This is a genomic window from Bradyrhizobium australafricanum (assembly GCF_020329495.1).
In the GTDB taxonomy this organism is placed as follows: domain Bacteria; phylum Pseudomonadota; class Alphaproteobacteria; order Rhizobiales; family Xanthobacteraceae; genus Bradyrhizobium; species Bradyrhizobium australafricanum.
In genome coordinates, this window is sequence record NZ_JAGKJL010000073.1 from 1 (window position 1) to 40597 (window position 40597).

39 protein-coding genes and 1 tRNA gene are annotated in these 40597 nt (G+C 62.6%); 14 read left to right on the forward strand and 26 right to left on the reverse strand.

Going from position 1 to position 40597, the window contains the following annotated elements; all coding sequences use genetic code 11:
* The 3 genes from tnpC to tnpA all read right to left on the reverse strand — a co-directional run.
* Window positions 1-1585, reverse strand: a 1585-nt coding sequence (gene tnpC / locus J6525_RS39040) for an IS66 family transposase (protein ID WP_225648625.1), incomplete at its 3' end; no start/stop codon positions are given.
* Window positions 1586-1632: 47 nt separating this feature from the next.
* On the reverse strand, window positions 1633-1953 hold the full coding sequence (gene tnpB / locus J6525_RS39045) for an IS66 family insertion sequence element accessory protein TnpB (protein ID WP_430642467.1): 321 nt from the start codon (window positions 1951-1953) through the stop codon (window positions 1633-1635).
* 23 nt (window positions 1954-1976) lie between these two features.
* Window positions 1977-2378: an IS66-like element accessory protein TnpA gene (gene tnpA / locus J6525_RS39050; protein ID WP_225648626.1), complete on the reverse strand. Its 402-nt coding sequence runs from the start codon at window positions 2376-2378 to the stop codon at window positions 1977-1979.
* A 386-nt stretch (window positions 2379-2764) separates the two neighbouring features.
* Here tnpA and J6525_RS39055 point away from each other — a divergent pair, with 386 nt between their 5' ends.
* Entirely contained in the window at window positions 2765-2974 is a 210-nt protein-coding gene (locus tag J6525_RS39055) for a helix-turn-helix transcriptional regulator (protein WP_225648627.1), read from the forward strand.
* A gap of 60 nt (window positions 2975-3034) precedes the next feature.
* Here J6525_RS39055 and J6525_RS39060 read toward each other — a convergent pair whose 3' ends face one another.
* From J6525_RS39060 to J6525_RS39080, 5 genes are all read right to left on the reverse strand, one after another.
* Window positions 3035-4726: an AIPR family protein gene (locus J6525_RS39060; RefSeq protein WP_225648630.1), complete on the reverse strand. Its 1692-nt coding sequence runs from the start codon at window positions 4724-4726 to the stop codon at window positions 3035-3037.
* Window positions 4723-5562 (reverse strand): DpnII family type II restriction endonuclease, encoded by an 840-nt coding sequence (locus J6525_RS39065; RefSeq protein ID WP_225648631.1) that lies wholly within the window; start codon window positions 5560-5562, stop codon window positions 4723-4725. The genes J6525_RS39060 and J6525_RS39065 overlap by 4 nt, the downstream gene beginning before the upstream one ends.
* Entirely contained in the window at window positions 5562-6656 is a 1095-nt protein-coding gene (locus tag J6525_RS39070; RefSeq protein WP_225648632.1) for a DNA adenine methylase, read from the reverse strand. Before J6525_RS39070 ends, J6525_RS39065 begins: the two co-directional genes overlap by 1 nt.
* Window positions 6657-6687: 31 nt before the next feature.
* Window positions 6688-7422 (reverse strand): DUF2924 domain-containing protein, encoded by a 735-nt coding sequence (locus J6525_RS47345; RefSeq protein WP_225648633.1) that lies wholly within the window; start codon window positions 7420-7422, stop codon window positions 6688-6690.
* 1189 nt (window positions 7423-8611) lie between these two features.
* Window positions 8612-8890 carry a DNA -binding domain-containing protein gene (locus tag J6525_RS39080; protein WP_225648635.1) on the reverse strand — a complete coding sequence of 93 codons (279 nt, stop codon included), beginning with the start codon at window positions 8888-8890 and terminating at the stop codon, window positions 8612-8614.
* 169 nt (window positions 8891-9059) lie between these two features.
* Between J6525_RS39080 and J6525_RS39085 the strand changes: the two genes are divergently transcribed.
* The gene (locus J6525_RS39085; protein ID WP_141342269.1) at window positions 9060-9269 is read left to right on the forward strand and encodes a helix-turn-helix domain-containing protein; all 210 of its coding nucleotides are present in this window, start codon (window positions 9060-9062) and stop codon (window positions 9267-9269) included.
* Between the two features lie 265 nt (window positions 9270-9534).
* Window positions 9535-9795 carry a helix-turn-helix domain-containing protein gene (locus J6525_RS39090; protein WP_225648637.1) on the forward strand — a complete coding sequence of 87 codons (261 nt, stop codon included), beginning with the start codon at window positions 9535-9537 and terminating at the stop codon, window positions 9793-9795.
* 27 nt (window positions 9796-9822) lie between these two features.
* Here J6525_RS39090 and J6525_RS39095 read toward each other — a convergent pair whose 3' ends face one another.
* The 3 genes from J6525_RS39095 to J6525_RS39105 all read right to left on the reverse strand — a co-directional run bounded on the left by J6525_RS39095 (window position 9823) and on the right by J6525_RS39105 (window position 11727).
* Window positions 9823-11049: a tyrosine-type recombinase/integrase gene (locus J6525_RS39095; protein WP_225648638.1), complete on the reverse strand. Its 1227-nt coding sequence runs from the start codon at window positions 11047-11049 to the stop codon at window positions 9823-9825.
* Between the two features lie 226 nt (window positions 11050-11275).
* A tRNA-Arg gene (locus J6525_RS39100) sits at window positions 11276-11352 on the reverse strand.
* A 102-nt stretch (window positions 11353-11454) separates the two neighbouring features.
* Complete coding sequence (locus tag J6525_RS39105; protein WP_076831273.1) at window positions 11455-11727, reverse strand: hypothetical protein; 273 nt, start codon at window positions 11725-11727, stop codon at window positions 11455-11457.
* A 212-nt stretch (window positions 11728-11939) separates the two neighbouring features.
* On the opposite strand from J6525_RS39105, the gene J6525_RS39110 reads away from it, so the two are divergent.
* Window positions 11940-12386 carry a hypothetical protein gene (locus J6525_RS39110; RefSeq protein WP_018272072.1) on the forward strand — a complete coding sequence of 149 codons (447 nt, stop codon included), beginning with the start codon at window positions 11940-11942 and terminating at the stop codon, window positions 12384-12386.
* A 64-nt stretch (window positions 12387-12450) separates the two neighbouring features.
* Here the strand turns inward: J6525_RS39110 and J6525_RS39115 are convergent, their stop codons facing one another.
* From J6525_RS39115 to J6525_RS39135, 5 genes are all read right to left on the reverse strand, one after another.
* Window positions 12451-14721 carry a cation:proton antiporter domain-containing protein gene (locus J6525_RS39115; protein ID WP_225648639.1) on the reverse strand — a complete coding sequence of 757 codons (2271 nt, stop codon included), beginning with the start codon at window positions 14719-14721 and terminating at the stop codon, window positions 12451-12453.
* A gap of 770 nt (window positions 14722-15491) precedes the next feature.
* Complete coding sequence (locus J6525_RS39120; RefSeq protein WP_092088971.1) at window positions 15492-15794, reverse strand: plasmid stabilization protein; 303 nt, start codon at window positions 15792-15794, stop codon at window positions 15492-15494.
* A gap of 13 nt (window positions 15795-15807) precedes the next feature.
* Window positions 15808-16026: a hypothetical protein gene (locus tag J6525_RS39125; RefSeq protein ID WP_092088969.1), complete on the reverse strand. Its 219-nt coding sequence runs from the start codon at window positions 16024-16026 to the stop codon at window positions 15808-15810.
* Between the two features lie 85 nt (window positions 16027-16111).
* Window positions 16112-16339 (reverse strand): hypothetical protein, encoded by a 228-nt coding sequence (locus J6525_RS39130; RefSeq protein WP_076831268.1) that lies wholly within the window; start codon window positions 16337-16339, stop codon window positions 16112-16114.
* Window positions 16340-16427: 88 nt separating this feature from the next.
* Entirely contained in the window at window positions 16428-17249 is an 822-nt protein-coding gene (locus J6525_RS39135; RefSeq protein ID WP_225648640.1) for an AraC family transcriptional regulator, read from the reverse strand.
* 115 nt (window positions 17250-17364) lie between these two features.
* On the opposite strand from J6525_RS39135, the gene J6525_RS39140 reads away from it, so the two are divergent.
* The gene (locus J6525_RS39140; protein WP_225648642.1) at window positions 17365-18549 is read left to right on the forward strand and encodes an MFS transporter; all 1185 of its coding nucleotides are present in this window, start codon (window positions 17365-17367) and stop codon (window positions 18547-18549) included.
* A gap of 140 nt (window positions 18550-18689) precedes the next feature.
* The gene (locus tag J6525_RS39145; RefSeq protein ID WP_225648643.1) at window positions 18690-19064 is read left to right on the forward strand and encodes a hypothetical protein; all 375 of its coding nucleotides are present in this window, start codon (window positions 18690-18692) and stop codon (window positions 19062-19064) included.
* Between the two features lie 30 nt (window positions 19065-19094).
* Here the strand turns inward: J6525_RS39145 and J6525_RS39150 are convergent, their stop codons facing one another.
* The gene (locus J6525_RS39150) at window positions 19095-19922 is read right to left on the reverse strand and encodes a YkgJ family cysteine cluster protein (RefSeq protein WP_225648644.1); all 828 of its coding nucleotides are present in this window, start codon (window positions 19920-19922) and stop codon (window positions 19095-19097) included.
* A 518-nt stretch (window positions 19923-20440) separates the two neighbouring features.
* On the opposite strand from J6525_RS39150, the gene J6525_RS39155 reads away from it, so the two are divergent.
* A complete protein-coding gene (locus J6525_RS39155; protein ID WP_092088959.1) occupies window positions 20441-21313 on the forward strand; it encodes a DMT family transporter in 873 nt (290 codons plus the stop codon).
* Here the strand turns inward: J6525_RS39155 and J6525_RS39160 are convergent.
* On the reverse strand, window positions 21310-22773 hold the full coding sequence (locus J6525_RS39160) for a cryptochrome/photolyase family protein (protein WP_225648646.1): 1464 nt from the start codon (window positions 22771-22773) through the stop codon (window positions 21310-21312). The genes J6525_RS39155 and J6525_RS39160 overlap by 4 nt on opposite strands.
* A 21-nt stretch (window positions 22774-22794) precedes the next feature.
* Complete coding sequence (locus J6525_RS39165; RefSeq protein ID WP_092088955.1) at window positions 22795-23454, reverse strand: peroxiredoxin; 660 nt, start codon at window positions 23452-23454, stop codon at window positions 22795-22797.
* A gap of 388 nt (window positions 23455-23842) precedes the next feature.
* Between J6525_RS39165 and J6525_RS39170 the strand changes: the two genes are divergently transcribed.
* Window positions 23843-24424 carry a hypothetical protein gene (locus J6525_RS39170; protein WP_026192875.1) on the forward strand — a complete coding sequence of 194 codons (582 nt, stop codon included), beginning with the start codon at window positions 23843-23845 and terminating at the stop codon, window positions 24422-24424.
* Between the two features lie 43 nt (window positions 24425-24467).
* Here J6525_RS39170 and J6525_RS39175 read toward each other — a convergent pair whose 3' ends face one another.
* From J6525_RS39175 to J6525_RS39195, 5 genes are all read right to left on the reverse strand, one after another.
* Entirely contained in the window at window positions 24468-26309 is a 1842-nt protein-coding gene (locus tag J6525_RS39175) for an alkaline phosphatase family protein (RefSeq protein WP_225648647.1), read from the reverse strand.
* A 139-nt stretch (window positions 26310-26448) separates the two neighbouring features.
* Window positions 26449-29673 carry an efflux RND transporter permease subunit gene (locus tag J6525_RS39180; protein ID WP_225648648.1) on the reverse strand — a complete coding sequence of 1075 codons (3225 nt, stop codon included), beginning with the start codon at window positions 29671-29673 and terminating at the stop codon, window positions 26449-26451.
* Window positions 29666-30886 (reverse strand): efflux RND transporter periplasmic adaptor subunit, encoded by a 1221-nt coding sequence (locus J6525_RS39185; RefSeq protein WP_225648650.1) that lies wholly within the window; start codon window positions 30884-30886, stop codon window positions 29666-29668. Before J6525_RS39185 ends, J6525_RS39180 begins: the two co-directional genes overlap by 8 nt.
* 111 nt (window positions 30887-30997) lie before the next feature.
* Entirely contained in the window at window positions 30998-31354 is a 357-nt protein-coding gene (locus J6525_RS39190) for a hypothetical protein (protein ID WP_225648651.1), read from the reverse strand.
* A gap of 92 nt (window positions 31355-31446) precedes the next feature.
* On the reverse strand, window positions 31447-31674 hold the full coding sequence (locus tag J6525_RS39195) for a hypothetical protein (protein WP_018272058.1): 228 nt from the start codon (window positions 31672-31674) through the stop codon (window positions 31447-31449).
* A 94-nt stretch (window positions 31675-31768) separates the two neighbouring features.
* On the opposite strand from J6525_RS39195, the gene J6525_RS39200 reads away from it, so the two are divergent.
* From J6525_RS39200 to J6525_RS39215, 4 genes are all read left to right on the forward strand, one after another.
* The gene (locus J6525_RS39200) at window positions 31769-32263 is read left to right on the forward strand and encodes an ArsI/CadI family heavy metal resistance metalloenzyme (RefSeq protein ID WP_225648653.1); all 495 of its coding nucleotides are present in this window, start codon (window positions 31769-31771) and stop codon (window positions 32261-32263) included.
* 124 nt (window positions 32264-32387) lie between these two features.
* Window positions 32388-35090 carry a bifunctional diguanylate cyclase/phosphodiesterase gene (locus J6525_RS39205; RefSeq protein ID WP_092088946.1) on the forward strand — a complete coding sequence of 901 codons (2703 nt, stop codon included), beginning with the start codon at window positions 32388-32390 and terminating at the stop codon, window positions 35088-35090.
* Between the two features lie 81 nt (window positions 35091-35171).
* Window positions 35172-35621, forward strand: a complete 450-nt coding sequence (locus J6525_RS39210; RefSeq protein WP_092088943.1) for a PPC domain-containing DNA-binding protein — start codon at window positions 35172-35174, stop codon at window positions 35619-35621.
* A gap of 153 nt (window positions 35622-35774) precedes the next feature.
* Window positions 35775-36023, forward strand: coding sequence for a septal ring lytic transglycosylase RlpA family protein (locus J6525_RS39215; protein WP_245467148.1), 249 nt, complete (start codon window positions 35775-35777; stop codon window positions 36021-36023).
* 19 nt (window positions 36024-36042) lie between these two features.
* On the opposite strand, the gene J6525_RS39220 is transcribed toward J6525_RS39215, so the two are convergent.
* Both J6525_RS39220 and J6525_RS39225 read right to left on the reverse strand, forming a co-directional pair.
* Complete coding sequence (locus J6525_RS39220) at window positions 36043-38511, reverse strand: PAS domain-containing hybrid sensor histidine kinase/response regulator (RefSeq protein ID WP_225648654.1); 2469 nt, start codon at window positions 38509-38511, stop codon at window positions 36043-36045.
* 174 nt (window positions 38512-38685) lie between these two features.
* Window positions 38686-39465, reverse strand: coding sequence for a thermonuclease family protein (locus J6525_RS39225; protein WP_092088939.1), 780 nt, complete (start codon window positions 39463-39465; stop codon window positions 38686-38688).
* 343 nt (window positions 39466-39808) lie between these two features.
* On the opposite strand from J6525_RS39225, the gene J6525_RS39230 reads away from it, so the two are divergent.
* Together J6525_RS39230 and J6525_RS39235 are read left to right on the forward strand one after the other, a co-directional pair.
* Window positions 39809-40015, forward strand: a complete 207-nt coding sequence (locus J6525_RS39230) for a hypothetical protein (protein ID WP_225648655.1) — start codon at window positions 39809-39811, stop codon at window positions 40013-40015.
* 197 nt (window positions 40016-40212) lie between these two features.
* A partial coding sequence (locus J6525_RS39235; RefSeq protein WP_283848676.1) for a biotin carboxylase N-terminal domain-containing protein occupies window positions 40213-40597 on the forward strand: 385 nt, incomplete at its 3' end.

The window sequence follows — 40597 nt, forward strand, 5'->3', positions numbered from 1 at the left end:
CGTGCAGGCGCGACGCGGGAAGATCGGCGATCCGGGCGAGGACCTCGGCGAGCCAGGCCTTGGGATCGACGTCGTTGAGGCGACAGGTCGTGATCATCGTCAGCATGATGGCGGCACGGTCGGCGCCACGCTGGCTACCAGCGAAGGTCCAGTTGCGCCTTCCCAAGGCGATGCCTCTCAATGCGCGCTCAGCGCAATTGTTGGTCAAGCAGATCCTGCCATCGTCGAGGAAGCGGCCGAAGTCGTCCCAGCGCCTGAGCATGTAATTCATAGGCTTCAGGACCTCGGAGGAGCGCGAGAGGGTTTCGCGCTCGCGCAACAACCAGGCGTGCATGTCCTCGAGAAGCGGCTTGCTCTTTTCCTGGCGCACGGCGCGCCGCTCGTCGGCGTCGCGGCCGTTCATGGCGCGCTCGATCTCGAACAACGCATCGAGGTGTCTGACCGCCTCCAGCGCGATCGGAGAGACCGGTTTGCCCTTCTTACCTTCCCGGGCATTTTTCTCGATGTCAGCCAGCTCGAAGAAGCCCCGCCGCGCATGGGCAAAGCAAAACGCCGGCGTCATCGGCAGCACCTTCTTCTGCGGGTCGAACAGCGGCTCGAAGCCGCTGTAACAGTCGCATTGCAGGATACCCGTGAAGGAGGCCAGATGCTTCTGGGGGTGCTCGCCTCGTCGGTCGCTCGAGGCGTAATAGACCGCCGCCGGCGGCGCAGGCCCGGCGAAGGGCCGGTCATCCCGCACATAAGTCCAGATCCGCCCGGTCGTGCACTTGCCCTTCGCCAGGATACGGATGGTGGTGTCATCGCCATGAAGGCGCTCGGCCGCGAGCACATGGCGTTCGATCAAGTGGAAGAGCGGCATGACGGCGAAGGTCCCGTGGCCGACCTGGTCGGCCAGCGTCGACAGCGGCAGGTCGATCCCCTCGGCCTTGAAGCGCGCACTCTGGCGGTTGAGTGGGATATGCATGCCGAACTTGTCGAACAGGATCGTCGCCAGCAATTGTGGGCCGATGAAGCCGCGCGGCGTCGCGTGGAACGGCGCGGGCGGCTGGCTGATCTTCTCGCAATCGCGGCAGGTGAACTTCTCGCGTACCGTCTCGATCAGCTTGAAGCGGCGCGGGATCTCCTCCAGCGTCCCGGTCACATCCTCACCGATCTTCGCCAGCCGCGATCCACCGCAGCAGGCACAGGTCGTTGGAGCCTCAATGACGATGCGCTCGCGTTCGATGTCGTCCGGCCATGGCTTGCGCACCGGCCGCTTGCGCATGAAGGGGCGGACGTTCTGCGTCTTCGCCGCTGCGGCCTGCGCGGCAAGCTCATCCTCGCTCGCTGTGGTGACGAGTTCTTCGAGCTCCAACTCCAGCTGCTCGAGCAGCCGTGCCGAGCGCTCGGAGCGCTGCCCGTACAGTTCGCGTTTGAGCTTCTCGATCCGCAGCTCGAGATGCGCGATCAGCGCCTCGTTGTCCGACAGCTCCGCCTGCGCACTGGCAGCCACCGCCTCGGCTCGCAGCCGCGCCTCACGCTCAGCCTGCAGCGCCGCCAGGGCACTCGCAAGGTCCGATGGAAGATCGTCCGGCTTCGATATCATGAAGCCATTGAATCAGATCAAGCAGCAGATTCAAACCGTAAAAGCGGCTATCCGACCCGCGTCGGCCGATGGGTTTCTTGAGGGTTACGCCAATCGATCCCGGACAGCAGATAGCTCAACTGCGCCGGCGAGATCGTTACCGATTCACCGGCAACCGATGGCCAGATGAACTTTCCTCTCTCGAGCCTTTTTGTGAACAAGCAGGCTCCCTGGCCATCGTGCCAGATCGCCTTCACAAGATCGCTGCGGCGACCGCGGAAGACGAACAGATGACCGCTGAGCGGGTCTTTGTGCAGCACCTCCTGCACTTGGAGTGCCAGCGACGGAAAGCCTCTGCGCATATCCGTGTAGCCTGTCGCGAGCCACACTCGCACATTCCCCGGTATCGCAATCATCGGCGTCCAAGCACATCGAGGACCCGCGCCAGCGCCTCCGGATCGACGTGCGCATCCACCCGGATGCACCGTCGGTTGCCGAGATCGATCTCTATCAATCCAGTACGCGCGGCTGCCACGGAGCGAACTCGGCCATCAACCGTAGGCAAAAGCTTCGGAGTTTCCTCAGCGGATGCCGCTACGGCGGCGATCTGCACCGGCGTAAAAGATGGTACAACTTGTTTCGATGTCCGTGCTTGTCGACGCCAGGTAAACACCAGGCTGGCCGCTACTCCGTTGCGACGCGCAACCTCAGTCACCTTCGCGCCCGGCGCCAACGTCTCCTCGACAATCCGTGCCTTGTCGTCCTGCGACCAGCGCCGCCGCCGCTCCAGCCCGCCCAAAACCTCGACCCGCATCGCCTGATGACCTTAAAGCTAGACTTAAGGTCACACGCTTCGCGAATTACTACCCGTCACGCAAGACGGCCCCCGTCGGATGCGTACCGCGAAGCAAACCATTCAGAGTTTCAATCTCTCGGTCGCTATTTGATAAGCCAAGTGACTGCGTGGTCTGGATCGGCGTTAGCGAAGCCTTGAGCTGCAGCGGTTCTATTGCTGGGAGCTGCGCCAGGAGAGCCGCTTCCGGCAGTAGGCGAGCTTAGGGCGGCTAAGGGACGTCGCAACAAGGATGGCACGCGTCTGGATCGGCCCAATGTGCGGGTTGATACTCTCGGGGAGATACTGCGCCAACTATTCGAACATACGCTGCGCTAACGACGTTTCGAAGGGACTTTCGGGACATATTGGCAGCCAATCTCCGCCGCCTGCGCAATGAAAAGGGGTTTGCGCAGGACGATCTAGCCTATGAGGCCGAGGTCAGCCGCAGCTACCTGAGCCAGCTAGAAAAGGGTTCATTCTACGCTAGCCTGAAGATACCGGATAAACTAGCAAAGGCGCTCTCGGTCCAGCCCTATGAGCTAATTCTGCCGCCTCAGAAAAAGAAGCGCCTATAGCTCCAGACGCGAGATGGCCACCAAGGTGGAATCCTCGCGTAGAGAACGCCGAAAGATGAATCAAGAAGTTGCCATCGCTTTCGATATGGCGGTGAGCTTCTGCTGATTCTTAAAGAGCTGAGCTAGATAAGCCTGCGGGTACAGGTTGTTCGCCTGCATCGAAAGTCGACTGTGAATGTCCTCGACAAGGGTCACGATATCCTGCGCTATCGTCGCAGGAAGGGGAGCCGATGCGCTGACGATAGCCGTCGGCAGCCGTTGAAAGACTTGGTGTGCAATGAAGCGATTTCCGTGAATGAAGAATCCTTCCTCCCTCCCACTAACGGTGGAAAGCTTAGCTGCTACAGCCACTTCGATGATCCGAAGGAGCTTCACTGCCTGCCAAAGTTTCAAACCCGAGACGCTTGGATTAAACAATGCTTTGTATGGAGCTTTTGTGGTGTCCTCCCATAAGCGTCCGATTTCGCGCTTGGCCAATGTGGAGTGCGACAACTCGGGACTAGCGCATGCGAGGGCAACGGTCGCTTCTTCAATGTCCGTAGTTCTTTGATCGCGTATTGCCCCGTCGCCGGATTTGTAATTGTAGAATATCCCTTCGATCATCATCTCCGTTCGAAGGCGGCTCTGTTCTGGATCGAGCGAAACGAAGTCTTTTGGATTGATCCGGTTTTGCGTGTTCGTGGCCTTGGTGATTTCGTCTCCCAGCGACGCCTGCTGGGCATTTCCCACTGCAATGAAACGAATTTGCACTCTCGCTTGCTCAACTGCTTCTTTCTTTTTGTCGTACGCGGCGGCTATCGACCCGGCAGTTTGGGCTCCATTTACGATGCGCACGTCGTAACAGTTGAAGTATCCAGATTCCTTACTCTTACCGCCAACCATCTTCGGGCTAACTTCTCGGCAGATAACTGTGATGCCGTTGTTGAAGTGCCAGAAATGCTTAGGGTCATTGAGTAGGGTGTTATGCAGGCCCGCGTTCACTTCCGTGTCTGCCCCTAAAAACATGCGAATGTTTTGAGACACAATTTGAGGGTAGTGGTCCTTCCACCACGTGGCAACGTCGCTCGCGGCCACTTGTCCATACACAGAAAACGGATCGGCAGCCTCACCCCATTGAAAAAGGACGACGTCGAGATCGATAGGATCTCCTTGAGTCCCCCGGGCAACCAAAGCGTGCACGTCCGCCTGTTTTAGAACTCTGACCTCGAGAAGCGCCGTTGCGGCTGGATCCGCCGTATCATTGTATTTGTCGAGGCAGTCGTCGAGGTCCTGCTGAACTTCGAGTGCAAATTCGCTCGTGCCGGTATGGATCGGAACCAGGACGTATCTAGCTTTGTCGTCGTGGAGGCCCTCCCTGATTATCGCGGCTTTGTTCTGGATCTTTGCATTGAACCTCGCGAAGTCCTGTGTTGTCAGATCATCAAAGCCCTTCGTGAACTTGAGCATGTCTGCGCGATCGAAGGCGCCGTTACCGTCTGAATGCCATTTGGCTTGGACGACATACATTGTCTTTGTCAGGCGGTCGTAGTGGAGCGCATCAATTCCATTGTCACCGGTGCCATCCGTGACCGCGAGTGCGGCATCATCGGCAGAAGTGCCGCCGAGTTGCATTATAGCGAAAGCGGCGAGGGCTCTCGTCAGGAAGACCTTTTCCGAGGCAGGGGTGCCCAGTTGGGTGTCGGCTAGATCTATTTTCCCGTCGAAATAGCGATGCAATGCGCCGTCGATCTGATTGACGTGCAGAATACTCATGCGATTCCCATCTCAGTTTTCAATGTCGTGAGATCCGCAACAAGGTCAGCCGAGCTAGCAAGTGTGTAAATGCGGGTAATGTCGCCGTTGTTTTGATAGCTTACGATCTTCCTGAGGTCGCTCTGCCTTTGCCGCCACGATAACCCGTCTGTAACGAACAAGAACGCGGTGTCTGAACGCTTGGCCGAGATTATTTTTTCTATGTCACCGATAACGTCGGTCATTTTCGATCCGGTCGCGCCGTATGCCTTCGATTCGATAACGATGCGAGGGTCCTCCATTGATGGAATCGCGATATCGCATTTCGCTATCAGACCTCGCGCTCCTACAAAATTTGAACGAGACGCAAAGTTTGATCCAAAAACTTTTCGAACTAGTTCTTCGGCGAAATCCTCCAAGCCGCGACCGCGTCGCTGACCGCTGATTGCGCTTCCCCGCCCACTTCGAAGCCGCTCCACCAGGGTGTCGCTCCAATGCACTTCGCGCGTCACTTCGGCCACCATGGCATCGGCGATACCAAGGCCGGCAAGACCAGCGAGATATCCTGCTCGATCACGCTTAAATCGGGTCTTACCTGCGCCTGCGCTTCCCAATGCTTCGCTAAGACTCGCGGTGAACTGGTCTTTGGATAGGCCGAGAAATAACCTACAAATCAAAAGACCGTCTTCAAAATCTTCATCTAAGAGTTTGCCGACCGCCTCAAGGTCGTAATTACTCGAAACAGGTATTGCCTTTAGCTTTCCGATTACCCTAGTGGCGACATCGTCCTGCCAATCGACTGTAAGCGGCTTCAGGACTGATAAAATATCCTGGAGGGATTGAACAACACGCTGCATCACTGTCCTACAATCAAATATTCTGTAACTTTCGAACGCTCCACATTCTCGTGCGTACCAAAATGGTAGCGATGCTGCCTGTCAAAGACGCGCACGGATTTCTTGTAGCGACGGAGCAACGCTTCAAGATGCTCAAGGTCAGGGAAGCCATTTGAGCTGTAAGACAGAACGATGATGCTTTTGGAAAAACGTGCGAACAATCGATCAAATGCGTCGATGGCGGATTTGCGATAGCTGAAGGGCGTGTACTTTTTTTCGATCTTTCGAACTTTGGTAGTCATATCGACTGGTAGGCCGTCCCAGTAGGAAGCCAACCCTTCGAGGAAGTGGTACCGCTTGATGTAGCAATTATCGTCAGAACGCGGCACGTAGGGAGGATCGAGATAGACAAGGTCAATCCCACGCGATGGCGCTTCGAAAACGTCCCCGCGAAGCGCCTTGTTTCGGCGACCGTTGTGGAAAACGGCTTCATTGAAGACCTTTACCTGTTCAATGAAGTGCTCTTCGATCGAGAGGCGAAGGTCGCGACGACCATCGTCATAGCGCGAGAGATCGCCCGAGACGGTAAATACTCCTCGGGGTTGGCGCTTCAGGCAAGACCGAAACAGGGCAGCATACGCGAGAGCTTGAAGGTGAGGATGATCGAGTCGCCGAATGTTGGCCGAAACTTGATCGAGGAATCTAAGATCGTCGCTCGTATAAAAGATGCCTTGAAATGTCCGCTGGATAAAGCTTGGAGATTTGCGCACGTTGAGCAACGCCTTGATATGGCTACCATCCAGTTGGCGCGAGTTGTTCTCGATCGTCGCGCGTGCAATGAGAGAGGAGAAATTCAGAAAATCGGAAGCGACGACACGCCGCTCCATGGTCTTGATAAGGTAACCGACAGATCCTGTGCCCGAAAAGGGATCGAGCGCGGTTTCAAAATCTAAGGTGTTCAGGACCTGACCGATCCAGGCAAGCAGGCGCTTTTTGGATCCCATATAGCGAAGCTCGGGATAGTTCAAAGCGCGCGCAAAGGTAGGGGGATCTTCCAAACTAGCTGTGACGACGGATCCTTCCGTCGGCCGCTTGAGCGCAACAACATTGCCCATATGTCACTCCCTGATGCCGATGCGTAAGGTGTCAGCCATAGATCGGCGTGCCCGCGCGCCTGATCTTTGTTAACCGAACCCAATTGCCCTTGCCACGTTCGATCTTCCAGAACCACCAGCCATTCACAGGTCGTCGTACGACTGCCTTTCCGGCATGGCTCAGAGATTCGTAATTCGCGCCTCGATACCGAACCGTTCCGTCTCTGCGTGCGCGGGCGCTGTAGACTTTGCCTTTATAGTCGGCTCGCAGTTTGGCCCCCGCTGGGAGGAGGCGAACTAGATCGGACTCTCCGCGGACCTTCTTTGGCTTTTCGGGTTCTTCCCGAACCTGTCGCCAATCAAACAAAGAAGAAATGTGCTTTGCTTGTTTGGCGCGGATGCCTCGCATGATCTGGCGCTTCATATCACGCGATTGCGCCAACTTACCGGTCTGCCTAGCTCCCGGCGGCCGCGTGATTCTCAGCAACAGCGCCTCAATTTCTCTGAGGTGCTGATCCCGAATAGTAAGGTAGACCGAAAAGTGATCCCACGAGTTTCCGTGCCGATTTTTCCCGTGGGCCGTTAGTCGACTACGAAGCGCGCTGGCGAGACCGACATAGTAGAGCTTGTTCTTGCGGTAGAGCGCATAAACTCCAGCGTTTCGACCGATCAACTCCCGCACGATATCGGGGTGATCAATCAGAAGATCCTTTGACACTCGCTCAAGATGAGCAAAAACCAATGCCTCGCGCTTCAGGCGACGCGGCCTCTTAGCCTTGGTCTGCACAACTGGTTGCCCCGAATCAGTTTAGCCGTACCCATTGTAACCACAGGTGGCGTAGACTTGGATCGCACAACGATTGCAGGCAGCCACGCATAGAGATGAGTTGGTCGTTTAAGGCTTAGAGGGCACTCCAGGGGGTACAAATGAATACTCAAACGCTGGCTCAGACTGTTGCGATTTGCACTGCGATACTGCTTTCGAACGCGCCACGTATGTGTCTTGCAGACGATGCGACGCAGAAGGCGCGCGTCGCTCTCTCCTACATCGATTGCGATGGTGATTTCACCATACGCAACGGTCGCATAGGTCTCTATATCGGCGGTCGCTTCGTTGCCGACACGGTCTTAGGAGCCACTTACTTGGGCGCTGTTCGCGTTTGGGGAGGGGAGGACAAGCGGTATACGCTATCGTTCAGCACAGACCTCTCCCAAGCAACGCTTTCAGCTACGAGCGGGGGCTCAACTCATGCCAAATGCCACCGTGCGCCCTGAGAATACCCGATAAAGCCGGTACGTATGGCATACCTTTCTCAATTCTGTCGACCAATAGATTTATCACTAAGTGATTGATATTGTTTGGTGAGCGCGGAGGGACTCGAACCCTCGACCCAATGATTAAAAGTCACGTGCTCAAGCCGCCAGATTCACCCCGGAAGGGAACCGATCGGTCAAAGGGCGCGCGCCGGCAAATTCGGAGAAGGTCTCGAAAAGCTTGCTCGGCGAAAGGCACCCTCACGCAAGGAAAGGCACCGAGATCCCTCGTTCGGCTTCGTAACTTATTGAAATCACAGCGAATGAATCCGCCCTCCGAGCGCACCATAGACCCAGAATGCAGCCACGTCATCGCGACGAGGCCTCGCCAGACGATCGGGATGCGTCTTGGGAGCTCGGCAAAGAGACCCGACGCTCGTGCCGGGGTGCGGTATCGAGTGACATTTGGACGGAAACGCGGACTTGGTTTGTGACATCGCGATGGCGTTGCCTACCGGGTGCGAGTGGGCCGGACCGGCGCCATCCCCTCAAGGCTGGCGCTTCGCGCCCCCGCTTCGCGGCTGGCGGCCTTGACCGGATATCGCCGGCCCGGCAAGGGCCGGCCAGGCAGGTAAGGCTTGGTGCGAGCTGAGCACCTCTCTCGACGGAGGGGGACGAGGACGATAACTTCGCTCCTCGGAGCGTTTAGGTCACCCGATTCCCTAATTGGAGGTTCCGCCGCGCAGCAGCTGCCGATATCCACACTCGGACATCCATTTGGCACGAGCCAAATGACTCTCAAATGCTTTGCGTGCACGGTCTGGCTCTTGGCCGGGGTCGATGCGCAGCAAGGTCTGTGTGATTTCGCGCCAATCAGTGCCGCCCGCATCAGCATCGAGTAAACGAAGATAGGTGCGCAGATGCTGCTCATCGTAGACCGTGAGCGTTGCGTCGACCGGAGCGACGTCAGCGATAGTGGGATCGATCGTCGGTTTTCGCATTGGGATCCTCGTTGAATGCGCATCCATTCAGAGATCTTCGTCACGAGCACAGAAGCTTGGCGAGTCGCTTAAATCGGCACTCGGCGCAGGCAACGGAGCTCATACGAAAAATGCAAAATATGGACTATATTCCCTAGAGACTATATACCCGACAATGCCCGATCCTACAATGCAGGATTGGCGCGCAATTGTTGGCAGGAACGTTCGCAAATTTCGCAAACAGCGAGGAATGACTCAGGAAGAACTGGCCTTTGAATCCGAGATCGATCTGACTTACGTGGGCGGAATTGAACGCGGCAAGCGTAACCCGAGTTTATTGGTGATGGCGCGCATCGCAGACGTTCTTGCGATACCGCTGTCTAGACTACTGTCGGATTGAAGCTTCCAAAGCCTCTTTCAAAACAAGCAGTACTTCCTTGAACGGCATTGTGCTGCTCGTCCCATATTGATTTCGAATAAACGTATTCTGCACCGTTGCTCTTGGTACCGTGGCAGACGGTTGCTGTACCCTTGGATAACCATCCGAATTGTACGCAATCGCGTCCGAAATCGCGCCGATTGGTATTCGGCCGTTGTCGACCACTTCCTTCAACTCTAGCGTTGGCCACCTATTTCAACGGGGCGAACTGGGTGGGCGAATGTCCGTGACCGACCAACCGCAAGCAAAAGCAACATCGAGGATAACAAAACGCGACGCGCCACTGCGTCTTGCGGCAGAAAAACTTGCCCTCACTGTTCCGGAAGTCGCTGCACTTACGTCACTTGGCCAGACGTCCGTCTATAAGGCGATTAGGGAGGGGCGTTTGCGAATTCGCAAGTACGGCACACGGACCATCATCACGCGCGCCGACCTGGCTTCCTTCTTGGAGAACCTACCCGATGGTCGCGATGGCTTCGAAGCCTGATACCTAGCGGCGGGCGGAGACAGCCAGTCAGGCGGCCCTTATCGATTTGACGTTGTTTTTCGGTGGTCGCGTCGCGAAGTCAGCAAACGCCTGCATCACGACACGACGCTTCTTGAGCGCCTCACCGCGCTTATAGGCTTTTTCAGCATCATCGCCGGTGATGTGATGTAGGCAATGCTCGACGATCTCCTCCTCGAAGTCGGTTTCCTCCTGTGCCCAGGTCCGGAACGTGGTCCGGAAGCCGTGGACCGTCAGTGTTTCGTCTCCGGTGATCTCCTTCAGATGTATGAGCATGGTCATATTTGAGATCGGCTGCTTTAGGCTGCGACCTGGAAATACGAACTCGTCACTAACGCGGCTCTGATAAGCCTCGCGCAGATAGGCTAAGGTCTGTCGGGGCATCGGCGTCCGTTTGGGCCGTTCGTTTTTGGTATCAAGCGTGTTCAGATCCCAAAGCCCGCCTTCGAGATCGAGTTGCGGCCAGCGCATGTTCTGCACCTCATTGGTTCGAGCCAGCGTGAGGATTGCGACCTCGAGCGCCCGCGCGCTTTGATCGGGATCAGCGTTGAGCTTCTGCATGAATACCGGCAGATCATGGTAATCCATGGCCTTATGACTGCCGCGGACGGTGCCCCGCTTTCGCTGCTTCGGCATAATCGGCTTCAGTCGGCTGTCCCAGTCCGCCGGGTTGTGTTTCGGCCGTAGATTCAGCGCTATCGCCGCGTCCAGAATCTTTTTGATCCGCTGGCGTGCATCGCGAGAGACCTCGCGCTGATGCCAGACCTTCCGCAGGACTCCGCTAACATGTTCGGTTTCAATCTGGTCGAGTTGCAGCTTGTGCAGCGGTTGGCAGGTAACCTGTACGATGCGCCGAAGCTTGTTGCGCGCAGCTTTGTGTTTCAGGCCGGTCTCATAAGTCTGCCGCCATTCCTCGGCGAATTCACCAAACAGACGCGATCCTTGCTCGCGGCGTCTTTCCTCGTCGCGTTGATCTCGCGGATCGGTCCCTTTGGCAAGAAGCCGCAGGGCGTCGATCGCCCTGTCCTTGGCCTCTGAGGGCTTGAGGCCTGCAGCTTTGGCCGAGCCGAAACCCATCTTTCTGACGATGCCATTGCGCTGGTAACGGAACGCCCAGCGCCGGCCGCCGCTGGGGGTGACGATCAGGTAGAGGTTGTTGCCGCACGGGTACTCGCCAGGACCGACGGAGAGGTAGTTCTTTGCGGTGATCTCCGGTTTTTCGGTTGGAATCTGCATGGGAGATTCGAACTCCTGTCCCTCGCAAAATAACGCGCCTTTCGGCGATGGGAGATTCTAACTCAGATCGAGGGGCAGCAAAAGGGGCGTTCCGGCGCTTGATCGCCGGCGACGACGAGCGACGGCCGACGACGCTCGGCGACGCGAAAACGAGATGTAAAACAGGCGCTTAGTTGGTCGGTGGAGGCCGCCGGCGACGATGAGCGAAGGGCGGCAAAAGCGGGCTTGGCGCGCTCGGAGAGATTCGAACTCCCGACCCTCGGAATCGAAATCCGATGCTCTATCCAGCTGAGCTACGAGCGCGTTGCGGGTCGATTATCAGACTTGGGTGGCGAGGGCCAGCAGGCAGGCACGGAGCGCGGCACCCAGCGGTGCCGGCACGTCCCGCCGTCTCCCTTATAGCCGTCAGAAGCAGGGATGCCGGCGGTGGTCCTGGCCGATATAGGCGGCCGCGCTCTGGTAGCACTTGTTGCGCGGGGAGCCGTCGTAATAGGCGAAGCTGCCGGCAGTCGGGCCGGGGCCGTAATTGTGCAGATAGCTGATGTGGTAGGGCAGGCCCCAATGGGCGTGGTGGTGATGCCGGTGGTGGCGCGGATGGGCCGTGAGGTCGGCCGCAGCCGCCGGGGTCAGGGCCATCACGGCCAGAGCGAGGGCGGCGAAAAGCTTGGTCTTGGTCATGGGCGGCCTCCGGTCATTTACGGGAATCGGCATTGTGGGCCGCCCCGGGGTCCATTTAACCCGGAATCGGGGCCAAAAGCTGCGGGAAATCAGCCACAGCGCGCCAAATTTTGCCTTTTTGCGGATGCTTAACGGATTGCCAACACAGTCCGGCCAGAGTCTTGCGGTCAGGTCCGCCCGGGCCCGGCCTTTCCCGCGGTTTCGAACGATCCATGCGCATCACGCCCCTTGTCGCCTTGCTGCTCTCGGTTCTGGCCGCGACGCCCGCGCGGGCGGTGCTGCACATCACGCGCGACCATGGCGGCTATGTCGAGGAGTACAAGGCCAAGTACAAGCAGATCCGCGAGCGCCGCGAGCGCGTCGTGATCGACGGCATCTGCAACTCGGCCTGCACGCTGGTGTTCGGCATCGTGCCACTGAACAAGATCTGCGTTACGCCGCGGGCCAGCATCGGCTTCCACCAGGCCTATTACGACAAGGCCTTCACCTTCGGCATCAAGGTCACCAGCCTCGAGGGCACCTCCGACCTGATGTCCTACTACCCCGATACGGTGAAGGACTGGATCCGCCGCAATGGCGGGCTCACCACCGAGATGAAGAAGATCAAGAACGGGGTCGATCTCTGGAAGATCGTCGATCCCTGTCCGGAAGAGTGGTAGGCGCGGACGCGCTCCTTGTTCCAGGTTTTGGGCCTTCAAGTCCTGGGGTTCAGGTCTTGGGAATTCAAGTCTTGGGCCTGACGTTGCCATCCGACACCAGCAGCACGGACGCCTTCGACTTGCCGAGCACGGCCGCGGCGATGCTGCCGAAATTCAGCCTGTCGCCCTGGATGCGGTCGACGCCGATCACGACAAGGTCGGCCCGGCTTGACGCGATCTCCTGCAGGATCGCGATCTCAGGTGCGGTATTAGCGCGCAGCCGCGTCGTCACGTTGATGTCATAGCGCGCCGCGGTCGCCGCGATGTCCTTCAGGATCGCCTCCTCATGCGCGAGCGACATGCTGGGGCTGGTGCGGCGGGCGCCCTTGTCGCGCGTGGTCGAGACGTAGACCACCTGCAGCGGCTCGCTTGAGAGGCGCGCCAGCGCGATCGCGACCTCGGCTCCGCGCCGCGAGACGTTGCTGCCCGAGACCGGCACCAGGATCTTCCGCGCATTCGCCGTCGGCTCCTTCTCGTGGATGCCCTTGGCGGCCGCGATCGCCAGCGGGCCGTCGAAGCCGGAGGTCAGGTCGTCGAGCCGCCGGTCGAAGCCGCCGTCGGGACCGGCGACCGCGTCCATGCCGACCACCAGCAGGTCGAAACCTTTTTTGGCTTCCTCGGCGATCGCCTCCGCCGCCGTCTCCTCGCGGGCGCGGCTGATGACGTCGACATTGCCGCCGCCGCCGCCGTCGGCATCGGCTTCGGCGCTCGCCTTGGCCGCGTTGATGACCGCCGCCTCGGGGCTCTCCTCATCGGCACGGTTCTTCTCCTGCAGCTTGGCGTTGGCGCCGACATGCAGCACCGTGATCGGCAGACCGCGCCCGCCGGCGAGCTGGCCGGCGAGATGCGCGGCGAATGTCGCGTTGCTGCTCTCGTCGACCGCGAGCAGCAGCCGCTCGAGATTGGCGACGAAGCCGCGCTGCTCATATTCCTCGCGCTCCAGCCGCTCCTTCTCGTCCTGGCCGAGCGGTAGCCGCGCCAGCGCGCTGCGCAGCATCGGCGGCATCGCCATCGTGGTCAGGATCGCCATGGTCACGATCATCGAGAACATGGTCTGGCTCAGCACCCCCATCGACAGGCCGATGGTGGCGATGATCACCTCGGTCGAGCCGCGCGCATTCATGCCGCTCGCCAGCGCATAGGATTCCTGCCGGGTCAGCCCGCCGAGCGCACCGCCGGCAAAGGCGCCGCCGAACTTGCCGATGCTCGCAATCAGCACCAGCGCCGCGGTCAGCCCCAGCACCGACGGATCCTTCAACACCGTGAGGTCGGCGCTGAGGCCGGCGAGCCCGAAGAATACCGGCATGAACAGGCTCGAGATCAGCCCGCGCAGCCGCTCGTCGATCTGCCGGGTCAGGATCGGGGATTCCCCGACCAGCACGCCGGCGATGAAGGCGCCGAGCACGGTGTGCACGCCGATCAGATGCGTGATCATCGCCATCCCGCTCATCAACAGCAGGATCACGGTGATCACCGCCGCCGAAGAGACCAGATTGTCGTTGGCCCAGCGGATCAGCCGGAACACCAGCCGCCGGCCGATCGTGAAGCTGACCGCGAGGAAGGCGAGGGTGCCGAACAGCGCCTGCGCGACCGAGAGGATGTCGAGGCTGCCGCGCGAGGCAAGGCTGAAGATGACAGCGATGATGATCCAGCCGAGGGTGTCGTCGATGATCGCGCTGGCGACGATGATCTGGCCGACATTGCGGCGCATGAAGTTCATTTCGCGCACCACTACGGCGACGATCTTCACCGAGGAGATCGACAGCGCCGTACCGAGAAACAGCGATGCGATCAGCCGCGCTTCGGGATACGGCAGCAGGTCGTCGGGAAGGAATTCGCCGAGCACGAAGCCGCAGACAAACGGCACCGCGATGCCCGCCACCGAGATCGTGATCGCGGCGCGGCCGACCTTTCGCACCAGCTTGAGGTCGGTGTCCATGCCCGTCAGCAGCAACAGGAGCAGGATGCCGACCTGCGCAATGCCATCGATCAGCGCCTTCTGCTCGCCGGACGGCGGAAAGATCACGCCGTGCGCCGACGGCCACAACCAGCCGAACAGCGATGGTCCGAGCAACAGGCCGCCTAGCAGTTCGCCGATCACGGAGGGCTGGCCGATCCGCTGCATCAATTCGCCGAGACCGCGCCCGACCGCGATCAGGAGCGCGATCTGGACGAGCAGGATGAACTCGGATGGCTTGCTCGCCTTGTCGCCGGCAGCGTCGGCTGCCGTGATGCTCACGAGCAGGATGACGGTCGCCCAAATCGCCGGTTGAAGCCGCCCCCAGCGGATCACCATGGCATCTCCGATTTCCAATTCCGGCGCGGCTCGGCCGGCTTGCCGCATGCGGTCAACGCCCGGGTTCCGAAAGCGATCCCCTCGGTCAGATTTTGGAACAGAGGCGCCGGCGGTTCGTTTTGCTCATGATGCGTTCATCCTGGTGATGCGAATGTCTCCATGAGGCTGACCGCCGGAGCGGCTGTGGCTCAGCTCGCGCGAACGGGAGGCTGCAATGGCAACCAGATCCAATCTTTCGAAGGCTGAGCTCGCGCGTAGCGTTGCCGGCGCTACATCGGCATTGGTGCTTAGTGCGCTCGTCCTGTTCGTCGCCGCGCATCACTTGAGCGGCGGGTAGGAAGGCGGCGCGTGCCGCGCTGATCCATCAAAGCAGGAAGGTCCCGATCAGGAGGCCGGCCGCAAATGCCCAAAGCCCGAGGGTGCAGGCCGATATGACCCGGACGAGATTGCGCAGATCCACGTCCTGCCAGCTGCTATGGGACCGATACGTCAATTGCAGGCACCCCCCTGCGGTGGCCGCCTTTGCTTCGCTTTTGCTTCCTGGGCCGACAGCCTGTTCCCGATAGGTGCCGAAATGAAGGCAATCGGTGGTGGCGCCCGATCACGCATTTGCGAGCCGTCGCCTAACGCGCGATGAGATCGGGTGCCGTTGTCATCGCGCTCTAGCTCATTGTTTGAGCATGATTTCTCGGAAAATCGCTGCGCATTTTCCCGGATCATGGTCGGGCGTGCGGTGTTGCCTTCCTGTCTGTAGGTGACGCCCGCGCCGGTCAGGCGGCCCGGCGTTTGCGGGTGCGTGCCGCCTTTTTCGCCGAGCGCGACCGCTCCGCGCGGGGGCGGCTCGCGGCGGCCTTGCCGCCGAGCTTGCCGCCCTTGCGCGACGGGGAATGATCCTCGCGCGTGCCGCGGCCGGAGCCGCTCTTCTTGCCGCCGTGGGTCTCCTTGTTGACGGTCGCCCATGCGCGCCGCTCGGCCTCGCGATCCGGAACGCCACGCGTCTCGTAGCCTTCCTCGATATGCTCGGCCTGCCGCTTCTGCTTGTCGGTATAACTCGACTTGTCGCCTCTGGGCATCGCGTTCTCCTGTCTATTTTGATCGAGACGTCTGCCGGACTTCGGCCGTGTCGTCGTTCGTCTCGACGACCTCGAATCTGGACCGGCTGAAGCGGCCCAATCCGCTGAGCTCGTAATAGCCGTCACGTTCGATATCCTTTGTCACCTCGTAGACGCGTCCGAGCGAGAGCGTGTCCCGCTGCAACGTGTTGTCGACGCAGCGAACGTGAAAAATCTTGCCGGTTTCGGCCATGCGCTCATCCTGAATTGTTGGTCTGGTTCGGCGTTACTTATCGCGCAACGTCACGATCGCAACCGGCAACCCTGCCGCGGGCCGATCACGAAATTTCGTTCGGTAACTTCCATTCGGGCGCCGGTTCGAAGACTTCGCTGTCGCCGGGAATTCGCTTCATGTGATAGCCGGCCGGCAGCACCTGGCCCGGCGCTTCATCCGCCACCGGAACGTCGAAGATCAGTCCGCAGATCAGTGCATGTTCCCACGCTTGCTTCTCCGTCGGAAAAGCCTTGTCGATCTGTCTGTCGCGATCGAACAGGGCGTAGGGCATCTGGCATCCTCGCTGCATTGGCTTGGCGCAGGCGGCTCGCTTGTCGTTGGCCCGATATGTCGAAAACGTCCGTTGCCGACCGGTGTTCCTAAATTCGCCCGCCAGCCGCGAACGCCGAGCCGCTCCCTTGCATGATATCGCTGAGATATTTCGCCGGTGGCTTGCCGAGCGCCTTCTTGAACATGGTGATGAAGGCTGTGACGGATTCATAACCGAGTTCGGACGAGACCTGCTGAACGCTCGCGCCGGCGGAGAGTTCGCGCAACGCGACGATCAAATGCAGTTGCTGACGCCAGCGTCCGAATGTCAGGCCGGTTTCCCTCAGGATGAGACGCGCGAGACTGCTCTCGCTCAGCGCCACGCGTTCGGCCCATTCGGCCATCGTGCGGCGATCGGCCGGATCGTCGGCGAGCGCTGCCGCGATCCGTCGCAAGCGTGGCTCGGGCGAGATCGGCAGATGCAGCTGCTGCAGCGGCATGCGCGGCAATTCGCTCAGCAGCAATTGCGCAACGAGGGTTTCAGTGCCGTGGTCCTGCTGCATACGGTCGGAAAGCGCGATGATCAGCTCTCGCAGCAAGGGTGAGATCGACAATGTGCAGCAGCGGTCGGGCAGGTCGGCCGCACCGGGCTCGATGAAGACGAAGAAGATTCGTGCATTGGCGGTTGCGATATTGGCGTGGCGCGTGCCGCCGGGAAGCCAGACGCCGCAATGCGGCGGCACCATCCACAACCCGTTCGGAACGCGGCACATCACGTCGCCGCCGAGCGCGAAGACGAGCTGTCCCTTCTGGTGCGCATGCTCGGCCGCCTCGACCTTGTTTTCGGTGACGTCGAGGCGCACGGCGATGGCCGCCGCCGCGACGTCATCCGGATCAAGGTCCGGCCAGGGATAGCGAAGTTGAAAGCCCATAACGGAGCTGAAAACTCGTCGAGTGACCGAATTTAGCGATCGATAGAACAGATATGTAAATTCTTCCGACAGCCAAGTCGATAGCTTGGCGCATGCAGATGGGCAGGAGCATGCGATGACGATGATTGCGCCGATGCGCACGCTGGGCGGGCAGGGGCTGTTGTTGACGGGGATCCTGCTGATCGCCTCGACGCTCCGCGCGCCCATTACCGGCGTCGCGCCGATGCTCGGCATGATCAGTGAGACCAGCGGGATCAGCGCGGCGGAGGCCGGAATCCTGACGACGCTGCCCTTGCTGGCGTTCGCCGCGATCTCACCTGTTGCAGCTGTGCTCGGGCGCGAATGGGGCATCGAGCGGTCGCTGTTCGGTGCGCTGCTTGTCATCGCGGCCGGGATCGCGCTGCGCTCGTCCGGTCCGGTCTGGGCGCTGTTCGCGGGCACCGCCACCATTGGTGCCGGAATCGCCGTTGGAAATGTGCTGCTGCCGAGCCTGCTCAAGCGGGACTTTCCGACCCGTATCGCCAGCCTGACCGGCGCTTACGCGATCACGTCCGCATTGGCCCAGGCGCTCGCATCTGTCGTGGCCATCCCGCTTGCGCAATTGCCGGGATCGAACTGGCATTTCTCGCTTGCGAGCACGCTGATCTTTCCGGTGGTGGCGCTGATAGCCTGGGCACCCCAGCTGGGGACTCACGCGGCCCCGACGGTCGAGCCGGCCTCGCCGCCGCATCGCGGGCGCATCTGGTACTCGCTGCTCGCCTGGCAGGTGACTGGCTTCCTCGGCCTGACCTCGCTGGTGTTCTACATCATCGTCGGATGGTTGCCCGCCATCCTCGTGCAGGCAGGCTACCCGGCGGCGACGGCGGGTACGCTGCACGGTGTGCTGCAATTGGCGACCGCGCTTCCCGGCCTGATCCTCGGGCCGATGGTCCGGCGCATGAAGGACCAGCGCGGGATTGCGATTGCCGTGTCGCTTGCGACCTGCGTCTCGCTGCTGGGATTGTGGCAGCTTCCGGCGCTCGCAATGCTGTGGGTCGCGCTGTTCGGCTTCGGGGCGGGTGCAGCCTTCATCCTCGGCTTGACATTCGTCAGCTTGCGAACCTCGCACAGCCACCAGGCGGCAGCGCTGTCGGGCATGGCGCAGTGCCTCGGCTATTCGCTCGCCGCCGCGGGCCCGCCGCTCGCCGGACTTGCCCATGATGCGACCGGACGCTGGGAGGTTGGGCTCGCATGCTGCGCCGTCGCGGCGATGCTGATGGCAGTCCTGGGCCGATCGGCCGGCCGCGCGGCGACAATCTGATTGTCGTTCGATGCGGAAATACCGCGAGCCAGATTCGGCTCGCCACAAGGCGTGGCGGCGGGCGGTCGGTTGTCTGCGCCGCAGGCGCGCGCTAGAGAAGGCGGGAGGCCTCGCAAGCAAGAGCCAAGGGAAAAGTATTGTTGAGGACATCTGCCAGCACGCGCATCGCGATCGGATCGACGCTCTTTGCCTTGGCGTCGAGCGCATTCCTTTTTCTGGTTCCTCCGAGTCCGATCGACAGGAACCTGTTGCGTGGCGCCTTCCGTCTTTACAAGGGATATGCGTATCTCATCCCCGTCAAATACGTGGACGGCACGCTCGAGACTGCCCGATTGTACGAAGACGACCGGCTTCTCGGCCCCGCGAACACCGCCCAGCAAGAGATCATCGACAAAGGTGCCGGCCGATTCGCATTTTACCGGGACACCTGGAGTTACTTCGGCCCGGCCTTGATGTTCTCGACAAGCGACAACACAGACCCGAATACCAACGGCAGGAAGTATCACCTCAGATGACGAACTGACCTGCGCTGTGTCCGGCTGTCGTCACGTCGTGCGTATCACGCCCAGTTCCTTCGACCGTTGGAGAAGAGCCGGCCGGTAAGGCGGGGAGGGATCGTCGTCGTCAGGGATGGCGCAATGGCCGAACTCCTGCTGGATGCGCTGGATCTCCATGACCCGATCGTTCAACCGCTGCAGATGCTCAAGCGATGTTGCCTTCCAGTAGCGGAAGGTGTCGAGCGTAATCGGCACGAAGGCGGTGCCGAACAGCGTTGGATCGGGCACGATGGTCCGCCCGAGCAGCAGGTAGCGGTCCTGACCGACGATGACGAGGGTGGCATACGGCCGCCCTTCACTTACCCTGAGGCCCTTCAACGAAAGTTCGCACAGCTTGCTGAAATAAGGTTCCTCGCGCCAGCGGTCGGGATCATCGAGGTCGACCTGCACATTCAGCGCGTCGAGCCCGAAATGCGGCACCATGCCCGCGGTCTCCGGAAACCAATCATCATCGAGGTGGCCTTGCAGCCAGGCACAGCTGAATGACCGGCACTGCCGGGGACGCTCGTGGTAGATCTCGCATCCGCCGCCCGCCAGGATGTGGTTGCAGACCGTATTCACCGGCTTGCTGAGATCGGTCACCTCAAGCACCTTGCAGCAGAGGGTGCATGATCCGCATTGCCTGACCGTCGGAGCCACGGGAAAGCCTAGGGCCCACGAGCCCTGCCGGTCGCGGAGGAGCAGCTTCTGCTTCTCCAGCGTGCTCAGTGCACGCTCGACCTTGAGGCGCGATAATCTGGTCACGCCGATAATATCTTTCGTCGTCGTCGCTCCGCTCTCGACCGCCCGAACGACGACCAACGCCACTTGATCCATTGTTTTTCTTCTTGTCCGGCTCGTGGCCGGCTCTTCTTGTGCAGTGTTTTTGGCCGCCGGTATTCGGCGACGGTAGATTCCAGTGCAATCCGGAACGTGCCGCGACCGACGGCTGCGAGATTCTACCGAAGCGTATCGGCGAGGGCGACATGTCGCATCCGATAAACGCGCATGGCATCCCTGAGGACAAATCGTCGTGATTGGCAGCGACAGGCGTTGGGTCCGCGAGCGTCTGCAAGGTCAGAGTGACAAACGGGGCAGCGCGCGCCGTACCTTTGTCAACCACGCCGACCGCGACGCCTTCATCGCCAGGTTCGTCCACGACTACAATCGGACCCGCCTCAAATGCCTCGGCTACCTGGCGCCAATCCAGGCCCTCGCCAATCACACGGGACCGAACACTTTCGCAGGGACGACACTGTGGGTGAGGCGCCACCTGCTTAAAGCCGCGGGCTCGCCGCCACCCTCTTAAATTCACGATTGCTGGCTGCCTCGTCTTCAGGCAATGACAGCCTGCAATGAACAAGAGCTTCGAGGAAACTGCCGCTCGTCTGGCGCCGGCGATCTTTGTCGTGCTGTGGAGCACCGGATTCATCGGCACCAAATACGTCATCAACAATGCGGAGCCGCTGACCTATCTGGCGATCCGGATGGCGTTCGTGGTGGTGGTGATGGCGGTCATCGCCGCGATCGCGCGGCCGAACTGGCCGGACCGGACTGGCATTCTCCACAGCGCGGTCGCCGGCATCCTGGTGCACGGCTTCTACCTCGGCGGCACCGCGATTGCGATCGCGCATTCGGTTCCGGCGGGGCTCTCGGCCTTGATCCCGGGCCTGCAGCCGATCCTGACCTCGACGATTGCCAACCGCTGGCTGGGCGAGCGCGTCACGCCGCTGCAATGGGGCGGGTTGGTGCTCGGCCTCGCCGGCGTCGTCTTGATCCTGCACAACCGGCCGATGACGGGCGAGGCGGGGTGGGGCTGGCTCGCCTCCGGCGTCTCGCTGATCAGCATCACCTTGGGCACGCTCTATCAACGGCGCTATTGCAACCGGATCGACTGGCGCGCCGGCAATCTGGTGCAGTACATCGCGGTGACGATCTTCTTCGGCATCGGCGCCTTTGTGTTCGAGACCAATGTGGTGCATTGGACCGGCGAGTTCGTGCTGGCGCTGGCCTGGCTGGTGTTCGCGCTGTCGATCGGTTCGATCGGGCTGTTGTACTGGCTGATCCGTCACCACGCCGCGACCTCGGTCGCGAGCCTGTTCTATCTGGTGCCGGCGGTGACCGCGCTGATGGCCTACGTCCTGTTCGACGAACGGCTGGATCATGTCGCCATTGCCGGCATGGCCGCCTGCGCCGCGGCGGTGCTGCTGGTCAATCGCCGCGCTTAGTCTTTGCGACGGATCTTCGCGTAAGCTGCAAGCGCGCGTTCGCGCCCCTGCTTGTGATCAACGATCGGCGGCGGGTACGTCTTGCCGAGTTCGATGTCGGCGCTCGCCAGCTCGATCGGTGTCGCTGTCCAGGGCTGATGGATCAGCTCGTTGGAGAGCTGCGCGAGCTCCGGCACCCAGCGCCTGACATAGCCGCCGTCGGGATCGAATTTCTCGCCCTGCAGGACCGGATTGAAGACGCGGAAATAGGGCGCGGCGTCAGCGCCGCAGCCCGCGACCCATTGCCAGTTGGCGGGATTGGAGCCGGCATCGGCATCGACCAGCGTATCCCAGAACCATTGTTCGCCTGTGCGCCAGTCGATCAAGAGGTGCTTGACCAGGAACGAGGCCGCCACCATCCGCACCCGGTTGTGCATCACGCCGCTGTGCCAGAGCTCGCGCATGCCGGCATCGACGATCGGATAGCCGGTGAGTCCGCGCTGCCACGCCTCCAAGGCAAGAGCGTTGCGCCTCCACCGAAAGGCATCGAACAGCTCCTGCAAGTTCCGATCCGCCATATCGGGGACGTCGAACAGCAGATGGCGGCAGAATTCGCGCCAGCCGAGCTCGCTGAGGAACTTGCCGATGTCGCCGGCAAGGCGCGAGTCTTCCGCGGCGGCGAAGCGGGCCGCGTGCCACACCTGCCGCGGGCTGATCTCGCCGAAGCGCAGATGTGGCGACAGGCGCGAGGTGCCGTCGCGGTCGGGCCGATCGCGGTCGTCGGCGTAACCGATGATCCCCTCATCGAGGAATCGCTTCAGCCGCGCCTGCGCCGCTGCTTCACCCGGTGTCCAGGTCTCGCGCAGGCCGCCGGCCCAATCCGGCCGTGTCGGTTCGAGACCCCAGTCATCGAGGGCGTCGCTCGCGATGCCGCCGATGGATGTGAGTCTCTTCGGCGCCGGCAACGGCCTTGGCGGATCGCCGAGGCCTTGGACGCGCCGCCAGAACGGCGTGAACACGCGCAAGCCCCGGTTGTCCTTGTTGCGGATCGCCTTCGGTTCGACGAGCAGATCGCCGCGGAAAATTTGCGAGTCGATGCCGTCACTTGCGAGCGCGGCTTCGACTTCTCTGGCAACGGCCTGATGCGGTGCCTGCGCGATGTCGTTCCAGAATACGGCGCGTGCGCCGATTTCGCGCGCCACCGTGGCGATCACCGACGCGGCCGGTCCGGTGCGCAGCACCAGCGATCCGCCTGCCATGGTGAGGCTTTTGCCGAGTGCGCGCAACGACTGCGCCAGCCACCAGCGCGTCGCACCCCCGAGCCGACGTACGGCCGGCGGCATCAATGCACGGCTCTCTTCGTCACGCACATAGAGGCCGACGACCGGCGCGCCGCTTGCCGCCGCCTCATGCAACGCCGGGTGATCCGACAGCCGCAGATCGTCGCGAAACCAGACGATGATCGGCTGTGCGCGGGTCACCCGGACGCAGTGAGCCTGCCGTTACTTCGGCTGCGGCACGATGCGGATGTAAGGCTTCGGCGCCTTCCAGCCCTGCGGGTAGATCGTCTTGGCCTCGTCGTCGCTGACCGAGCCCGCGATGATCACGTCCTCGCCCTGCTTCCAGTCGGCAGGGGTGGCGACGCGGTGCTTGGCGGTCATCTGGAGCGAGTCGATCGAGCGCAGGATCTCCTGGAAATTCCGGCCGGTGGTCATCGGATAGACCATCACCAGCTTGATCTTCTTGTCCGGTCCGATCACGAACACGTTGCGGACGGTCTGGTTGTCGGCAGGGGTGCGGGTGAGGGGATCGCCCGAGGTCGAGGCCGGCAGCATGTCGTAGAGCTTCGACACGTTGAAATCGGTGTCGCCGATCATCGGATAGTTCGGCGCCGCGCCCTGGGTTTCCTTGATGTCGTCGGACCATTTGGCGTGGCGGTCCACCGGGTCGACCGACAAGCCCATCAGCTTGACGCCGCGCTTGTCGAACTCAGGCTTCAGGCGGGCGAGCGCACCGAGCTCGGTGGTGCAGACCGGGGTGAAGTCCTTGGGATGGGAGAACAAAAGCGCCCAGCTGTTGCCGATCCAGTCATGGAACTTGATCTTTCCTTCGGTGGTCTCGGCTTCGAAGTCGGGGGCGACGGCGCCAATCTGAAGTGCCATGATTTTACCTCATCTCTTTGAAGTTGCGATTGAATTTGTATTTGAGGCTGTCTGTTCCAGTATAGGACGGGATAAGGCTTAAGTGAACGGGTTCTGAAAAAAGGTGAAACATTTCTCCTTGAGGGTGGAATTCCAAGCAACTTGTTTTGATCCGGATCCCTGCGGCGAAATATCAGCTGCGGCACAAAGGCTTGGAAATGCCCAGATAATGCCGCTTATCGCAGTCATCACGCCGGCCCTGGCTGCTATAGGACTGAACCGTGACGACGTTTAAAGCGACCAAATAGCAACCATCTAAAAATCTCGGAACGCAAGTTCCGAATCATTAACCACTCGTTTACGCCCGCATGGAAAAGCTGGCCTGAGATAGGAATTGAAAGCTCCCACAATGTCTACCCCAAGTACCAAGACCGCTGAGCCTCTCAGCGGTGCGTTGCATCCGTCCTGCCGCAAGACTGCCGCCCATGCGCTCACCATCGTGCGCGACGGCGTGATCACCGGCGAAGGCCCGACCACCAAGGGCCGCATCCATTTCTCCCGGTCGCTCGATGCCGATGACGCTGCCTGGTGCGCGCGCATCCTGACGGCGGCCGCGGTCGAGCATCAGCCGGTCAGCCGGGCCGAGATCGAGGCGCTGTTCGCGATCAACGAGGCCGCCGCCGAGCGCAGCGATGGCGGCCGGTTCGACGATCTGCTCGCCAAGGCGATCGCCCACCATGCCGCCTCCGAGTCCGGCCTGCCGGTGCCGCCGCGCACGGTGGCGCTGTCGCCCGACACCGAGATCGATCGCTGGGCGCCGAGGCAGGGCGCCAAGATGGACACCAAGGTTCTGGAGTGGATCGCGGGCCAGATGCGCGGTCAGCGCCGCACCGGACGCGCGCTCGCGGCGATGGTGGCGACGCTGGTCGGCGCGACCGCGCTGCCGCTCGCGGCGCAGCTCCCCAACGTGTTCGACATCGGGATGATGTAAGCCATCATCCCGCGCGACTGGAATTCGACGAGAGCGGCGGGGATTACTTCCCCGCCGTTTTCTGTTTGCCGCTGGTTTCCTCGAGCCCGAGCGTCCGCCCCGGAAACCCGGCGACGTCGAAATAGCGGGTCGAGAGCACGCGTTGGAATTTCAGCACGGTGCGCAGGCCGTTGGCCGACGGCTTCTTCGACATGATGGTGCCCTCGGCCATCTTCGGCACGATGCCGTTCGGCAGCGCCTCCGACATCACCCGGCCGATCAAGCCGCCATTGTTCGGCGCGCGCAGGCCGAGCAGCTGGGCCGCGGTCATGCCGACATCGGCGTTGCTGACCGGCAGCGGATCGACATAGCCCGCCTTGAAGTCGGGGCCGATCGCCGCGGCGAAGTTGAAGGTGTCGCCGCGGCTGAAGCTGCCATGCATGCCCTGGCCCTGGCGCAGCACGGTATCGGCAACCTGCACCGAGCAGTTGGTCGGGATCTCGCAGCCGCTCGACCAGGAGCGGAAATTGACCACGATCGACGGGTTCGGCGTCACCGCCTTGCCCTTCAGATTGAGGTTCGACATCGGCAGCGTGCCGGGGAAAGTGCCGAGCTTGTCGTCGACAAACAGGCCGCTGACATAGTCCTGCTCGAGCAGCGCCTTGATGACGCGGTCGGCGAGCTTCTTGTCGCGGTTCGGCAGATAGATCAGATCCGAGCCGCCATTGGTCGCGATCACGACGTCAGGCTTGGCCGGATCCTGGCCGAGCACGCCGTTGCCGGCCTTCGGGTGGGCATTGTCGGCAACCTTCGCGTTCTTGTCGTTGGGATCGAACAGCGGCAGGTCCAGCGCCTTGGCGAGGTCGATCGCCAAGAAGCCCATCGGCAGGAAATCCTTCGGCGTGTCGCTGTAGGCGATCTTGGCCGAGGGGCTGGTCTTGCTCTCCTTCGAGATCGTCGAGAAGCCGTGGTCGGAGGAGACCATGATGTTGGTGTCGGCGGAAAGCCCGAGCTCGTCGAGCGCCTTGCGCAGCTGCGCGAGGTTATTGTCGGCGTTCTTGATGCCGGCCATCGAGGTCGGGCCGTTGATGCCGGGGGTGATGGTGTTGAGGCTGTCGCCGGTGTTGTGCTGGCTGCCGTCCGGATCGCGCGACCAGAATACCAGCACGAACGGCTTGTTGCGCGCCTTGAACATCGGCAGCACCACCTTGGTCGCGACGTCGGCCATGTAGGCCTGCTGCGCCACGTTGGCGACCGTTGTGCCGGGCGTCTTGGCATCGCCCGCCTTGGCGTTGTCGCCGCGGCTCGGGGTGGCGAGCGGCAGGCCCGCTTTGGTCAGCGCCTCCTTCATCTCGTCGGAGAGCGGCACGCCGGTCTTGCCGCCGGTGGAATCGTCGATCACGATCGTGTTCTTGCCGCGATCGGTGTGGTCGAACAGCAGGGTCGGGCCGACCTTGCCGATGGCGGCGGTGCTGAAACCCTGGCCGCGGGCCAGCTTCAGCAGCGTCTCCTCGTTGAGGTAGTCGCCGTTGAAGTGATCGTCGACATCGGCGAGCACCGCGTCGTTCTCGATGAAGGGGACCACGGTGTCGCCGGCGGGCACCGAGGTGTAGCCGGTATAGATCGTGTTGGAGAAGGTGCCGGTGTCGCCGAGATAATGGCCGGTCGACAGCGCCGAGCTGTTAGCCATCGTGAAGGTCGGGAACAGCGAGTGCGAATTCTTGAAATTGACGCCCTTGTCGCGGATCTCGGCCATGGCCGGTGCCGTCTCCGGCGTCACGATGCCGCCGCGCAGGCCGTCGGGGACGAACAGGATCAGGTTGCGGGGCTTGGCGTTCTGCGCCGAGGCGGCGCCCGCCGAAAGCGCGATCATGCTCGCGGACAGTAAGGTAATGGCACGACGCATAGTGTTATTCCCCCTGATGAAGCCCCGCGGCAGCCCGCCGCAGTCTTCGTTTAGTTTTGCCATATGATAGAAATGTTACAGCGCCTGCTCGGCGCTGTAACGGCCGGATTTTTCCTGCGGAACGCCGGTCAACACACCGTCATTCCGCGGGTTGAATCGCGGTTCTCTCATTGCGCGCAGCGCTGCCGGCATGCCCGTACCGGGCATAGAGCGCCGGCAGCACGGCGAGCGTCAGCAGGGTCGCGCTGATCAGGCCGCCGATCACGACGGTGGCGAGCGGCTTCTGCACCTCGGCACCGGTGCCGGTGGCGAATGCCATCGGCACGAAGCCGAGCGAGGCCACCAAGGCGGTCATCACCACGGGGCGGAAGCGGGTGAGGGCGCCTTGCTCGATGGCTTCCCGCATCGGCACGCCGCGCTCGCGCAACTGCCTGATAAAGCTCAGCATCACGAGCCCGTTCAGCACCGCAACGCCCGACAGTGCGATGAAGCCGACCGCCGCCGAGATCGAGAACGGCATGCCGCGCAGCCAAAGTGCGGCGATGCCGCCGGTGAGCGCCAGAGGCACCGCGCTGAACACCAGCAGCGCATCGCGGGCCGAGCCCATCGCCGCCAGCAGCAACAGGAAGATCATCGCAAAACAGGCCGGCACCACGATGGCCAGGCGCTGGCGCGCTGCGGCGAGATTCTCGGATTGGCCGCCCCAGGTCATCCAATAGCCCGGCGGTAGCTGCACCGATTGCGTGACTTTTGCCTGGGCTTCCTCGACCACCGAGCCGAGATCGCGGCCGCGAACATTGGCCGTCACCACAATGCGGCGCTTGCCGTTTTCGCGGCTGATCTGGTTTGGCCCTTCGGTGAAGGAGAACTGGGCGACGCGGTTGAGCGGCAGGCTCTGCACCGGTGAACTCGGCGTCGCCTTCGGCAACGCGACCGGCAAATTGCTCAGCGCCTCGAGATCGGAGCGCACGCTCTCCGGCAATCGCACCACGATGTCGAAGCTGCGGTCGCCTTCGTAGACGACGCCGGCATCCTGCCCGCCGACCGCGGCGCCGATCACGTCCTGCACGGCAGAGACGCTGAGGCCGCGCCGGGCGATCGCCGCCTTGTCGACCTTGATCTCGAGCACCGGCAGGCCGCCGGCCTGTTCGACCTTGACGTCGGTCGCGCCGCGCACGCTGCGCAGCGCTGATGCAATCTGGTTGGCGGCTTTCTGCATCGGCCCGAACTCGTCACCGAACACCTTGACCGCGATGTCGCCGCGAACGCCGGCGAGCAGCTCGTTGAAGCGCATCTGGATCGGCTGGGTGAATTCATAGACGTTGCCGGGCAGCCGGCCAACCGCCTTCGAGATGTCCTCGATCAGTTGCTCCTTGGTCAGCGATGGATCCGGCCACTGCTCGCGCGGCTTCAGGATGATGAAGGTGTCGGACGCGTTCGGCGGCATCGGATCGCTCGCCACCTCCGCGGTGCCGGTCTTGGAGAAGACGAACGACACCTGCGGAAAGCGGCTGACGGTCTTCTCGACCGACAGCTGCATCGCCTGCGACTGCGACAGCGCCGTGCTCGGAATCCTGAGCGCGTGCATGGCGATGTTCTTCTCGTCGAGCGAGGGGATGAATTCCTGGCCGAGGCGGAAGAACCCGAACAGGGCGGCGGCGAACAGCACGACCGCCACCGCGATGACCGGGATAGGCGTTGCAACCGCACGCCGGAGCAGCGGGCTGTAGCAGCGCTTCAGTGCGGCAACGAGCCGGTTTTCCTGCTCCTGCACGCGGCCGGTGATGCCGATCGCGATCAGCGCCGGAACCAGTGTCAGCGACAGCACGAAGGCGGCCGCGAGCGCAAGGATCACGGTCAGCGCCATCGGCTCGAACATCTTGCCTTCGACACCGGTGAAGGTCAGCAGCGGCACATAGACCAGGAGAATGATGGCCTGGCCGTAGAGGCTTGGCTGGACCATTTCGACCGCGGAGGCCCGCACCGTCGCCAGCCGTTCATCGCGCGTCAGCACGCGGCCGAGCGCATGCTGCTTCTCGGCGAGGTGACGCAAGCTGTTTTCGGTGATGATCACGGCGCCGTCGACGATCAGGCCGAAATCCAGCGCGCCAAGGCTCATCAGATTGGCGCTGATGCGGCCCTGCCACATGCCGATCGCGGTCATCAGCATCGCGACCGGGATCACCAGCGCCGTGATCAATGCCGCGCGGAAATTGCCGAGCAGCACGAACAGCACGGCGATCACGAGCAATGCGCCTTCGCTGAGGTTGCGCGCTACGGTGCCGATCGTTGCATCAACCAGCTGGGTGCGATCCAGCACCGTCTTGACCTCGATGCCGGCCGGCAGGGATGGCATGATTGTCCGCAGTTTGGCGTCGACCGCGGCCGACACGGTGCGGCTGTTGGCGCCGATCAGCATCAGCGCGGTGCCGACCACGACCTCGCGGCCGTTCTCGCTGGCGCTGCCGGTGCGCGTCTCGCCGCCGATCGAAAGCGTGGCGAGGTCGCGGATCCGGACCGGGACCCCGCCGCGGGTGGTGACGACGACGGCGCCGAGCTCTTCGATGTTCTCGAGCCGGCCGCCGGAGCGCACGACGAAGCCTTCGCCGTTGCGCTCGATATAGCGCGCACCGCGGCTGACATTGTTGGTCTCGATCGCCTTGGCAACGTCGGCGAAGGTGAGACCGAGCGCAATCAGCTTCGCCGCATCGGGATGGACCTGATACTGCTTGAGGTATCCACCGATCGTATCGACGCCGGCGACGCCAGGCACCATCTTGATCTGCGGCTTGATGATCCAGTCCTGTACGGTGCGCAGATAGGCATCCTTCTCGACCTCGCTCTGCAGCAGCTGGCCGTCCGCCGTCAGGAAGCGGCCGTCGCTTTGCAGGCCCGGCGCGCCGTCGGCCTGCACTTTCTGCCCGGAATAATGGACGGTCCACATGTAGATTTCGCCAAGGCCGGTCGAGGTCGGGCCGATCCGCGGCTCGATGCCTTGCGGCAGGCGCGCGCGGACCTCGGTCAGGCGCTCGCTGACCTGCTGGCGGGCGAAATAGATGTCGGTGGCCTCGCTGAACACCGCCGTGATCTGGGAGAAGCCGTTGCGGGAGAGCGAGCGCGTGCTCTCGAGGCCGGGCGCGCCGGCCAGGGCTGTCTCGATCGGGAAGGTGATCTGCTTCTCGATTTCCGCCGGCGACAGCGCCGGGGCCACGGTGTTGATCTGGACCTGCTTGTTGGTGATGTCGGGCACCGCGTCGATCGGCAGCCTGGTCAGCGCAAGGCCGCCGAGGACCATCAGGATCGCCGCCAATGTGACGACTACCCAGCGCCGTTGGATCGCAAGACCGATGATGCGCTCAATCATGGCCGTGCTCCGCCTCGTCCTTCTCGAACTCCGCTTTCAGCGTGAAGGTGTTCTGCACCGCGATGGTCTCGCCGGCTGTGAGGCCGGCAACGATCTCGATATCGTCGTCGTCCTCGCGGCCGGTCCGCACCGATCTTGCCTCGAAGCCGTCGGCATCGCGCACGAACACGGTCGGCGTCCCCTTGATGGTTTGAAGCGCCTTCTTCGAGACGATCACGGTCGACGGCGCGCCTGACAGCGGGACTTCCGCGGTGACAAAGGTGCCCGGCTTCCAGCGGTGGTCCTTGTTGGGCATGGTCGCGATCACGCGCGCGTTGCGGGTCTCGCGGTCGAGCAGGGGGCTGACGAAGATCACACCGGCATTGGCTTCATCTTCGGTGCCGATGGCGCGGATTTTCACCGAAACACCTTCGCGGACCGCGCCGATGTCTTCGGGGGAAACCGCCAAATCGACCCAGATGTCATCGAGATTGACGATGACATAGAGCTCGCTCTCCTGGCCCTCGCGCCCGATCAATCCGCCGAGGTCGACACGCCGTTCGGACACCCGGCCGCTGATCGGCGCGCGCAAGAACTGCGTCCGCAGGCTCTCCGCGGGCTGGTTCGGCAGGTCGGCGATCTCGCTTTCCGAGAGGCCAAGCGCAAACAGCTTCTGCCGGGCGCCGTCGAGCTTGATCTGGGCGTCGTTCGCGGTCAGCCGCGTGCGCAGGAATTCGTTTTCCGACACGATGCGGGTCTCGACCAGCGTCTTCTGCCGTGCGTAGAGGGTCTGCTGCAGATCGTTGGTGAGCCGTGCGGCGAGGTATTCGCTCTTGGCGTCGGCCACCTCGCGGCTTTCGATCGCGGCGACGATCTCGCCCTTCTCGACGACGTCGCCGAGGCGCTTGCGCAGTTCCGTGACCGTCGCGAGCACGCGCACCGATACTCGGCCGATGTGATCCGCATCGGGGATCAGCGATCCCGGCGCAAGGAAATGCCGCTTCAGCATGCCGCCGCTGGCTTGCGCGAACGTGATGCCGGCTTCGCGAACCTGGTCTTCACTTAGCTCGATATGTCCGGGGGCCTCGTGCCGGGCCTCGGTCTTTGTGTCTGTGGTCGCAGTCTCCTGCGTCGCGGCCGGGAACCTGATCGGCCAGCCGATCCATCCGGCCGCCGCAACGACCAGTGCAATGCCGGCGGCCACGCCGGCGAAAAATAGAACAACCCGTTTCATATGCGCCTCTCCGCAGCGCAGGCCGATGGCCCTGCGCCGTCGCGACATCGATCTGTGCGGAAGCGTGCGCGGCCGAATGGCAGCAGCGCACGGCCGGTCATGTCGACCGGATCAGGCGCGGGGTGGCTTGAAAGGAGAGAGGCGATCGGCCGAAGCCGGCAGCCCGATGCTGGCGTCGCCGTAGCTGTGCGGCGCATAGGCGATCGGGAACGCGGTCTCCTGCGGAGCCACGGAGGCGACGTGCGTCAGGCAATGGTCGCTGTGAGGCGAGGCGGGATGCGCCGGAGTCTTGCCGCCGGCGCTGGCGTCGTTGATCGGCTGCGCGATCGAGAAGCCGGGAGCCGCGTCGGTATCGCCGTCGGAGGTCCAGCCGTGGAAGAACGACAGCACCAGCGCAAGCGAAATCAGTCCCGCAAGCAGGCTGCGCCAGCGGCGCGATCCCGTTGCGTCAGGAGAAGACTGAATCATGGTGCGCGAAGCGTCCATGGGGCCTACTTAGCGCCGTGCCCGCGCGCATTCAAGTTCGGGTCCGCGACAGACTGGCCGTGGATACTATAACGTTACGCGCTGTCTGCGGTTCGGCGCAGCAGCCATCGGCGCGCCGCGACGACCGCCCAGATCGCTTCGACGAGGCCGAACGGCCAGGCGCCCTGCAGGAAACCGTAGGCCGAGCCGAGCGCGCAGGAGACAGCGAAGGCCAGGATGAACCAGGGGCTGCGATCTTCGGCCGCATAGCAGACGAGCATCATCGTCACGGCGAATAACCCGAACAGCGTCAGCGCATCCATTCCGCAGCAGAACTCCTGTTGTAACGCTGTTGATATCTGAGCATGCTTGGGATGGAATATCCATCCAGCGTCGCCGCCCGGAAAGGACTGCCCCATGAAGCGCATGCATGTTCACGTCGCGGTCAAGGATATCCCGCAATCGGTCGGCTTCTACTCGGCGCTGTTCGGGGCCGAGCCGACGGTCGTGAAATCAGACTATGCCAAATGGATGCTCGACGATCCCCGCGTCAATTTCGCGATCTCGAGCCGCGGCCGCGACCCGGGCCTCGACCATCTTGGCATTCAGGTCGAGAGCGCTGAAGAGCTCGGCGAGGTGTACGGACGGCTGCGCAAGGCCGGCGGCGAGGTCATCGAGCAGGGCCAGACGGTGTGCTGCTATGCCAAGTCCGAGAAGTCGTGGATCGACGATCCCGCGGGGATCGCCTGGGAGACGTTCCATACGACCGGTGAGAGCATCGTCTATGGCGACGGCACCGGCGAGCGGACCGCGCGAGTGGCGCACGAGAAGCAGGAAGACAAACTGAGCGCGTGTTGCGCACCGCAGCCCAAGGCCGCGCCGCCGGAGGCTTCGGCTTGCTGCAGCTCGTGAGTATGGAGCGGCCGAGGGGCCGGCTCTGCGCGAGTCCACGTTGGCCTTAACCGTCCGATAACTGATTTTCCTAACCACCCCTTGGGTTGTGTTCCCGTACAAGGGCATCCACAGGGGCAGGAAAATGTCGGTTGTCTCAGCGAGCAGCGTGCCGGAATACCGGCGGCTGTCGATCAAGGGTGTGTTGCGCGCCAGCAGGATGGGCGCGATTCAGTGGCTCGTCTTGAGCGCCGCGCTGCTGGTGCTCGCCATCACGCTTGGCACCGGCTATCTCGCGCTGCAGTTTCGCGAGCGCGCGCTGGAGATGTCCGAGCGCGAGCTCAACAACACTGCGCTGCTGCTGTCGCGGCATTTCGACCAGCAGCTTACAGATCTCCAGCATGTCCACGACGACATCGTGAATTACCTGCGGGCCGAGCAGGTCGAGACCGCCGATCAGTTCGAAAAGAACATGTCACTCCTGAGCGCGCACGAGATGCTGCGCACGCGGCTGGCGGCGCTGCCGCATGTCGGCGGGCTCAATCTGTTCAACGCCAAGGGATGGCTGATCAACTCATCCGAGATGTGGCCGGTGCCCGACATCAGCGTTGCGGACCGGCGCTATTTCCACGAGTTCACTTCGGGGCGGCCGACCTCACCCGTGATCGTCGAGCCCGCAATGAGCAAGGTGACCGGCAACTGGACCACGATCTTTGCGCGCAAGATCACCGGGCGCAACGGCGAGATCATCGGCTTCGCGAGCCGCGGCGTCGAGCCGAGCCATTTCGAGGATTTCGTCGCCTCGCTGGCACTGAGCGGCGACACCGTGATTTCGATGATCCACCGCGACGGCACCATCATCGCGCGCTATCCGCAGGATGCCAGCGTGATCGGCAGCAACATCATCAACCTGCCGGTGTTCCAGAAGGTCATCAGCTTTGGCGGCAACACCTCGGGACGGTTCGTTGGCGCTTCGGGCGAGGAGAACGTCGGTGCGGTCAGATCGCTGTCGCATTTTCCAATCCTGATCCTCGCTACCACGAAGACATCGAGCGCGCTGGAGGACTGGCGCACCCAGACCAAACTGCAATTCTGCGCAGCCGTGTTGGCAGTATTGATCATCAGCTTCGCGGTCTTCCTGATCGTCCGTCAGTTGCAGCGGCAGCACGATGCGGCAAGCCGCAGGCTGTCCGAGAAGAGCCAGCACCTCGACACCGCCATCAATACCATGACGCAGGGGCTGCTGCTGTTCGACGCCTCGGCGCGGCTCGTGATCTGCAACCAGCAATATATCGATATGTTCGGCCTCTCGCCTGATGTCGCCAGGCCAGGCTGCCATCTGCGCGACCTGATCCTGCATCGCCAGGCGATCGGCTCGTTTGTCGGCGACGTCGACGAGTACTGCGCCCGCTTCACCAATCCGAAGGGCGATGAGGTCCGGGACTCCGTGATCATGACGCCGGATGATCGCAGCATCCGCCTGATCTACAAGCGTGCGCCCGACGGCGGCTGGGCCACCACTCTCGAGGACGTCACCGACGGGCGGCGTGCGCAGGCGCGGATCGAGTATCTCGCGCATTACGATGCGCTCACCAATCTGCCGAACCGGACGCTGTTCCAGCGCCACGCGGAAGGCCTGCTGCTCGAGGCCGCCACGCGCGAGTTCGCCATCCATTACATCGATATCGACGAGTTCAAGCGGATTAACGACACGCTGGGCCATCTGATCGGCGATGAGTTTCTGCGGCGCGTGGCCGAGAAGTTGCGCCAGTCGGTCGGGTCGAACGACTTCATCGCGCGGCTCGGCGGCGACGAGTTCGCGGTCGTCCAGCACGACATCACCTCGGACGACGACGTCGGCGACCTGGTCGCACGCATCTATCAGTCGCTGCGCACGCCGTTCGACTGCCTCGGCCATCATTTGTCGAGCGACGCCAGCATCGGCATTGCGATCGCCCCGCGTCACGGCTCCGATCTGTTTCGCCTCCTCAAATGTGCCGACCTTGCGATGTACGCCGCCAAGGCGGCGGGCCGCAGGACCCATCGCTTCTTCGATCCGGCGATGGAGGCGCAAGCCAATCTGCGCCGCGCGCTGGAGGCCGATTTGCGTATCGCGCTGGCCGAGGGCGGCTTCGAGCTGCACTACCAGCCGCTGGTCGACCTGCGCAGCGACGAGGTGACCGGCTGCGAGGCGTTGCTGCGCTGGCGGCATCCCGTGCGCGGCATGATCTCGCCGGCGGAGTTCATACCGGTTGCCGAGGAGACCGGGCTGATCGAGGAGATCGGGCAGTGGGTGTTGCGCACCGCCTGCACCGAGGCGGCAGCCTGGCCGGCGCATGTGCGCGTCGCGGTCAACGTCTCGCCGATCCAGTTCAAGTCGGAGACGCTGGCGCTGAAGGTTGCGAATGCACTTGCCGAGAGCGGGCTCGATCCGCGCCGGCTCGAGCTCGAGATCACCGAGGCGGTGCTGATCGCCGACGACGATGCGGCGCTGGTCACGCTCGGCCAGCTCCGCGCGCTCGGTGTCCACATCGCGCTCGACGATTTCGGCACCGGATACTCGTCGCTGCAATATCTGCAACGCTTCCCGTTCGACAAGATCAAGATCGACCGCAGCTTCGTCAAGGAAGTGACCCGCAACAGCGGCTCGGCCTCGATCATCCGCGCCGTGGTTTCGATCGCAGCCGACCGCAACATGATCACCACTGCCGAGGGCGTCGAGACCGATCAGCAGCGCGACACCGTGCAAATGCTCGGCTGCACGCAGATGCAGGGCTACCTGTTCAGCAGGCCGGTTCCTGCGCGGGACCTGCGGACGCTGCTCGCGGCCGATTGCGTCGCCGCCTGAGCGCCTGTCGATCCGGTCCGTCAGGAACAATCGTCGCCGTCTCCGATTGAGAGTGGAAGCTCTTGAGAGGCGAGGCGGTCCATGAAAAGCAAGGTCGTGTCCGATGCGCCCAGCGCGCAGGTTCACGTCGTCGTGCTCGATAGCGGCGAGGAAGCGTTCGGCGCGCTGACGAAGTTCGCCAATGATGCGAAGGTGACGGCGGCATCGCTCACCGCGATCGGCGCGTTCGAGCGGGCAACCGTCGGCTGGTTCGATTTCGCATCCAAGAGCTATCGGAAGATCGAGATCAACGAGCAATGCGAGGTGCTGTGCGCGATCGGCGATATCGCGACCGGCGACGACGGCAAGGCCAGCCTGCATATTCACATCGTGCTCGGACTGTCGGATGGATCGACGCGCGGCGGCCATCTGCTTGCCGGCATCGTTCGGCCGACACTGGAGGTTGTGGTCACCGAAGCCCCTGCCAGGCTTCGCCGGCGGAAGCGGGCCGAGCTCGGCATTGCCCTGATCGATCCAGCCGCGACCGCCTGACGCTTTCCGCCGAAAAGTTCCTAAAAATCGATTTGCCGACGCTGAGGATCGGAACCGAACCCCTGGAACCGCGTTCCCTTGCGGGGCTCGACCGGCAGGCGATTAATGAAAACCGCAGCAACGTCCGCGGCCATGCTGCTGTTTGCCTCATGCATGGCAAACGCAGAGAGTGGCCTTGCGTCCTATTATCGTGGCATCGGCAGGAGTGGCGAGATGACCTGCGCGCATCGCAAGCGGCCATTCGGCAGCATGATCACCGTCTCGTATCTGGGAAAATCGATCCGGTGCCGCGTCAACGACCGCGGCCCGTTCGTTCGTGGACGGATCATCGATGTGTCGACCACGGCGGCCCGCGCGCTCGGCATCCTTCAGCTCGGCGTCGCGCATGTCGTGATCCAGTAGAGCGCGGCCGGCAGCAGGATCAGGGCTTGGAAGCGGTCGCCCGCTGCTCGGCGATCGCCTTGCGGAGCGTCCGTGACAGCGCCTCGACCGAATAGGGTTTCTGGATCAGCTCGAAGCCGCTGTGCGCGTTCTCGGCGAGCACATTGCTGTAGCCGCTGGTCAGCACCACCGGCAGGCCGGGAAAGCGATCGCGGATGAGTCCGGCGAGCTCGACGCCGTTCATGCCCGGCATGATCACGTCGGAGAACACCAGGTCGGCGGCAAATTCGTTCTCCGAGAGGATCGAGAGCGCGGCCTTGGCATTGGCCGCGCGCTTGACCGAATAGCCGAGATCCTCGAGCAGCTCGGTGGAGAACTGGCCGACATCGTCGTTGTCCTCCACCACGAGGACGCGATAGCCGCGCCCGATCGAAGCCTGCTCGGTGCCCGCGCGGGCTGCGACCTTGGCGTCCGCCGGGCGCATCGCGTGCGGCAGATAGATGGTGAAGGTCGCACCGTGCCCGGGCGTAGAGGTGACCTCGATGTCGCCGTCGGATTGCTTGACGAAGCCGAAGGCCTGGCTCAATCCGAGACCCGTTCCTTTGCCGACCTCCTTGGTCGTGAAGAACGGCTCGAAGATCGCGTCGAGATTTTCCGGCGAGATGCCGGTGCCGGTGTCCTGGATCGAGACCGTAACGAAATCGCCGCTGCGCGAGGCCTGGGCGCGCAGGGCGGGGATATTCTTGACCTTCCGGACGCCGATCGTCAGCTGGCCTTCGCCGCTCATGGCATCGCGGGCGTTGACCGCGAGATTGAGTAGCGCGGTCTCGAACTGGCCGATGTCGGCGATCGCAAAGCAGTCGGGATCCTCGATCCTGACCTCGATGTGGATCCGCGCGCCGACCAGCGGGCGGATCAGCTGCGTCACGCTGTCGACCTGCGTGCCGACATTGAACACTTCCGGATTGAGCGGTTGCCTGCGCGCGAATGCCAATAGCTGGGCGGTGAGCTTGGAGGCCCGCTCCACGGTCTCGGAGATCGCATCGATATAGCGGCGGCGCCGGTCATCCGGCAGATCGCGGCGGCGCAGGAAGTCGGTCGCGGAGCGGATGATGGTGAGCAGGTTGTTGAAATCGTGCGCGACGCCGCCGGTGAGCTGGCCGACCGCTTCCATCTTCTGCGACTGCCGCAGTGCTTCCTCGCCGCGGCGCCGTTCGGTGATATCGACGGCCTCCGGCACGGCGCCGACGATGGTGCCGTGCTGGTCCTGCAGCGGCCGCATCGCGAAATCGAAATAGCGTTCGCCGATCGGCAGGCGCAGCTGCATCTCGATCTTGACTTCCTCGCCGCGCATCACGGTCGCGAAGGCATTCTGGATCACGCGCGGCATGCCCTCGGTCGCGGCGAACCACGGCGTGTCCCAGAACGGCTTGCCGACGACGTCGGCGGCATCGGTACAGATGCCGGCCAGCGCCGTCTGGTTGGTGTAGAGCAGGCCGCCATCGCGGTTGAGCAGCATCTGGTATTGATGGCTGGTTTCCAGGATCGCGCGCGTCTGCGCTTCGCGGGATTCGAGCTGCGCGGTGCGCTCCAGGATGCGCCGCTCCAGCGACTCGTTGAGCTTGCGCAGCTCGATCTCGGCTTCCTTGGCCGCCGTGATGTCGTGGGCGACGCCGATGAAGCCGATGTGCTTGCCGTTCGGGTCCCAGCGCGGCTGCGATTCCGAGCGCAGCCAGCGCCAATCGCCTGCGGCGTTCCGATAGCGGGCCTCGAGCACGAATGGCTTCAGCGAGAGCTCGCCGGTGATCTGCTCCTGCAGGATTTGCGGCAGGTCATCCGGATGCAGCGCCTTGCGCCAGTCGAACACGATCGCTTCCTCAAACGGCAGTCCAAGGAAGTCGAGATAGGCCTGGTTGGCAAAGGAGCGGGTGCGGTCGAGCTTGGTCACCCAGATCGGCACCGGCGCGCTGTCGGCGATCAGGCGGAAGCGCTCTTCGCTCTCGCGCAGGGTCTCCTGTGCCAGCATCTGATCGGTGACGTCGAGATCGGCGCCGACCAGCCGCAGCGCACGGCCGCTGCGGTCGCGCTCGATCTTGGCGACGACGCGGATCCAGCGGCTCTCGCCGTCGTTCGGGCGGATGATGCGGTATTCGGCCGTGTAGTCTTCGCCGCCGGCCTTGAGCACGCCGAACAGGTGCCGGATCGTGCGCTCGCGATCCTCGGGGTGGATGCGCGCGACCCAGTTCTCATAGGTCTCGTTGACCTCTTCGGGTGGCAACCCATGCACCAGGAGATATTCGGGAGAGCGGCGGTTGCGCACGCCGTCGCGGAAATCGATCTCTAGCCCGCCGACCCGCGCGATGCGCTGGATCCGCGCCAGCTCCGCCTCGCGCTCCTGGAGCTCGCGATGGGCGCGATCGCGTTCGCGCGCGATCTCCTCAAGATGCTGCCGCAGCCGTTCGGCTGCCGCAGCTTCGGGAAGCACATCAGCGGGATCAGATGGGGTCATACGCGCCGGCAACCTCTCGGTGCAGTTTCACACAGGACGCGGCGGCTTTGCCAGCTTGATTTACGGCAATCGTTAGGCCGAGTCATTCCGGGGCGATGCGAAGCGTCGAACCCGGAATCTCGAGATTCCGGGTTCGCTTCGCGCCCCGGAATGACGATGCAATCCACGAGCTCTTCACTTGGCTTTCGGCGGCCGGCAATTATAGGCCCGGCGGAACCCGGCCGCCTGCGCATCCTCCTCGGAGCAGAACCAGCGATCCGGATTGCCGAGGCCCGGGTAACTGCGGCACGCCTGCAGGTGGTAGATGCCGACATTGCCGGTGACGCGGGCGCGCACGGCGTACTTGCCCTTGATGTTGCAGCTGGCCGGCATCGGCAGGTCGTCGGGGAAGAGCGCGTTGCGGATCTGCTGGTCGCGGTCGGCGGGGCAGGCGTTGCCGAGCAGGGCGCCGTCCTTCCTGGCCGTACGAAAATCGCGTGGCGCCACGAAGCAGCCCTTCCAGAGCCCGGCGCGGCTGTCCTTGGCGGTGGCTTCATCCGACTTGAATCGGCCAGTGGCCGAGTTTTCGACATTGAGAGCGTAGCCCTTCTGGACCAGCACCTGGCTGAGGCTGGTCGGATCGCCCTCGATCTTGCAGACGCCGAGGCGGCGTTTCTTGAAGGTCGGATCGACGCCGATATCGTCGCAGTGAATTGGCTTGCCGCCGATCAGCCTGGTCAGCTGGTCGCGCGCCTCGATCCCGCAGGTCCAGGCGTCGGCGTGCTCGTCGATGCAGAGCTGATCGACCGCCGGCGCGTCGATGCCGTCGAGCCGATAGGTCGTGTTGCCGAGCTGAATGGTGCCGGCGTCCTTGATGACCGCTGACGCCGTAGGGCCTGCGGTTGCAGTCAGGCTGGTGGTTGCAGACAGGAAGGCCAGGAGAAGCGTCGTGGCGACCGGATTTCGAAACCGCATTTTCTCAACTTCAGATCTTTGGCGGGCAGCCGAACTTCTAGCACAAGCCGGTACGATCCAACCAAGGACTGTTGGCGAGTGGGGGCGTGCGCACCGTCACGTCCCGATCGGCATTCCGCGACGTAGAACGGCCGGACAATTGCCATTGAAGGGATGCGCATGGGCGAGTTTCGTTATCAACGTCCTCCGCCGAAATCGTCACCGGCATTTGGAGCCTGCAATGCCTCGCGCGCTGGCGGCGGAAGAGAAAGACGGCCCAGGAGGCCGCGCCCGATCAAAGATCCAATTGACTTGATGGGAACAAAATGGGAACATGATGCACCACCTGAATCCCGGATACCCCATGATGTCTGCACGGCCCGAATCTGACGACGATGACGGGCTGGAAGCCGCTGTCGATCAGGCCATTTCCGCCTGCGGGGGGAATCTGCGTGCCACTATCCGGGCGCTGATCGTGGCCAATGAATTCCTGGAGAGCGAGGTCAGCGAGCTGATGAAGGCCGTCGCGAAGGCTCATTCGCATGGCCGCTTCAAGACCTATTCGGGCTGAAATATCGATCGGGCTACCGCCAAGGACTGACCATGGACTGGCCGGGCAGCGGGCAGGGTCTGCATTAGACCGTTGCCTCCGGGGTAATTTGCTGTACCAACGGAGTGGTTACGCCCAATCGCCCGTGCCAGATTGCGCGGGGAGGAATCCTGCCAAATGGACAATTCGAAGTCCGAAAAAGCCCAAGCAAGAAGAGCATGTTCAAACGAATCCTGATCGCCAACCGCGGCGAGATCGCCTGCCGGGTCATCAAGACTGCGCGCCGTATGGGGATTGAGACGGTTGCCGTCTATTCCGAGGCCGACCGCGACGCGCTGCATGTCGAGATGGCCGATGAGGCCGTGCTGATCGGACCGCCCGCTGCGGCCGAGAGCTATCTTTTGATCGACAAGATCGTCGAGGCCTGCCGCAAGACCGGCGCGCAGGCGGTGCATCCCGGCTACGGCTTCCTGTCCGAGCGCGAGGCGTTTCCGCGCGCGCTGGAAGCCGCCGGCATCGTCTTCATCGGTCCGAACCCCGGCGCCATCGCCGCGATGGGCGACAAGATCGAATCCAAGAAGGCCGCGGCGAAGGCGAAAGTCT

Coding starts and splice junctions, on each gene's coding strand:
- tnpA (WP_225648626.1), bottom strand. CDS start 2,378: ATGCGGGTCGAGGTTTTGGGCGGGCTGGAGCGGCGGCGGCGCTGGTCG.
- J6525_RS39060 (WP_225648630.1), bottom strand. CDS start 4,726: ATGAGTATTCTGCACGTCAATCAGATCGACGGCGCATTGCATCGCTAT.
- J6525_RS39065 (WP_225648631.1), bottom strand. CDS start 5,562: ATGCAGCGTGTTGTTCAATCCCTCCAGGATATTTTATCAGTCCTGAAG.
- J6525_RS39070 (WP_225648632.1), bottom strand. CDS start 6,656: ATGGGCAATGTTGTTGCGCTCAAGCGGCCGACGGAAGGATCCGTCGTC.
- J6525_RS39080 (WP_225648635.1), bottom strand. CDS start 8,890: ATGCGAAAACCGACGATCGATCCCACTATCGCTGACGTCGCTCCGGTC.
- J6525_RS39085 (WP_141342269.1), top strand. CDS start 9,060: ATGCAGGATTGGCGCGCAATTGTTGGCAGGAACGTTCGCAAATTTCGC.
- J6525_RS39095 (WP_225648638.1), bottom strand. CDS start 11,049: ATGCAGATTCCAACCGAAAAACCGGAGATCACCGCAAAGAACTACCTC.
- J6525_RS39105 (WP_076831273.1), bottom strand. CDS start 11,727: ATGACCAAGACCAAGCTTTTCGCCGCCCTCGCTCTGGCCGTGATGGCC.
- J6525_RS39110 (WP_018272072.1), top strand. CDS start 11,940: ATGCGCATCACGCCCCTTGTCGCCTTGCTGCTCTCGGTTCTGGCCGCG.
- J6525_RS39115 (WP_225648639.1), bottom strand. CDS start 14,721: ATGGTGATCCGCTGGGGGCGGCTTCAACCGGCGATTTGGGCGACCGTC.
- J6525_RS39120 (WP_092088971.1), bottom strand. CDS start 15,794: ATGCCCAGAGGCGACAAGTCGAGTTATACCGACAAGCAGAAGCGGCAG.
- J6525_RS39125 (WP_092088969.1), bottom strand. CDS start 16,026: ATGGCCGAAACCGGCAAGATTTTTCACGTTCGCTGCGTCGACAACACG.
- J6525_RS39130 (WP_076831268.1), bottom strand. CDS start 16,339: ATGCCCTACGCCCTGTTCGATCGCGACAGACAGATCGACAAGGCTTTT.
- J6525_RS39135 (WP_225648640.1), bottom strand. CDS start 17,249: ATGGGCTTTCAACTTCGCTATCCCTGGCCGGACCTTGATCCGGATGAC.
- J6525_RS39140 (WP_225648642.1), top strand. CDS start 17,365: ATGACGATGATTGCGCCGATGCGCACGCTGGGCGGGCAGGGGCTGTTG.
- J6525_RS39150 (WP_225648644.1), bottom strand. CDS start 19,922: ATGGATCAAGTGGCGTTGGTCGTCGTTCGGGCGGTCGAGAGCGGAGCG.
- J6525_RS39155 (WP_092088959.1), top strand. CDS start 20,441: ATGAACAAGAGCTTCGAGGAAACTGCCGCTCGTCTGGCGCCGGCGATC.
- J6525_RS39165 (WP_092088955.1), bottom strand. CDS start 23,454: ATGGCACTTCAGATTGGCGCCGTCGCCCCCGACTTCGAAGCCGAGACC.
- J6525_RS39170 (WP_026192875.1), top strand. CDS start 23,843: ATGTCTACCCCAAGTACCAAGACCGCTGAGCCTCTCAGCGGTGCGTTG.
- J6525_RS39175 (WP_225648647.1), bottom strand. CDS start 26,309: ATGCGTCGTGCCATTACCTTACTGTCCGCGAGCATGATCGCGCTTTCG.
- J6525_RS39180 (WP_225648648.1), bottom strand. CDS start 29,673: ATGATTGAGCGCATCATCGGTCTTGCGATCCAACGGCGCTGGGTAGTC.
- J6525_RS39185 (WP_225648650.1), bottom strand. CDS start 30,886: ATGAAACGGGTTGTTCTATTTTTCGCCGGCGTGGCCGCCGGCATTGCA.
- J6525_RS39190 (WP_225648651.1), bottom strand. CDS start 31,354: ATGATTCAGTCTTCTCCTGACGCAACGGGATCGCGCCGCTGGCGCAGC.
- J6525_RS39195 (WP_018272058.1), bottom strand. CDS start 31,674: ATGGATGCGCTGACGCTGTTCGGGTTATTCGCCGTGACGATGATGCTC.
- J6525_RS39200 (WP_225648653.1), top strand. CDS start 31,769: ATGAAGCGCATGCATGTTCACGTCGCGGTCAAGGATATCCCGCAATCG.
- J6525_RS39205 (WP_092088946.1), top strand. CDS start 32,388: ATGTCGGTTGTCTCAGCGAGCAGCGTGCCGGAATACCGGCGGCTGTCG.
- J6525_RS39210 (WP_092088943.1), top strand. CDS start 35,172: ATGAAAAGCAAGGTCGTGTCCGATGCGCCCAGCGCGCAGGTTCACGTC.
- J6525_RS39215 (WP_245467148.1), top strand. CDS start 35,775: ATGGCAAACGCAGAGAGTGGCCTTGCGTCCTATTATCGTGGCATCGGC.
- J6525_RS39220 (WP_225648654.1), bottom strand. CDS start 38,511: ATGACCCCATCTGATCCCGCTGATGTGCTTCCCGAAGCTGCGGCAGCC.
- J6525_RS39225 (WP_092088939.1), bottom strand. CDS start 39,465: ATGCGGTTTCGAAATCCGGTCGCCACGACGCTTCTCCTGGCCTTCCTG.
- J6525_RS39230 (WP_225648655.1), top strand. CDS start 39,809: ATGATGTCTGCACGGCCCGAATCTGACGACGATGACGGGCTGGAAGCC.